Here is a 57671-nt window from a genome sequence, read left to right on the forward strand (position 1 = left end):
GATAAAAATGGCTTTCGAGAAGCTGGAGATTTGTATTCCGCACCGGGAGCCGGTGGTATTTATACTACTGTTGCTGATATGGCAAAGTGGTCGCAGAATTACATCACTGGCGAGTTGGGTGGAAAGGAGCTGATCACTAAATTAACGACGCCTGGCGTACTTAATAACGGTGAACCGCAAACTTATGCATTAGGTTTGGGCGTCGAAGATTATAAGGGATTATTACGCTACGAACACGGTGGTGCTGATATGGCGCATTATACTAACTATGCATTCTTTCCCAAACTTGAAAAAGGGGTGTTTTTAAACACCAATAATACAGCTTTTAACATGGCTATGTGGAATCAAGTCGTTGACTTGTTTTTTGGCAAGGATTTTACCGAGTCATCGAAAGAAATTGATAATCAAGAAGATATAAGCAGTCTTAGTTTATCCCCAGAATATTTAGCGCAGTTAGCAGGGAAGTTCAAATCAGAATTGCTCGGAATGACTGTGGAGATAATGGCTTCAGACTTACAGCTTAAAATGGTCTTTGACGATAGTAACGCCATGCCCATGATAGCGCTCTCTGAAACGGAGTTTGCGGTGAGCGATGGACAATTCAATGTGCGCTATTCGATGAAAAATGAAAAAATAAGTGGCATCTCCATTAAACCCGGTCTCAGTTCGGATCGTTACGAGTTCACAAAACTCGACATATTTGAACCTACAAAAAAGCAATTGGCTGACTATACAGGTAAGTACTTTTCGAATGAGTTAGAGGTACTTTACACCATCGGCATGAATGAAGAGGATAGCCTCACGCTAAAACTGTACAATCTCCCTGAATTGACCTTAGTTCCGTCGGAACCAGATGTGTTCAGCGAAACGACTACTATATACAGTGATTTGAGTTTCATTCGAGATGCAAGTGGCAAGGTAACTGGAATAAGCCTCAGTAATGGCCGTACCCAGGACGTGATGTTTGAGCGTATGTCCTTGTAAGTTTTTAGAGCGGTTGTATGGGAAGCTCAGCATGCACAGTTATTGGCAAATAACTTGGGGTGAATGAGTACTTTTCCCTACAAGCAGCTTGGCAGACGAGGTCGAAACCTATTCAACCATCAAGTTAGCTCTGGATCAGAGGGACTAAATTACCTATTTAATCGCTCTAGTCGATTTAATCTGGTTAGAGCGATTTTAGCCTTGGCATAGCCTCTTTCTGCCGATTCTTGATACCAGCGTTTTGCTGTAGCGCGATCTTGAGCCACGCCTTTTCCGGCCTCATAGCTGAGCCCTAATTGGTACTGGGGAATGGCATCGCCTTGCTCTGCTGCCTTGAGCCACCACTTTACCGCTAACTCATGGTTTTGTTCAATTCCCGCTGCGAAAGCATAAGCGTTTCCTAAATTATGTTGTGCCAATGTGTTACCCAGTTTGGCTGCTCGTCGATACCATTCAACGGCTTCTTGTGAGTTCTCATTTTTCCCTAGCCCTTCGGCATAAGCGGTTCCCATCAAAAATATGGCCTCGGGAACCTGTTGCTCAGCTAATTCTTCTACTTTAGAAATCACACTCTTAGCAATTTCCTTTGCCTTGTCTTTATCTGCTGGATATCCCATTCTGCCGGTTGAATATACCCTTGCTATCCACATAACCGCTAGTGGATCTTTGGTCAAAGCTGCGGTCTCTAGCAGTGTTTTAGCCTTGCCATCATCCACTTTTCCCGTGGCACCTATGTACCATTTAATTGACTCATCTAAATTAGGGTCAATTTCATATTGCTGTGCAGCATGAGTGCGGAATGAAACAGCAATGAAAAGCACAATGAGTAATGAAAGTGATCGAAGAATAGATAATTGAAAGTAGTTTTTCATTTTACTCCTAAGGCTTATGCTTTAATGATTGAATTGTGATGGTTGAGTTGAAAATTAAACTCTGACGAATTGTGGATTGGCAGATTGTTCAACTTATTTTTAGAGTACAAGTTAATAAAGCGCGGCTCAATATACTTTTTAAAATTGAGACGGTTTGTGACCAGAAAAGAAAGAGTACGAAGGTTAGTGTTAGATAATTACCGCCCTTGTTGCGCTATGTAAACAAAGGCGGCAATGGTAAACCTTTAGCTGATTGGCTCAGCCAAAGGTTGATTCGGATTTAGAATGAGGCTTTTACTGCAAGTCTTGCAGTTGCACCATCACCAATAGTAACGTTATTCGTGCCGCCACCAGCTAAGTAATCTTTATCCAAAAGGTTTTCAATGTTCAAACGAAAATCAACATCTTTACCCATTAGGTTTGCGCGGTATGTAGCACCTACATCGACTCTGGCATATGAATCTTTAGTGACCGTATTCGCATTGTCGGCGAAACGCTCACCTTGATAGAAAATACCCGCATTAAGCGCTAGTTTTTCAGATAATTCGTAACGTGACCATATGGAAGCCGACCATTTAGGGGCATCTGCAGGAGTGTTACCTTGATAGGTTTCATCTACTTCATACTCTGCATGCAAGTACATCGCTGATGTCATTACAAACCACTTGTCGGTAACGGCACCTTGTGCGGATATTTCAAACCCTTTATGGGTTTGTAAACCAGACTGAGTGGTAACAGTCTCATAATCTGGATCGTCATTTAATTGTTCAGAAATGAGTGTTCCCGATTTTTCAATGTTGAAAATGGCAGTATTTAATAATAGACGATCTGATACTTCCCATTTAGCACCTATCTCAATTTGTTTAGAGGTAGTTGCATCGATTTCCATACCGAAGTTTCTATCTAATTCATCTTCAATAGTTTCACTTGATTGTGGTTCAAAACCTTCAGAATAGTTCACATAAATAGTGCTGTTTTCTGCAGGGTGATAAAGCACACCAACTTTAGGTAATAATGATTCGTTGTCTGCACCTTCACGATTTTGCTTGTCGTAACGACCACCAATAGCTACTTGCCATTGTTCATTTAAGGTCATTAAGTCTTGGAAATAAACGCCATAATAATCATATTCAGTGGTGCTTAACGTTGTATCTCTGTGATAATCAAGGTCTGGAACCGTTGGTTCAACTTCACCTGGAGTAAAAGTGATTGAATCACCTCTTTCGATTAATTGACCGTAATAATAATCAAGACCGTTAGCACCAAACAATAGGTTATGTTCAATACCACCGAAGGTGAATTCACCATTTAAATCTATAAAGGCGGTTTTAAACTGCCAATCATCAAAACGATCATAAGGATTGGAAGTATAGCTATCACCCTGTTGATAACCAGAAGGTAAGGAAGGTGAAGATTCAAAACGCTGACGTTCAAATGTCTGTTCGTTATAACCAAGTTTCACTTGCCATTCCGGGGTAAAGAAATAAGTTACTTTAGCGCCGATATTTTCTACAGTTATATCAGTAAATGCCCATGAAAAGTCATTAATGGTGTGCTTCTCACTGACGATATCACCATTGCTATCTAGCCAAGCGCCTGTATCTAAACCAGCTTTATCATTAGTGCGGTCATAATAAGCACTTATCACTAAGTCGTCGCTGAACTTGTGCTCTAGGGCAAGAGAGCCCAAAAAGCGATCTCGTTCACGGGTTTCACCGTTTTGATATTCGCGATCAAAATTAACGTCTTGTTTAACCACAACTGCACGGTAAGTTGTGTCAGCCGTGATTTCGCCACCGGCATCAAGCATAAAGCGAGTTGAACCCTGTTGATCGGTATCCGCGCTTATTTCTAACAAGCGTGTATTGGTGGGCTTTTTGGTAACCATGTTAATTAAGCCGCCCGGTGCAGATTGGCCATATAGAATACTTGAAGGCCCTTTGATAACTTCGACACGGGATAAGGTTTCAATGGGTTGTTGGTAATGGGACCAATGCTGATGGCCGTCACGTAAATAACCGGTAGATGAACTTAATTCAAAACCTCTGGAGCTAAAGACTTCACGATTTCTTTGTTTAGTTCCTGGTGACAAACTTGCGTCATTGTGCAGTACTTCACCGAGTGTCGTGGCTAACTGTTCATTGATAATCGTATCAGGAATTACGGTTACTGCTTGGGCTGTTTCTAGTAACGGAATGTTGCTACGCATGGCACCAGATGCATCTTGCACCTGATAATCATTAAAATATGTTCCATTTACACTAATGACCTCAAGGTCTTTTTCACTATCGCTGGAATCTGGTGTTTGAGCGGCACTTGAAAGAGACATTAGTCCTAAACTAACACCAACAAAAATCTGGTTAAACTGCATGGAAAGCCCTGAAATTATTTAAACTAAATTACGTGGAAGAGGATGTTAACACAAACGCGAATGATATCAATTCCTATTTGGAGGTTTTAAATAAATATAAAGGAATGAAAAAATATAAGGAAAATACACAGAAACAGTGGCGTTGGAGACAAAGGATTCAAAAAATCACTATCATTGCGTTGGGTTTGACAAAGTTAGATTCTTCATACGTTGAATAATCAAACTGCTAATAACGGCTTAATACCTTGAATTTGGAAAAGCACAATAATCATTTATATGTATAGGGAGATTTAAGTTTGAGCAATTGTGTGATTCATTGCTCAGCGTGAATTTTTATTAACGACAAGGCGGGGCTATTCTCTTTTATGATAGAGATTTAGGCCGATTAACTAGGCGTAATACATTATCAGTTGAATCACTACCATTACCACTAATAAGGGTAATATCCAGCGACTCATTTTAGACATTTGTTCACTAGACAATCTAAAGTTGGAACGTTCAAGTAACGGAATGACAACCAAAAGACTAATAAACAAAACACCCAATATAATTAAAACTGTCAATTTTCACTCCTGTTTGTGCCAACTTAAATTGCAATGCATAAGCAATTTTCAAGCGACTGTTGTTGACTTTAGCTCAAGGCGTCAATTCATACATACAAATATGGGGGGAGCGCTGCTAAATTCAAGCTAAATGAAACCGCAGGCTACAGCTTCTTCAGTCAACCGTCATTGGCAATCTACATTAACAACTTTTGGATTAGCTAATTTACTTTTTTTTCTTTGGGGCATACGACATACTTGCGCCAACTTAATTTTAGGTACAACAACGATGTCATGGTAAAACGAAGTATTTTGACACTGGTTAGCGTCTCGATAGTCATTGCAGCAATATTAATTGGCTCATCTATTCATACTCTTTACAGTAAAAAACACATTAATATTGACCCAAAGTTGCATGAAATTTCAGGGATAGAAATTGATAAAAGAAATCGTTTGTGGGCGATCAATGATAGTGGCGACGATCCTAAGCTCTATCAAATAAACACAGACGGTTCTATTGCCAAAGAAATATTAGTGACTAACGCTAAAAATATAGATTGGGAAGACATGACTCAAAATAGTTTTGGGCATTTTTTTCTTGGTGATTTTGGTAATAACGACAATTCACGCAGATGGCTAACTATCTATAAAATAGAAAATCCCATTGATATTAAAGGCAATACCACTGAAGCGGAAATTATTAAGTTTACCTATCCTGAGTTAGATGAAAATCCTGTCACGCCAGATAAGAGGAACTACGATTTAGAAGCTTTTGTTGAATTTGATAGGCATCTGTATTTGTTCACTAAGAATAGAACCGAACCTTTTGATGGTATTACAAATGTTTACAAGGTCGGTGATCATGCAGCTAACTTTGATGCTGAATTAATTGGTTCATTTAAAACCTGTACCACAATGGGCAAGTTATGTTGGATTACATCTGCCGCGTTAAGCCCTAACCGCAAACAGTTAGCCCTATTAGATTCAACTAGCATTTGGCTATTTGAAAACTTCGAGGGTGATAAGTTTTTTGACGGTGATGTGTCGCGCATCGACTTAGGTATTGTGACCCAAAAAGAAGCTATCACATTCTTGGATGACAATAGCATAGTGTTCACAGATGAATCATTTCGTGGTATCGGCGGAAATGCTTACGTTATTAAATTGGATGAAGTCTCAAAAATATCAATTCGTCACCGCATTAAAAAAGTCGCTAGTGACGTAAACGATTAAATTGCTTAGCAATATAAAACCTAGCCAAGCCAAACTATCAAAGTTGGTTTAGCTAGGCTCGCAATTACTATTTGGTCACTAACTTGTTTTAAAGAAACCGACTTCTTTATTTAGTTTTTCCGCGAGTTTATCTAAAGCAATGGTTGCTGCGTTATTCTGCTCTAACGAATAAACGGTTTTTTTGTTGATTTCATCAATTTGAGCGACAACCTCATTTATTGTGCCAATTATGACAACTTGGTCAGAAGCCGTATCTGCCACTATGGTCGCATTATTAAATGAATTGTTCGCATTTTCTTCAATTTCTTGCAGTAAATCCATGGCATTGTGCGTCTTGGTTTGACCATCTTGTACCTTGGGCAACGTATTTTGCATGACAGTTACTGCTGTGGACGTTTCTTGTTGCACTTCTTCAATGGTCGATTGAATTTCACTGGTTGCTTCTCCTGTGCGCAAGGCTAACTGTCTTACTTCATCTGCAACCACTGCGAAACCGCGTCCAGATTCACCAGCTCGAGCCGCTTCTATGGCTGCGTTGAGCGCTAAAAGGTTAGTCTGATCTGAAATACTGTTAATCACATTGGTAATGCCACCAATCTGATTGGTTAACGCCTCTAATTTACTAATTTGTTCCACCGCTTGGGCGACTGTGGTTGCGACGTTTTGCATGGCATCGACACTCAATGCCATGGAATCGATTCCATTGCTCGCACGTTCCACCATACGTTTCGCATTAACTTTGTTTTTAGATGCGGTTTCAGACACAAAAACGATATTTTCTTTAATGTCACTCAAACGAGTACGAGTGCTCACGGTGAGTTGATCTTGTTCTTGGGCGAGTAACACTATCTCTTTCGAGCCTTGGGTAACCAATGTGGATTGTTGTTTTAAATCGTGAGATGCCTCCGCAATTTCAAGTACTGTATTGCGCAGTCTTTCCTGCATTTTTGACATCGTTGCCAACATGCTATGGTCATGATTAGTACTGAATGATTGAGCCAAATTCCCTTGCGCAATTTGAGACAGGGATTCTGCTGCAACCGCAGGTTCTGCGCCAAGTGACGCTTTAAAGCTATTGGCGATAACATAGGCGACTAAAATGGAAAGTATTAACGCACTAAAGGTTAACACCAACATGGTAGTTTTAAAGCTAGCGGCGTTTTCTAAAATCTGATTGGTAGCAGCAACGTTTTTGCTTTCTTGCAAATCGATAAACGAATTAATCGTATCGAGCCATTGAACGAAGAGTTGGCTACCACCATTTCTTAGCAGCGACAAACCATCGTCGCTCGACTGACCTGTTTTGGCCTTTATCACTTGTTGTATCAGGCGTTCTGTTTGTTGTTGGAGATTATCGAGTTGTTGCAAAATCGATGTTTCTTGGCTGCTAAAAATAGTTCCCGCTGCTTGCATTGCTTGCATTTTATCACTGGATGAGCGGTAAAATTCGGTTAACCTATTAATATCGTCTATATGAACCTTAACATTCGCAGGGCTTTGAGCTGTGGCTAAATCGCGAATCGCAATGGCACGATCATGGACACTTCCGCGAAAGTTAATTGCGTGCCTTTGTTTTACCACATTAATGTTTGTCATTGTGGTGAGCGTGCTACCGATCATATTGACTCGATAAATGCCTACCATGGTAAGTATCACCATAAGTAAAGTGACAATACTAAAACCAATAAGCAAACGTTTATTTATACTAAAGTTATTCAACATATCCATTATCTTTCCAGTTCAAAGTTGGGCGACTTAGCCATCCAAAGGTTTTGTTTTTTCTATTGGCTTTGTATCTAATCGTGCCACGCTACTTGAGTACATCGATACACAAAATGGCACAATATAAGTAAGGATTACCTTGAACCAAATTATTTCTGCTTCGCCTAAAAACGCCTCTCCTTGATTGATTAACGTTAGTATTGTTCCTACCACTATACTAATAAAAATTGCTGTCTTAAGTTGTTTTGCCGTAAACACCGTTGTCACCTTCTGTAGTAAACTGTGTTGTAGAGTTGCCGCCTTCAATTTTTTGAAAACTCCTATGCAATGGGTTCTTAAAAACCAAGTGTATAGGGCGATATCGATGATATTGTTAAACAACTTGTTGAATCGCATCTCGTTGTGTTTTATCAATCGCTAGTTTAAGAACAATGTTATCGGCGAAAACTTTCACTTTGTTATGTTTAAAATTTTCCGCAACTCGGGAATTTAAGCCTGACAAATACTCATTGTAGTTTAAATCAGGCGTTATTCTATTAGACTAAAGCAGTGAGTATTGCTCAACACAGTTCGAATTGAACAAGTAAGGATGATTAAAAGCCATAATCATAAGCAATTTAGAAAGTTATATTTGCTTGGAACCTATGGTTGAGGTTTAGGTCAGAATCTGCGGTTATTAAAATCTGTTACTTGGAAATCGTCTTATGTCTTACCGTTTAAGTTTTGTGATTCTACTTTTTTCGTTTGCTTTGTCAGCCTGTGCAGGCAAACCTGAGCGCCATCAAGAAGCAGAAGAAATATTCACTACCAAAATTCACGCTGATGGCTCGAAGCGCTTTGTTCTGGCGATATTGTATGAACAGGGTAAAGGCGAAGGTCGTGGCGGCGAAGGTAAGCCTGAGGGCAAAAGAGGGGGCGGCGAAGGTGGCCGTTCACGGCAAGGTAGAGGTGGCCGAGGTCAATCTGAGTCAACCCAAGATACTTCGCAAGTCAGTTCGATTCAGCGCAGTGAAGGCGGTTCTGATGAAGATAAACGAGAGGCCATCTTGGAATTGTTAGACGAAAAATTAACCGAAACAGGTTATTGTCGACATGGTTTCATTGAACTGGACTTTTCACAAATGCGCAGCAAAACTGAAATAGTCGGTGAGTGTCAGGAAAGTGCCTCACAGGAAGATAAACAACGTTGGTAATAGTGCCCTGATATGCCTGTCATTGGGCATATCAACGTTTATCGATTTGCTTGTATGCTAAGTTAATATGCCTGATAGTATGAAACTTATTATATGCAACCAATTACATACAACCAAGCAGTTGACTAAGCCTAGGAGGCATTATGAAGTATTTGCTCGTGACCCTTATTGTGATGTTTAGTGGTATTGTGAATGCAGAAGATACCAGCATCGACAGTGATAGCATCTTAGTTACGGTGATCTTAAAACATCAACAAGACAAGAGTTTGACTGAACTGCAGGCCATCCAAGATAAAAACGAGTTTTGGCAATCATTTCCGCCCGAAGGTATGCAGATTGAATCTTGGTATGTGGCTATGGGCTTAGGCCAGGTTATTACTTTGCGCGTGTCGCCCAAAGATTTGAGAACTTTAAATTTAGCAGTAGAAAAATCTGCGTGGGGCTCGTTTACCACTGAGTTTTATCCGACCTACGAGTTTCAAGGGATAGCGAAAAAAATAAAAGCGAGTAAAGCCGAGCCGAAATGATGCATTAACTTTTTACATCGTTAAGCAAACTTTTCTATCATGCTAAACAGCTTTGCCTGCTCTATTGGTTTGGATAAATATTCATTCATTCCAGATGCAAAACACTTTTCACGTTCATCAGACATTGCGTTAGCAGTAAGCGCAATGATTGGAATTGAATTAACCGGTGCTGGTAGTTGTCGAATATGCTGTGTGGCTTGGTAGCCATCCATATTGGGCATCTGACAATCCATTAAAATGATTGAATACTCGTGCCCAAATTTGATGCCATGTTTGAGAATAGCAAGTGCTTCGATACCATCTTTCACAATGTCGAAAACGATGTGTCGTTGTTTTAACATTTCGCCGATCACCACTTGATTAATTTCGTTGTCTTCAACGATGAGTATTCGTAAGTGGCTTAGATCCATTTCTGTGGTCTGAACAGCAGAAGTGGTTGAGGTTAATTCACTGGCTTCAACTATCCCAAGGTTAATGCTTGCTTTGAATTTGCTACCTGCATCAGGGGTGCTTTCTACGCTAACGTCCCCTCCCATTAGTTGACATAATTTTCGGGTAATAGAAAGCCCTAAACCCGTCCCCCCAAACTTACGCGTGGTTGATGCATCCGCTTGATTAAAAGGTGAGAACAATTGCGCTAACTGTTCTTCATTTATACCCACACCTGAGTCTTCCACAAGAATCGTCAACATAGCGCGATTGTTGTCTTTCCGTGTTATTTGGGTCGTTATATCAACCTGCCCTTGATGAGTAAATTTTATAGCATTCGAGAGCAAATTAGAGCAAATTTGACGTAATCGCGTCGGGTCAGATACGGCAAAAACTTTATCGGTTAATTCAAACTTTCTTACTAACTTGATGGATTTGTCTTGCGCCCGTGGATTAAAGATTTCGACGCAATTATTGAGCAATTGATTGAGATCTATTGGCACTTCTTCGAGGGTTAACTTATCTGAGTCAATCTTGGTGAAATCCAAAATATCACTGATAATCCCCAGTAAAGAGGTTGCGCTATCCTTGGCCAATCCTAGAAATCGTTGTTGTTGAGAGTTAAGCGGAGAGCTCTCCAATATTTGTAACATGCCTAGAACACCATTAATCGGTGTGCGAATTTCGTGGCTCATATTGGCTAAAAATAAACTACGAGCTTCAAGTGCTAGTGAGAGTTCTTTATGCCTACTTTCCAATTCAACCCTATTGTTAACTTGCGCAGTAATATCTTGAAAAGCGCCGACTAATCTTACGCATTTGCCATTATCTAACTCTGCTTTACCCTTTACTGCTACCCATTTTTCAGTGCCTCTTTGGGTAATAATCTCAAACTCGCCAGAAAAGTGGCCACCCTTTTCTACGATGCCGTTGAGCAAAGAAGTTATTCGTCGCTGATTTTCACCAGGTTTATAAAAATCTAATCCGGATTCAATAGTTGGTTCAAAACCATCGTCTACTTCATGAATTTTTTTCGTTTCTGTAGACCAAAAAAGTTTTTCGCTTGCTAAATCCAGTTCCCACGCGCCGACATTTGCTACTTGGCCCATTTGCTCTAAGATATCTTGTTGACGCGCCATGGCTTTTTGCTGTGCTTGTAACAATTCGATCTTCTCATGACGAGCAATTTCATTCCCTATCCAATGTGAAAGTAATTCGATAAAGTCATGTTCTTCGTCGCTAAAAGGTTTTGAGCGAGGTGCGCTTGCTGAAAAATTAATGGTACCGAAACGTCTGCCTTCCACTATCAAAGGTGCACCTATATAACTTTCCAAACCAAAATTTGTATAACAAGGGTGCTGAGCAATACGGCTTTTTCCTGCATGATAGAATGACAGTGCTTGATTGGTTGCTAAAGTGTGCAAACAATAAGTTTCAGCTACATTGAAAGTGGTACCCTCAAGGAGTGAGTTATCTGGGGAAATCGCATATCGAACCGTATAAATATCATCGTTTATTTCACTGATAATACCTAGTTCCAACTGAAAATAATCGGCACCCATTTTCAGCAGGGAAACCATTTTTTCAGAATCTGACAGCCTGTTATCTGAGGTGATTTGATACAACTGTTTTAGATTATGCACCGCAATTTGTTTCCTTCTAAATTTAAACCAATAGTAGGCTTAAATTGAGCATTTAGCACTATGGAGTTTAGCTGAATTGAAAATCAATTTTCCTGATTTCCTGCACCCTACCGTTTTGATAAATAAGTTTCAAACTTTAATATACTCTAAACGGATTTTGTCCGGTTTTAGACCACTTTAAGTTTCAACCAGTTTAAAAAAGGGGGAGGAGTCTAGGATTCCAAAACAAGTTATAAAATTGGTTAATATAACAATCGTAAGTGTTGGTGTGCCAATAAATAACGGATGTATTTAAGACCCATCACTTATTGGCATTAAATTGGCACTTTTGCGGCTTTCTCACAGGATTGGCGGAATTACGCCAATTAGGCGTGTTGACTATCTTTCTACTTATTTAAATCAGCTATTAATAGCCGTTATTAAACTCTATGTAGACGAAAGATTGAGTCGTTTTTCAACTATGATGGGCATATCTTTGCGCACAGCAGAAATACGAACTCGGACCTTTTGAGTATCATCAGATAGAGCTTGATATTTAAACGATTGATTCCCTTTAATACGAGTCAAATACATCGTTGAGTTATCTAATAATTTAACGCCTTTACTGCTTACCACTTCTGCTTTCACATTGTGGTAATCAGGATGGATATCATAACTAATAGTGAATACTCCGCCTTTAGCTGAGGCTTGGCTATCAGTTGAAAGGGTTACGTTCAGCGGCGCGTTTTGTGGCGGCCTAAAATGCTGCAACATCACAGGGTGCAATTCTGGTGACAAAGGCGGAAATTGGGGGATCTTACTTGTTCCATAATCGTGGTACTGACAGCTAAAGCTATATGCTGAGAATAGTACGCAACAGTACCCAAGAAAAAGCGATAATTTTTTCATCTTTATGCCTATATTGTTAGTTAAGTGAGGTTTTTACAATAATTTGTCTGGCAAAAACGCGATGACTGTCTATTAGTTAGAAAAAACGACAGTGTTTCAACGTTTGTATTGGAAAAAACTGGCTAAATATCAACCCGTACTCCCATGCTGGTTGAATAATAAACTAGCAAGATGTTCGCTTATCGGTCAAGTTATATCGACGAAGTGACCAACAACAGAGACTGTTGGACAAAATATCCCGCCCAATCATTTATCCTCAAGTTGGTAATCTAGTCTTTGATAAAAACCCTAAAACACATCATCGGCTATGTTAGTTATCGTTCTTTTGAGCTAAAGCAACGCTTCCAAATTTACAACTAAGGTGTTGATAGGCACTATCTTAGAAAACTGGTATTACGATATGACAAAATTTATATTTGGGTTGTAAATTCTGCTAACTATAATTTTAGAGTGATAAAAAATTGAACAGAAAAATTGCTTTGGGTCGTTGCTACAGTATTGGATTCCTTTCATTAATATTACTCTTATGCACTTCTGCACAGGCGGAAAGTAATCCGATTTATGATGAAATTGAATGGATAGAGTTAATGCCACAGAGCGATCTCGACGCATTACTTGATCCACCTGACTTTCTGAACGAAATAAAAGACGGTAGTGAGCTAGACTCTGTTCAAGCTCTATCTGGTATGAGCGAAAAGAGTGAAAATGTAGAACGCTTTCAACAAGCGTTAACGTCAACTCGTATTATTCAGAGTTTCGACAAAAAATCGATAAGAATTCCTGGGTTTATTGTTCCTCTGAGCTCTGATGATCAGAAACGTGTAGTGGAGTTTTTCATCGTTCCGTATTTTGGTGCATGTTTGCATATGCCGCCACCGCCACCAAATCAAATCATTTACGGTAAATTTAGTAAGGGAATTAAGCTTACTCAGTTAGATGTGGCGTTTTGGTTTGAAGGTGTCATTAATATTGAAACCAATAGCAACGAAACAGGGACATCTGCTTATGCAATGACCTTGGATAATATTGAAATATATGACTGATAATTCAATCGCCAAAATAACTCTGGTTGAAAACTAAAGTATCTTGTATGTGATATCGCAGTTAAAACAGTCTTGAAAATGTCAGTATTTGCACATCGTAAATTTGCAATTAGCATATTGTTTTGTGCCGGTTTGGGACTATTGGTTGGGCGTTTGGGTGCTGATTCTTGGCCATCCGTGAAGAATGTATTTTTTACAACGCCCCAACTGTATTTCACATCTAATAAACTGCTTCAAGAACATTACCAAAAAGCTAAGGTGATGCCCTTAGATTGGGTATCACTTTTGCCTGAAAATGAACTGGATGTGATTGCCCGGTATCAGGCAAATAAACTAGATAAAAATATTGATATGAAGTCGCAAATATTACTTTCAATCGAAGCTGCGACGGATCCTGAATACAAAGCAGCTCTGCAATCGATTAACACGGTAAATACTTTCGAAAATCACATGGTCGCTATATCGGGTTTCATCGTTCCGATCGATTTTCATCCTGACAAAACGGTGAAGAACATGTTTCTAGTTCCATACTTTGGGGCTTGTTTGCATTACCCCGCACCACCACCAAACCAGATTATTTTTGCCCGATTAGATGCAGGCTTTGCGCACTTAGAACTGAATCGAGCTTATACCTTGACGGGGCAAATTAAAATTGGATTATTTGAGGATCCTATGGGAACTTCAGCATACACACTAAATGTCATTTCTATTGTCGCTTTTAACGGTCAACCTGATGATTTTCGTAATCACTAATTTGCTAAGTTGAGTCAAGGTAAAAAATCTAAAGTCATAAGTAAACGTTTTTGGCCTCCGTTATACGGCGGGGAGCGATGGACTATTCCCGCTGACTGATTGCCAATCCATGCTTCACCTTTGAGAAGGGCAACATCACCAGTTTCGATGGTTTGTATATCTGCTTGATGACGGAAAAGACCTGAAACTTCATCCTCTAAGCCTTTACTACCATGGCCTAATTTATCCCTTTCTACCTTGTTATGCTCTAACCATTGAGTGCCAGGCCCTGCAAAGGTGGTTACTAATCTGCAAGGAACGCGATCAACGTGAAAGCGAGGGCACATAGGCGAATCAATTAAACGTAAACGCAAACCTACTTCATCAAGTTCAAATAATGTGCAGAATATATCTACTAATTCAGTTGTACAGTCTAAAAATGCATTGCCAATTTCTGTAGATTTTAATCCGTCACAAATATCGCCTTTAATATCTTTAGCTCGGATGAATGCAGATGTATTTAAGGATGTCGCTGTATCTAATAGATTTTCCACATCTGTGATTACCGCCTCGGATAAACACCGTTTCCAGATTGCAATGTTGACATCTTGAGCATAAATGTCGGTCAAAGTGTTGATGTCTTGTGAGGACACTGAACGCCGAATTAAGGGATTTATTAGTTCTGGTTCTAAGGCTCTCGCTGTTGACATAGAAAGTTCTACCTTTACTTATTTTAGGATAATCAATCGAGTTGATAATTCATTTAAGAGGTTGCGTGGTAAGGTTGATAATTCGACCTCCTAAGGCGTAAATTCTTAATGTGACCAAAACCGATTAACGCTGCGCCAGTAACAGAAGCAATCACTTCGCCGGTTTCACCGAAAACATCGTGTCCAAACACAGCTGCAAGGACTAATATGATTATTCCTATTAATGCTGTGACTAGAACAGACAAACTACGTTGGTGCACATAACCAAATGCAATGGCAAATACACTGATGGGAACCACTGCATAAAGTAGCCAAATGTGAAAGTGTTCATCATCAACAATCGCGAAACTCGTCAAAGTCGGTAGCGCAATTAAAATTATCGGTGACAGTAGGCAATGAACAACACATAAAGTCGATATTGTAATTGCAGAGCGGTCAGCAAAAGTTAACAGTTTTTTTAACATCATATTAGTACCTGATTTTATTTTTAAAGGTGTTTGTTATCGAACTCTAATACTAAGTAAAAATAGATGTATTCGAGTTTAAGCTGGATGGCTTTAAAAGGTTCATGTTTAACGCCATTGCAATTGAGGTGCACTTGCAGTTATCAGCTTCGAACCCTGACCCAATTGCGTGCTCCATTGAACGTGTAAACTTTTTAGATTGTGGTATTGCTGTAGAATCGGAAAAGTCATTTCTGATATGGCTTGCTCGCATTCGAGTAAGTAAATAAATTCTAGATCGTGATGTTGCTTAGTTGGACTCTCATCCTGTCCAGTGGATGCCAAAGCGCTTTGTGAATCGTTACGCTGAACACACGTTGAATCAAACTGAACAAGATTGTTAAAGTCTGTTCGTTTTTTCTCAAACTGGTCAACTAAATACTGCTGATGTTTATTTTCAGGGCTATGTTCAAAACCCAATATGTCTGAGGCGGGTAGTAAAAACTGTACTTGCCAGAGCTCATTTTCCTGAACAATAAAAACGCTGCCTTGTCCATGGACATGGTGTTGAGATTGCACATTACAAGCCCAGCTAGCTAGTATAAGGACTCCTAAAATGGATAATTTCATCTCTCCCCCCATCTCGATTAAAGGTTGTTAGTTTGGTTATTGTTGAGATAATATAACATCACTTTATTAATTGATATAGTATAACGTATCAACATTTTGCTTTGTTGTTTAGTGCTCTTCGGGGCTTTTTGTCAATAAATATTATGACTGATGCTGAGATAACAATCTGTCAGCAAAGTGAAACACACTTTATGCTGCACAATAGCTAGACTTAGCACAATTAAGGTTGTGTACATGTTTATGCAATATTTTGGTGTTTGAATAAACCCAATACAGAATAATACTCACCAATATAATAGGAATTTTTATGCTTACCCGAAGACAGTTTAATCAAGGTTTTGTAGCCATGGCATTTGGTGGTCTTGCTACTCATTTACACGGTGGTGAGTTAACTCGTTATTTAACTGATGTGGCTAGCTGTAGCAATTCTCTAGGCGGTTTGGTTCCAGATCCTAAAGGCATAATTGATTTGCCGCCGGGATTTAGTTATCGAGCGATTTCACAATTGGGCGAGGTTATGAATGACGGCTTAACTGTGCCTGATCGTGCCGATGGCATGGGGTGTTTTATGGTGGATGAGGAACGTGTAGTGTTAGTTCGCAATCATGAACTCTCTCCTTCTAACGGCACAACCGGGCAGGCTCGTACAAGCGTAGATTCGGCAGCCGTTTATGATACCGATTCATCGGGCAATCCGTTGCCAGGTGGCACCAGTAATATTGTATACAACCTTAAAACACACCAAGTTGAATACCAGTGTATGTCGTTGCTTGGAACTATCCGAAATTGTTCTGGTGGTATTACTCCTTGGGGAAGCTGGTTAACCTGTGAAGAATCCGTTGCCACTGCATCTGCTAAAATTAACAAAAATCATGGTTACGTGTTTGAAGTGCCGTCTCAAGCAAGACAATTGGTTAAACCAGATCCGATAAAAGCCATGGGGAGGTTTAATCATGAAGCAGCATGTGTGGATCCTATAAGTGGAATTGTTTATTTAACAGAAGACCGCCCAGATAGTCTTTTCTATCGATATATACCAAATCAAAAAGGAGATTTAAAAGCGGGAGGTCAATTACAAGCTTTGGTAGTTCGAGGAGAGTCTAAATTTGATACCCGTAACTGGCAAGAATCGCGCATGCAGGTTAATCAACCTTATGCTTGTGAATGGATAGATCTGGATAATGTGGATAGCCCAGATGATGATTTACGGATACGCGGGTTTGCAAAAGGCGCTGCTCTATTTGCTCGCGGTGAAGGTATTCATTTTGGAACAGATGAAATGTACTTTTGTTGCACCAGTGGCGGCAAGGCAAAGCTTGGACAAATTATGCGTTATAAACCTTCACCTAAACAAGACCAGCAAACAGGCACTTTGACATTGTTTGTGGAAAGTTTAGACAAAGTCACTTTTAATTTTGGAGACAATATAACAGTCGCACCTAGCGGCCATTTAATTGTGTGTGAAGATCAATACTCAGACACGGTTAATAATCATCTAAAAGGGGTTACTCCCTCAGGTAAAGTCTACGACGTTGCTAAGGTGCGTTGGCAGACCGAGCCCGCTGGAGCTTGTTTTTCAGATGATGGTTCAGTGTTATTTGTAAATTTATATTCTCCTACTACCACGTTGGCTATAAGTGGTCCTTGGGCGTCACTTAATGCATAAAATCGAATACCTACCCACTAACATAATAACAGGCGCTTTAGGTGTTGGAAAAACCACACTTATTCAGTCTTTACTAAAACAAAAACCTAAAGAGCAACGATGGGCGGTGTTAGTTAATGAATTTGGTGAAGTGGGTGTCGACGGGGCACTTTTAACCAGTCCTGAAAAAAATGGTGTATTTATCAAAGAAGTACCTGGTGGCTGCATGTGTTGCACGTCAGGAGTGCCGATGAAAATAGCGTTGAATGTATTGCTGGCCAAAGCCAAACCACATCGTTTACTGATTGAGCCTACGGGCCTCGGTCATCCAAAAGAAGTGTTAGCCACGCTTACTTGTGCAGATTATCGAGACGTGCTGGACGTACATGCAACTCTAGGTTTAATCGATGCGCGCCGAATTCTGGATCAGCGTTGGCGTGCACACAAGACGTTCCAAGAGCAACTACAGACTGCTGATTATATAGTGGCAACCAAGTCGGATCTTTATGATCACGAATCTCAATCTTTATTGGCTAGTTATTTATCAGAAATTGGTGTTTCCACCACTCCAATTGTATATTCTGACAATGGCATTATTGACCCTATACTACTGCACAATAGGTCTCGAAATGTAGAGAACATCTACGTTCATCAGCATAATCATCCTGCACATTCTATTTTGACTCCCTCGTTTGACACACCTAAAGTAGGCTCAATTAAAGTTGAAAATAGTGGTGAAGGATATTTTTCGTGTGGTTGGATTTGTGCCCATTCAGTCGTCTTCGATTATCAACAAATTATGGATACGTTAAGCGGCTTAGACGTGGAACGTTTAAAAGCCGTTTTTATTACCCAACAAGGTGCTTTGGGGTGTAACTATAGTGACGGTGTTTTACGGATCACCGAAATCGACAGTGCCAAAGATTCGCGCATTGAATTTTTAACCCAAGATAAGCAACTCGCCGAGCAAACTAGCAAAATATTAGAAACCTCGTTAGGTTTAAATTCGGTTTGTTCTAACACTTTTAGTTAATGCTGTATCTTAAGTTTCACTGTTTGATTGCTTTTTAATTAATTCGCCTTGTCTTCCGATGTATGAGGTTCTGGTTGTTTATTCATTCTCTGCAACTGATAGTTTCTTATATGGGCAAAGGCGATAATGCTCGAACCCAATACGGTTAAAGCAACTTCAGCATAGTTACCGAGTAAGTCATGGCCCAGCAGTGCTGTCACAATTAATAGTGTTAGCCCTAATGAAGCGAGCAAAAAGACTCTTCCGCTGCGATGATGGAAATAACCCATAATCAAAGCGATGACACTAATTGGCACTACCGCAAAGAGCAACCAACGGTGGAATAGCGCGTCATTGATGGCAAATAAGCCAGAAAGCGGAGGCATGATAATGAGTAAAATAGGGAAAAAAAGACAGTGAACTACACATAGGAGAGATAACCCCACCGCTACTTTATCGCTTATTTGTTGAATCTTAGTCATATAGATAGACCCCCAGATGAATTCTTTTTGTGCTTCTGTGAAGAGCAATCGTTGCAAATGCTATTTAGTTCAATTTGTGAACCTAAAATCGGAAAGCCAGCACTTTTCGCTTGTTCAGACAATGTTTTAATCAGGTCATTCGCCAATTCGATTTTTTTTATGCTCTGACAAGATTTACAAATCAAAAAAAGTGGAGGTTGGTGCTTCCACGGACCAAAAGTAGGGGCACAAATGATGTATTTGTTAATCGAATTAAGGCGATGAACTAGCTTCGCAGCTTCTAAAAATTCCAATATACGATAAACCGACATTGCGGTAATCGGTGCGCCGATTATAGAGTTATAGTGATCTGTTAATTCGTAAGCTGATACCGGCGTGTTTAGTTGGAATAACACTTCTAATACATGCTGGCGTTTTTCCGTTAGCTTACTACCAGATTCTTCACAAATTAACCTAGCTATTGAAATCAAATTTTTTGTTTCACTAGACTTCATAGTCTTTTTCCCTACCGACTTTTCGCAGTTTGAGACAGTTATTTCTAAATTAGCCACAAGGGCAGGTTTAGTTGAAATACGCTCGTTTGCGTCTGTCTATGCAAATTTCCGCACTAATATTTTTTCCAATTTATAGGATTGCCTTTGCTTTTGATACATTATAACATAACCGAATTGATTGAAACAGTATAACATAACATTGGAGAGTGAGATGTATAAAATATCGAGAATTGTGGCACTTGTTAGTGCGCTCATACCTGCGAGCGTCATGGCGCAATCTATCGAAGGGGTGGTTAAAAATAGTGATGGGAAGGCCGTTTCTGGTGCCCTTGTTAAGGTTGAAGGAACAAACGCCAAAACCCATACCGATAGCGACGGATATTTTGTAATTAACGATTTGAGAGCAGGAGTTAATGAATTTCATATCTCAGCTTCCGGTTTTGCTCACCTTCATCAAGACATCGTTTTGAATGCAGATGAAGTTACAGAATTGGCGTTAACTTTAATTCGTTCACCTATTGAGGTTATTGACGTAGTTGCGACTCCCATCCATATGTCGGTGATGGAATCAGCCTCTCCGATAAGCGTGCTTTCAGGTGAAACATTGCGTCGTCAACAAGCTTCCACCTTAGGTGATACCTTAGAGAAACTGCCAGGTGTTCAATCGAACTTTCACGGCAATGTTGCCAGTACCCCGATTATTCGAGGCTTGAGTGGGCCTCGGGTACTAATTGCACAAAATGGTTTAGACGTAAGTGATGTATCCAGAGTGGGTCCTGACCATTCAGTGGCCACTGAAGCTTCTACTTCGCAACAAATTGAAGTCCTGCGTGGACCTGCCACCTTATTTTACGGTAGTGGTGCAATTGGAGGTGTCGTCAATGTGGTTGATGGACGTGTTCCCACTGACAATTCCACGCAGGGTGAATGGTTGCTTGAAAGCAATTCCGCTGATGATAAAAAGCTCGCGAGCTTTAATCTCACCACAGGGTATGAGTCGTTTGGTTTTTACGCCGATGGTTATTGGCATGAATCTAATGATTACGAAGTGCCTGTAGAAGCTGAGATCGAAGAAGATGATCATGAAGAAGAAGAGGGTGGTGATTATGTTGTGGAAAACAGCGCTGAAAAATCAAATGGTTTCACTCTAGGCGCGAGTTATCTCTTAGATGATGGTTATGTAGGCGTTGCGGTTGAGCAATTTAACCGTGAATACGGTGTGCCCGGCCATTCACATGATGGTGACGTCAGTGTGTTTGCCGATCTAGAACAAACACGGGTGCAATTGCTCGGCGAATTAAATGTGCAATCACAGTGGATCAATAAAGTTAACCTTAGAGGTGCATTTACTGACTACGAGCATGCCGAGATAGAAAATGGCGAGGTGGGTACCTTATTCGAAAATGATACACATGAGCTCAAAGTAGACGTGATGCATAACCCATTCGTTGATTGGAATGGTGGTATCAGCTTTCATTATAAAAATAGCGAAGTTTCAGCTGTCGGTGAAGAGGCTTTCACTCCCCCTTCGAAGTCTGAGACCATTGCATTAGCTGTTATGGAAGAAAAACACTTCGCAGATGTGTTATTACAATTTGGTGCTCGAATAGAGCGTGTCACCATTGATGCCGATAACGTTTTACTTCCTGTTCTTGAAGCTCACGGGCACGACGAAGAAGAAGATGAACATGATCACGATCATGGCGATGAAGAAACCGCCACACGGGTTTTCGATGTTGCTCATAAGTTTACGCCAGTTAGTGTGTCTGCTGGTTTAGTTTGGGACTTCACCCCTGGTTATAATATTGGCCTTTCTGTTTCACGTTCAGAGCGTGCACCTTCAGCTGCAGAGCTGCTGTCTTTTGGCGCACATATAGGCACCAATAGCTATGAAGTGGGCGCTTTATTTGCGCTAGACGATGAAGAAATTGGGCTCTCTGGTGAAACCATTGACCTTGAAACTGCCAATAACATTGATTTGACACTGCGTAAGACTCAAGGTGATGTGGCATTCGTATTCAATGCTTTTTATAACCAAGTAGACAATTACTATTATCAAACCAATACCGGTCTTTATGTTGAAAGTAGTCATGACCATGATGAAGAAGAACACGATCATGATGCGGAAGAAGAAGAGCATACTGACGAGTTACCAGTGTATATATTTGAAACCGATGACGTAGTCTTAAATGGTTTTGAAGTGCAAATAGCATGGCAGGCAACCGATACGTTTAAAGCCACTGTGTTCTCTGACTTTGTTCGCGCGCGATTAAAAGACGGTGGCAATTTACCCCGTACTTCCCCACTTCGTTACGGCACGCAATTCGCCTACGTCGATGACAGCCTAACTGCCCACTTAGATGTGACCCGCTATCAAAGCCAAAACCATGTTTCAACGGATGAAACCACTACCGATGGTTACACCATGGTTGATGCAAGTGTTGCTTACGATATACCTGTGTCGAATCAAGACGTCACTGTGTATCTGAAAGGCACAAATTTGACCGATACCGAAGCGCGAGTACATACCTCATTTATTAAAGATATCGCCCCTCGCCCAGGACGTAGTTTCGCCGTGGGCATAAAAGGCAATTTCTAATTCGATAATCACTTTTCACACAATAAGGAATAAACAATGACAACCACACGCAAACTTTCTTTACTCGCTGCGACAATCAGCGCGCTACTGTTAACCGGCTGCGGTGATGCAGAAACGACCATTATTGAAAAAGAGTCGATTGAAGAAGTTGATGATTCAACGGAAGATGAGCATGATCACAGTGATGACGAATACCTAATTGAATCAATGGGCCGATTGGCAGTGTTATCTTCTGATAGCAATGCTGCCATATACGATTTAGATGATGGGGATGAGTTAGATTCGTTTTCATTAACCTATTCGTCGAGCACTCTAACTTCCTCTGCTGACTATCGTTATGCCGTAATTGCTAGTCGTTCTGATGATTATGTCGGTTTTATCGATAGCGGTATGTGGCGTGAGGATCATGGCGAGCATTTACATGATTACCAACAAGGTCCGGCGATGAGTGACTATCAAATCATTGGCAGTCGACCTACCCATATTATTAATCATGATGGCCAGATGGCAATTTTCTTTGATGGCGATGCAGACTCCAATACACCAGCTTCTATACAGGTTGCAACGGATACCGATATCAGTGGTGAGACAAGCCTACTGCCGACTCTGAGCTATGATATAAACATGCATGGTGCAGTTGAACCTAAAGGAGAGTATTTATTGGCAACTGTGCGTCGTGATGACGCAGAAAGTACCTCGGCGGCTAAAATATTACCTGACCAAGTTGCTTTGTATCATTTGCATGATGATGAATATGAACAAGAGCAGGTGCTTGATGTACTTTGTCCAGATTTGCATGGCAGCGCTATAAATGAAAGCTACGCTGTGTTTGGATGCAGTGACGGTATATTGGCCGCGCACGCACATGATGATGAATACGAAGCTGAAAAAATTGCCAATATTGATGTGTTGGACGGTTTGAGAATCGGCACTATTTATGGTCATGAAGAGAATGATACTTTTATCGGTATCGCTTCAGGCCACGATGCTGGTGAGGCAATTTTAATTAAAATTGCCCCTGCAGACAGTGAAATGGAAGCCCTTGAATGGCAACCAGAAAGCGATGCCAGTCCGGTTGCTTACGGGTTTTCCTATGAAGGGGATATGTTTTTGGTGTTGGACAGCCAAGGTTATTTGAATATCCTTAGTGCTCACGACCATGATGGCGAAACCCATTGGGAGCTTGAGCAAAGCCTTGATATCTCGGATGAAGATATTGCCGATATGCCTGATGGCATCAATTTCAGTATGACAATGGCACAAAATGGAAACTATGTGTATGTATCTGACCCCATTGCTCAACACGTTTTGCAAATTGATTTGGAAACTATCGAAGTTGTGAGTGATATTGAACTAGGCTTTGCCGCTTCCAGTATTGAATGGTTGGGTATCGCCGAAGAAGCGCACGATCACTAGTTATTGATTGTTGTCGACTTAGTTAGCCATGGAGAGGACTTTGATCCTCCCATGGCTATGTTTATTGGCTAAAAATCATTCGTATTATATCCACAGTTCGAGCTATTACTGATTCGATGATAAGTGTCCTTTCATTCTTAAAAAGCGTGTTACCACTAGTGTCAACAGCGCCCAGCCAACCCCCATCAACCAACCCGCGACTACATCAGTAGGCCAATGCACGCCTAGGTAAACTCGGCTCACACCAATTGATAAGGTTAATATAATCGCGATCACATAGAAGTAGGTTTTGACCCGTTTGCGCACCGGCAAATACGACAGCATTCCGGCTAAGGTAAAATAAACTAAGGCTGATAGCATGGCATGCCCGCTAGGAAAACTGCTGGTATACACATAACTGCCATGAGGGACTAAATCTGGGCGAGGGCGAGTAATGCCAAACTTCAATGAAAAGCTAACCAACATTCCTGAAACAATGGTTAACACTAATAGCGCTGCAATTTTGGGTTTATTTTCGATGAGTAAGAAAAGAGTGACAAACAAGGTGAAACTGGTTAGCACTGCTACCCCACCTAAGGCAGTAATGTCCCTCATCATCTCTTCTACCCACTTAGGACCAATGGGGTCTGAAAGGTCATTAGCATCACGAAATGCTAGAATAATATTCTGATCTATCTGCGGTGTACCACCTAACACCGCAAACCCAGCTAATTCGTAAAACGCCCAAATAATCACGGCAAATAAAAAAAGCAACATAAACTGCTTAATATAGGGTTTTTCTACCACTGTTTTTAGCACTAATTGTCTCCCTAAATAGCGTAATTTTTATCATTCTATATTAGATGGCAATGAACAAACTCACCAGCCTAATCATCACTACAAACATCACGTTAACTTTTGGTTAACTTAAGTGGTGACAGTATTAACAAATTTATAAAAACGACTTTCGTATATAAACTTCACTAGGCTATTGCTCTGTTCATTTCAATTATATTAAGTTGTTGTTTTTATTTATCTTTTTTGTCCCGTAAGACTAAAGTCGTAGATCCGTTTTAATCTCGGACGAGTTAATTTGAGGCGTTTTATTGGTATTCTGATATGCACATTAACCGATATAATTTACTGCAAGAGAGAAGCAATAATGTCAGCAACTTCTAGAATTCTTTGTCCGACACTTAAAGAGCGAGTTATGAGTGCAGAACAAGCCGCTGAATTGATACCCGCAGGTGCTAATATCGGCATGAGTGGGTTTACAGGGGCAGGTTATCCAAAAGCAGTACCGAAGGCGTTAGCCGAACGTATCAAACGCTTAAATGCAGAGGGCAATGATCCATTCCGTATTAGCCTTTGGACAGGCGCATCGACAGCTCCTGAGCTTGATGGTGTTTTAGCCGAAGTCGATGGTATCGAAATGAGACTGCCATTCCAAAGTGATCCTATTTGTCGCGATAGAATTAACAACGGCACTATGGACTATGTCGATTTGCATCTTTCAGAAGTGTCACAATATGCTTGGTCTGGCTTTTTAGGCAAAATGAATATTGCCCTTATTGAAGTTGCTGGAATACGCGAAGACGGTAAGCTAATTCCATCCTCGTCCATTGGTAACAATAAAACCTGGATAGAACAGGCCGATAAAATCATTCTGGAAGTGAATAGCAAACAAAATATTAAGCTTGAGGGCATGCATGATATTTATTATGGCACGGCATTACCGCCTAACCGCAAACCTATTATGCTTACCGATCCTGCTGACCGTATTGGCGAGTTCTACTTTGAATGCCCTCCTGATAAAGTGATTGCGGTAGTTGAAACCCATGCGGAAGATCGAAATTCTCCGTTTAAACAACCTGATGAGGTTTCGCAGAAAATTGCTCAGCATATTCTTGATTTTTTCCAACGGGAAATTGAAGTAGGTCGTTTGCCAAAAGAACTGTTACCTATTCAATCTGGTGTAGGAAACATCCCTAATGCTGTTTTAGAAGGTTTAGATGCGGGTCCGTTTAAAAACCTATCGGCATTCACTGAAGTGATTCAAGATGGTATGTTGAAAATGCTCAAATCCGGCACTTTGAGTGTTGCCTCAGCAACGGCATTCTCGTTGAGTCCAGAGGGCCTTAAAGAGTTTGATGACAATATCGATTTGTACCACGACAAGATTATTCTGCGTCAACAGGATATTAGTAACAATCCAGAATTGGCGCGACGTTTAGGTATAATTGCAATGAACGGCATGATCGAAGCGGATATTTACGGTAACGTGAATTCTACCCACATCATGGGCACTCGAATGATGAACGGTATCGGTGGCTCCGGAGATTTTGCTCGTAACGGTTATCTATCTATTTTCGTGTCTCCATCTATTGCAAAAGATGGTGCTATTTCATCTATCGTGCCTATGGTATCTCATGTGGATCACACTGAACATGATGTGAAAGTAATAGTGACAGAGCACGGTTTAGCAGATTTACGTGGGCTATCGCCGCGTCAACGGGCCAGAGAGATAATCAACAATTGTGCTGATCCTAGTTATCGTCCTGCGCTGCAAGATTATTATGAAAGAGCATTACATTCAGGCAGAGGCATGCATACTCCGCATTTACTAAGCGAAGCCCTTAGCTGGCACGAACGTTTTGAAAATGAAGGTCACATGTAACAACTAGTTTGTGACGTTAACCTAAAAACCTCTTTATTGAGGTTTTTTAGGTTTTAGCTCGGCGTAATCTCAGCCATTGAAAAACACCTATTCCAATGGCTAATATTATAAGGTTAATAATGCCGTTTTCAGGCCCGCCAGCGCCACCATTTAACCACACTTCAGAGGTTGGAATTAAGCGAATAATTAACGCTGCAGCATCCACATCTACGCCTGTAATTGGGATCTCAAAACCACATCCGAAAAACCAATTCCAACCAGCATGCCAACCCATTGCCGACCATATATTGTTTGTATAGAGGACCAATGAGCAGGCAAATACGGAAAACAGGAAGGAGCCCACCGCGACATACCAAGCAACACTTGAATCAAAGTGCAGTAAGGTAAATAGCAATGATGACAATGTAATGCCGATCAGAAGGTTAGACTTGCGGGTAATAGCAGAGAGTAACCAGCCCCTAAATAACAGCTCTTCAGCACTTGATTGTATACAAAAGCCAATCAGCAATAGGAATATCATCCCTAGTTCGGATGTTGAAGACCACGCCGGGAAAATCGCATCTAACTGATAACCGCCTGCCAGCGCGATTAAAAAAACGATTATGCCGCTCATGGCAATCCCAAAAAATAGGTATCGAGGGAAGGTAGTGGTTGCCTCTTGGATAGATAAGCCAATACTAACTAGCGGACGTTTCTCAACATAACACGTCCACAGGCTAACAATCGCGATCATAAGGGCGAAGGGTAAAAGTAGAAAAAGTAACAGTCCATATGTGCCAGCGAAGTCACCTTCATCGGTCATAAAGCCCAAGCTGGTAAGAAGTAGGTGGAAAGGCAATACTGAGCCAATCACAAATACTGCACCAATAATTGGACAAAGTGCTGCCCATGGGATCCATCCGTTGGCCTCGACATCAGAATAAAGCTTGTTTGTGTGCAATTTAAATCCCTTCAGAGTATATGGAGCTAGGTTAAGTTGAAACTAACGAATAAAACTCTTTTATCTCTTTTACGGTAACTGTGACGAGTTCCATCTCGTCCTACTTTATTCTAAAATTGCCGGCAATATCGTTTTATTATTTAGTTATCCTTTAACAGCTTTGTATTTATTGTGCATAAACACCAATAGAACAAAGCCAACTAGCACCACTCCAGCGCCTATTGGGCGTCCCAAATCAGCAGACAAATTAAACCCAATTGCAGCTGTCATGATGTAAGAAATAGTGACTCCGGTGGTGATCACAGCAGGAATACTGGCGATCCAATGAAATGTGCCTCTGTCGAACAAATATTTCGTGGCCAGCCACAACACGCTGGTAGACAACAACATATTTGAGAACGCAAAATAACGCCAAATTACGGTGAAATCGAGTTTCGTCATAAAGTAAGCAATAGCCAAAATAGGCACAGCAAGTAACAGACGATTGCGAATGCTCTGAGGAATATTAAACGCATCAACAATAGTTAGGCGCAACGAGCGAAACGCTGTATCACCCGATGTGATCGGGAACACCGCTACTGCAACAATGGCCATAATACCGCCAAATACGCCTAAGTAGCTATTTGCAATGTGGTTAACCACCAATCCTGGACCACCCGCATCCAGCATAGCTTTGAGACCCGCATAGCCTTCCGGGAAAGCGGCAATACCTGCTAACGCCCATACACAAGCAACAATGCCTTCACACATCATAGCGCCGTAATAGACAGGTCTTACGTATTTTTCATTGGTTAAACAGCGGGCCATAATGGGTGCTTGTGTCGAGTGAAAGCCACTGATAGCACCACAAGTTATAGTCACAAACAATAATGGCCAAGTGGGCAAACCTTCGGGGTTAGGGGCTAAAAAGTCGTGAGCATGGTCAGCTTCAAAATAAGCTAAGAAGTCGCCAGCGATAGGTAGATGGGGAGCATCGATTAACAACGCAATGGCAATCATAGACGTCATAACGATCATTAATAATCCAAATATGGGGTAAAACTTGGTAATGATCTTATCAATAGGCAAAAGTGTGGCGAGAAAGTAATAGCCTAGGATTACTAGTACCCAAAAGGTATTATTGGCCAAAAAGGTATCTTGGAAAGCGTCTAGGTTACTCAATAAACCTGCTGGGCTCATGATAAAAACCACGCCAACAAAAAACAGTAACATAGCGGTGAAAATAAGCATTAAACCTTTAAATACTATGTTGAAGTAGTGCCCCGCGATTTCCGGTAAGCTTTTGCCATCTTCCTTTATGCTCATCACTCCAGAGAAATAGTCGTGAACGGCACCACCTAAAACATTACCTAACACAATCCAAACCAGTGCGACTGGACCGTATAGCGCACCAAGGATGGGGCCAAAAATTGGACCTACACCGGCAATATTCAAAAACTGAATTAAAAACGCCCGAACAGGGTGAACAGGAACATAGTCGACCCCTTCGCTAAAACGCGTTTGCGGAGTGGCAATATTGGGATCTATGCCGGCCTGTTTTTCAACAAATGGGCTATAGAATTTGTAGCCGAGGAGCAATATAGAAATACAAATAAAAAAGATGATCATTGCTGTGAATATCTCAGTTTAGGTTTTTTGAAAAAGAGCACAGTGATCGCACTCCGCCTTCATTTTTTAATAATTTATAATAGGTTGAATGTAGTGGGAGATAATAACAAAGTCGAACATAACAGAAAACGGAAAACACGCTTAATAGAATTTAATCAACAAAAAAAGGCTAACCATGTTAGCCCTTACAATGCATAACTTACAACGAAATTAGAAGGTGTAAGTATAACCAAGGGTTGCTGATTGAGGTTTGCCTGCAAATACAGAGCCATGCACTCGTGTGGTTATGTACGTTTCGTCGAGTAGGTTATCCACGGTTAAGTAAAGTTCAGATGCATCATTAATAAAGTAACGAGCCGATAAATCAATAATAGTTCTAGCGTCAATTAACTCATTTGCAGGAATAGCACCTTGTCCTGCTTTAGTACGCATTTTTGACGTGTAGCGACCCGCTAGTGTTACTTGCCAAGAATCGGCTAGTACACCAACAGAAAGATATAACTGATCATCAGGTAAGTAGGTTAACGAGTCACCCTTTTGAACGTCATCCCAACTTTCAAAGTCTGATGAGAAGTCTGAACCAAACTCTGCACTGGTGTAGGTATAAGCTAGTCTTACCGGGAAGCTTATACTGTTATTTTGGTTAAACTCATAACCTAAACTCAACTCTAAACCACTAACTTCAACTTCCCCGGCATTGTACTGGCTACCTATGTTGTCATCGTCACAACCCTGAGCTGCAGTGCAGTTACCGTGCATGTTGCTGTAATCTCCAATAAATACAATCGCCTCAGAGTTAAATGCATTTTGGTTGTAACGAAAACCCGCTTCGTAGTTCCAACTTTCTTCTTCTTGACCATCGGCATTTCCAGGTGCCGCGGGTGAAAACCCTTTTTGCATGCCCGCCAATGCAATCAGAGAGGGGGTTACTTGATAAGTTGCCGATAAAGAAGGCAATATCGAGCTAAAGCTGTTTTCTATATCTGTATCAGCCATCCCGCTGCGACCCGGATTAGTTTTTCCCCAATCTAAGCGTTTAGTGGTGACATCTTCAAAGCGAAGACCAGCGGTTATTGCAAAATCACCTAAAGTGATACGGTCTTGTATAAATATTGCCCACGCTTCAGCACTGTCAATACGGTTTGAATCTGTTCCTGGTACGCCACTAGAAATACGAGTCATGATTTGGGTTGTATCTAATTGGTATGTGTCAGCCCACTGGTAACGATCCATCTCATCTTCATGGTAGCGCACGCCAAACGCAAGCTCATGATTTTCAGTGTAATAATTGAGTTCAGACTGAATGCCTTGTGATAAATAATCACGATTGTTAGCTTTGACGCCAACTTCAATTGGTGCGGTATTGAGACCCTGATCAAAATCAGCGGCAGCTTGAATGCCACCACTGCTTAGACTTTTACCATCAATACTATACGCTTTGTACCAATTACGGTGAAAATCATTGAAGTAAGCGGTTGTACTTAATACTGCATCTGGATTGAATTCAATCATGTGACTCAACTGAATCTGTTTGTGCTCAGTGTTCATCTGATCTTTTTGTGATGCTGAATAACGCACAAATGGTGTAGTTGCATAGTCTTCGTCAGTTAATCCCATGTAGGTTTCATCTGATACTTCATCTGCATATTTCAGTTTTAGCTCAAAAATTTGTTGATACTTAGCCGACTTGTTGGATTTGAAACGAATTTTTGTCATAACATCGTTTTTTACAAAACCGGTGTCGCCGCCAACACCATTGATATCGCGGAAACCGTCCGCTTGGTAACGGTAAACTTCGCCTACTGCATCAACACGTTCACCTTGACCACCTGCATACGCATGTATTTTACCGAAGCCATCTTGACCGGCGGCAATATCAACTTTACCGGCTAAAGCTGCCTCAGGAATTTCACGAGAGAGCATATTGATTACACCACCAGTGGTACGTGGGCCATATTTAACCGTAGAACTACCTTTTAATATTTCAACACTTTGCATACGACCGGAAGTCGGGAAGTAATAAGCCGCCGGAGATGCATAAGGTGCGGGGGCAGCTAATATGCCGTCTTCCATGATAGTGATTTTTTCAGAACGGTTTTGGCCGGTGCCACGCATTCCTAAATTAGGACGTAGGCCATAACCATCTTCTTCTTGAACATACACTCCAGGGACTGTGGCTAAAGACCGCATAATATCTGTGTACTTAAACTTATCGATTTCAATTTGGCTAATTACGTGAGCGCTACCTGGTACCGTGTTAATGGGATTCTTACTACCAAAAATATGCATTTGCTCGATTTCGGTGTCTACAGCGTTATCGTCTGCAACCGAATCAAATGTAATTAATAAAGCACTTGCGATTATGCTTAAGCACAAAGTGTTTGGCTGGTTCATTAAAAGCTCCGAGACAATGAATATATTAATGTAAATAGAAATTATTCTTATTTACATTGTAGTGGCGAGCATTTTACTTAAGCAAATCTCAAAAGCAAGATTACGCAAAGAGCTATTTGTAATTTAATATTCTAATGATTGTAATTAATAATAGGATTGAGTGAAAAGTAGGGCTTGCATCAATTTTAATGATGATTTTTAGTGTTTTTTCAACGACTCACGAATAGTGATTCGCGGCATTATTGTTTAGCTCAGTGGTTATTTTCCAAAGACAGACCAGCCGGTTTTATTGGCCAGCAGTTCCAATGCCATAGTACCGAGTTTACTATTACCGATATCATCGAGTCCGGGTGACCAAACGGCAATCGAGGCATTTCCAGGGGCAACAGCAAGAATACCACCGCCTACACCACTCTTGCCTGGTAGTCCGACTCGAAAAGCAAATTCACCTGAGCCATCATAATGGCCGCACATCAGCATCAAAGCGTTGATACGTTTGGCTCGTTGTGCAGAAACCACCGTGTAGCCGGTTATTGGATTAATGCCATTGTTGGCTAAAAATAAGCCGGATTTTGCCAGCTGAGTGGTGTTCATAGCAATTGAACAGTGATGGAAATAGGTGCCTAGCACTTGTTCAACAGGGTTTTCAAAGTGCCCAAATGAAGCCATGAAATAGGCCAGAGATGCATTTCTGGCTCCTGTTTCTAATTCAGATTTTGCCACTTTTTCATCAATAGCGATGCTGTCATCATCTGCAACATAGCGCATAAAATGTAAAATTTCGGCTAACACTTCCTTAGGTTCATGGCCTTGCATAATCAGATCTGCAATAGTGATTGCACCGGCATTGATAAAAGGGTTTCGGGGTTTACCGTGTTCATGTTCAAGTTGTACGATTGAATTAAAGGGATCACCTGAGGGTTCTCTACCCACTCTATGCCAAATATTATCCCCTAACTTACCTAGTGCCAGTGTTAAGGTGAAAACTTTGGATACGCTTTGAATCGAAAATAACGTATCGGCGCAGCCTGCTCGGTAAATTTCACCGTTGGTTAAGGCCACGCTGATGGCAAATTGATTAGGGTCGACTTTAGCTAATTGAGGAATGTAGCTGGCGACTTTACCTTTATCTTCAATGGCCATCATTTGTTCGGCAATTTCGTCGACAATACTTTGCAAAGATATCTCCAATTATTTGCGGTTGGCGTTTTCTGCTTGCTTTACATACTATCTCGCAATTCTGCCATTAACCTAAGGCTTTTTAACCGAGCGTCGGAATCATGAATCGGAAATGACACTATCAATTCGTCGATGCCTGTTTTTTCAATAAAGTCAGTCAACTTTGCTTTTATCGATTCTTTTGTTCCAACTAATGCGTATTGTAGAACGTGCTCGACATTGTACATGTCAGCAATACTCCAATGAATTTTGTCTACAGGTTTAGGGAACGGAGTGTTGGCACTTGTACGCATCTGCAGAAATTTTTGTTGGACCGAAGTATATAAATAAGTTGCTTCTTCTTCTGTATCCGCCAGCACAGCCATTACCCCTGCCATTGCATAGGGTTTAGGGTTGTCAGTGGTTGCTTTGAAGTTACCTCGGTAGCTCTCTAAAGCTTGAATTAACTGATCAGGAGCAAAATGAGAGGCGAATGCGTAAGGCAATCCAAACTCTGCGGCTAGCTGTGCACTGTATAAGCTGGATCCCAGCAACCATAAAGGAATATTGGTATCTTGGCCTGGTACTGCCAATACAGGTTGAGCTTGCGGACCTAAATAGCTTTGTAACTCACGAATATTTTGTGGGTACTGATCAGCTCCAGAACCACCTTGGCGTCGCAATGCCATAAGGGTTTGCATGTCGGTTCCCGGCGCACGTCCTAAACCTAAATCAATACGATCGCCATAGAGCTCTGCCAAAGTACCAAATTGTTCCGCAATGATTAACGGTGCATGGTTAGGGAGCATAACTCCGCCACTTCCAATTCGAATTGATTTTGTGGCTGCACCAATATTGGCAAGTAATACTGCAGTAGCCGAGCTGGCAACACTTTTCATTCCGTGGTGCTCTGCTAACCAATATCGTTTGTAGTTATGCTTTTCTGCTTCTACCGCCGTTGTACGAGCCATATTTAATGCGTCAGAAACGGTTCTGTCTTCGCCGATGGTGGCCAAATCTAATATCGAAATCGGAATCATGTTAATTATCTAGTCATTGAATCGGTACTAGGATTATTGCGGCGCAAGAAGACGTTTACAAGGGGGCGAATGGTAATATCAGCGCAGAACTAAGCCGTTGTCTATAATATTCAAAATAAGCAAAATCAATAGAGCTAGATGGAAGCCTGTGGCGTTGATAAAATTAGCAAGTAATCTGTTGGGAGGAATCGCTATCGTTTCGTTGGCTTTCAGTCGTTTTCACAGTTGATCCATATTTGAATGGTGATATTGTGGTTGTTTAGAGGGCGAATAACCCGTAACCAAATATACATGAGAAGAAACTAATGAAAAAAGGACTAATCGTTTTTGCAATTATTATCCTGCTTATAGCAGGCGGCGCTTGGTATTTGTTAAGTGGTGCGGGGGACTTTATACGTGTTCAGATTGAACAGCAAGGCTCCAAATATCTTGGCACACCGGTATCGGTTTTCAAAGTCGATTTAGCCTTGGGCGAAGGTCGTTTGACGATTAGCGATATAGATGTTGAAAATCCAGACGGTTTTAGTGATGAGGATGCGTTTAGTGTTGAGAACATTACTTTAGATTTAGGCGAAGTGCTAAGTGAACCTTATGTCGTTCAAACTGTAAGCATAAACGCACCAGAAGTACTGTACGAAGTAGATGAAAAAGGCCAAGGAAATTTACTGGTCATTAAAAATAATTTGACTGCCAACCTACCTAAATCAGAAGGTCAAGCGTCTACTGAACCAGGTGCCAATCCGTTAATAATTGTGGAAAATGTGACGGTTAGCAATGTGCGTTTAAAACTCGATTTTGAAAAACTCTCCACGGGAGATTTTAAAATTGAGCAAAAAACTTATGAGATTACTTTACCTACCTTTAACGCGGGTCCTATTGGTCAACCCAATGGCATACCTGCCGACCAAGCTGGTGTTGCGATAGTAAATGCAATGCTTGATAACATCATTGCTAAAGCGAAATCTGAAGCAAAGAATAAGTTAGCAGAAGAAGCCAAAAAACTAGCGCAAGAAAAACTTGATGAAGAGAAAGACAAACTTACCGAGAAAGCCAAAGATAAACTTAAAGGTTTGTTTAATTAAGCTTGGTAAAACACTCTTTAAATAGTCTAAAAGGGTCAGATTGAATTTAAATCTGACCCTTTTTTTATCGCTATAAATCGATATTTGATTATGTGACAACCCCTCACTTTTAGCCATTTACTGATGCAGCTAAATACCAATTTTCAGTCTCAAATAACTAGAGGAAGTGAATGCTAACTTCGGTATAAGTATCAGAAAAAAAAGAAGATTATATAAAACCTAGATGTAAATAGTTGGTGAATGCCTTATAGTGACGCTCGCATTTTCAACGATTCTTAAAATCAGGCATCCAACAAAAATGCATTCGTTGTTAGATTATTAGTGTCAATTTTTGTCACTTACCACAGGCACTCTTTTTATAAGGATCGTTATGCAATTCGCATGTATTGGACTAGGTAATGTTGGTCGTTCATGGGCTGTTACTTTTGCACGGGCAGGTTATCAAGTTCGTTTATGGGATAAAGATCCAGAATCTTTAGCAAAAGCCTATTCGCTTATACGCAAAGCACTAGAAGACTTAACCACAGTGGATCCAGATTTTGATGTGCAAAAGGCTTTTGCTAATGTGCACCTTGCTGAAACTATGGCGTTGGCGGTTGAAGATGCCGATTATGTACAAGAAAGTACGGCTGAAAACGTTAACGTGAAGGTGCAAGTGTTTAATGCGTTGGGGGATTTGGCTCCGGAAAAATGCCTATTAGCTAGCTCCACATCAGCGATTCCGGCCTCTGAATTTTTAGCATCGGTAAGTTATCCGCAACGCTGCCTTATTGTTCATCCTGTTAACCCTCCACATATTATTCCCTTGGTGGAGTTATGCGCATCGCCTTGGACCAGTCCTGAAGTTGTCCAGCAAGCTAAGTCTATGATGGAGCAATTGGGCCAATCGCCGATTGTATTAAACAAAGAAATCGATGGTTTTGTGCTTAATCGACTGCAGTGGGCCTTACTTGGTGAAGCAATGCATTTGGTTGGTGAAGGATACTGTTCAGTTGAAGATATCGATAAAGTGTTAACTAAAGGTCTGGCTTTACGCTGGGCACTTATGGGACCTTTTGAAGTGGGGCATCTTAACGCGACTAAGGGTTTAGAAGGTTACTTTGATGTACTCCAAGACGCGCTAAAACGTGTGCAAGGTAGTCTTAAAACAGATTATCCACCGAATAGTGACTTAGTCTCACAGGCCCATGATGTTATGGCTAAACGAATACCGGTAAACGAAATCGAAAACTATCAATCAGCAAGAGACCAACGTTTATTGAAACTGCGCCAGCATATTGATGGGACGGGTTGCAAAAATACCTAAATGAACCTAACAGCAAGCATTGAATACATGGTCTTCACGACTGTATTCAATGCGACTTATTGAGCTTAATCACTACTTGGGTTTAACTACGCGAGGTTCTTAGACAAAAAGTCGACCGTTCTGGTAAATGCTAACTCCGCACTTTTTTGATGATAACTAGCGCGGTCAACACAGGAAAATCCATGATTGGCTTCGGCATAAACATAAATAGGTTGTTGTGGATTAGCTGCACGAATCAATTCAATATCTTGTTGGCAAACATAAGGGTCAACTTCCCCAAAATGAAACAGCATAGGACAGCTAGGTTGCTTGCTTAAATGATCTGTAATTGCCGTTCCGTAATAACTCACCGCGCAGGTTGGTGATAATTCGTTAGCACTTACGTACGCCAAAGTACCTCCCATGCAATATCCTAGCACCGCAATTTTACCATCTACTTTAACGGCTTCCATCGCAGACTTAATATCAATTAGCATATCTTGTTGTTTGGATTTGCTCATCAGCTCGACACCTTTTTCGACATTAGCATAATCGAGAACAATGCCTGGCTCTAGTCTGTCAAACAATGAAGGCACTATGGTTTTATAGCCCAATTCAGCAAATTCCCGTGCTACCGATTTTAGATGTTCAGTGATGCCGAAAATTTCCTGAATGATTACCAAACCCGCTTTCGGATTTTCAGGCTCGGCAAGATAGGCGGTAAATTTATGGCCATCTTCAGCGGTTAAATTTATATTTTTGTTCACAGCGTTCACCTTTTATAACGTTAGATACTTTTAGCTCAATTTATCCAATGTGCATACTATTAAGCCGCATTGAAAAGCGGCGCAATTATGGATTTCAGTTAAGCAAAATCCTTAGTTCCATAACCAAGGTTGCGTTTGGCTTTGTTTATTCTCGAATGCGCTTATATCGTCTATGTCCATTGTCAGTTGTCTGGATATTTCATCTAAACCTGAGATCAACATTTGCTTATGTGCAGCTCCGATTTCAAAGGTTATGTTACTCTTCCCCTCAACTTCGATGCTCTGGGTCGCAAGGTCGATAGTGATAGGTTTTGTTTGGGCTGCGTTATCTAACAATATTTTAATCTGTGATTCTGATAACACTATGGGTAATAACATATTGTTAAAACAATTCGAATAAAAAATCTCACCGAAACTTTGTGCGATAACGCACTTTATTCCATAGTCTGTAAGCGCCCAAACAGCGGTTTCTCTGCTTGAGCCACAACCAAAATTATTGCCGGCAATGAGAATCTTTGTTTTAGCAAATTTTTGCTGATTTAATACGAAGTCGGCTTTTGGTTGGCCCTGACTATCAAATCTTCGATCATAAAATAAACATTCATGCATCCCTTGTTTGCTCAGACGAGTTAAGAAGCGTCCAGGGTAAATAACGTCAGTGTCTATGTTGTCTTCAGGCAACGCCGCAGCGATTCCCGATATTTGTTTAAAGCCTGTCATATTTGAGTTCTACTATGCTATTAAATAAGTTCACGGACGTCTGTTATTTCACCCGTAATTGCCGCGGCTGCTGCCATGGCTGGGCTCATTAAATGGGTACGTCCGCCGACGCCTTGGCGTCCTTCAAAATTTCTATTTGAGGTTGAAGCGCATCGCTCGCCCGGCTTTAGTCGGTCATTGTTCATCGCCACGCACATGGAACAGCCTGCAGCTCTCCATTCAAAACCTGCGCCCATGAAAATTTGGTCGAGGCCTTCAGCTTCCGCGTGAGCTTTTACTTCACCTGAGCCTGGGACTACAATTGCCAACACATTTTCGGCAACGCTTTTTCCGATGATAACCTTGGCCGCTGCGCGCAAGTCTTCAATCCGACTATTAGTACAAGAACCAATAAAGACTTTGTTTATCTTCAATCCTTTAATTTCAGCATTGGCTTTGATATCCATATAATCTAGGGCTTTTCTCCAATTTGCCTCAGTGGAGTCGTCTTAAGCATCAGCAAGTTGTGGAATTTTATGGCTAATTGAGATGGTGTGTTCAGGGCTGGTCCCCCAACTGACATAAGGTTCAAGGTTATCAATGTCGATCTCAATTTCAGCGTCGAATATTGCATCGCTATCACTTGGTAAGGTGCGCCAATAGTTAACTGCTTGATCCCACAAGTCGTCTTTGGGGGCCATAGGACGATTTTGCAAATAGTTAAAAGTCACTTCATCAGGTGCGACCATACCAACACGTGCGCCGGCTTCGATTGTCATATTGCAAAGCGTCATGCGCGCTTCCATGCTCATTTTTCGGATCACATCACCAGCGTATTCAATGGCATAACCTGTTCCACCGGAAACTCCTAACTTAGCGATAGTCGCAAGCGCCATATCCTTAGCGGTAACATGCAATGGTAATTCACCGCTGAAGGTAATACGCATGGTCTTTGCTTTCACTTGGTTTAGGCATTGAGTAGCGAACACTTTTTCACATTCACTTGCGCCTATTCCAAATGCTAGGCTACCAAATGCACCATGAGTTGCGGTATGAGAGTCACCGCATACCAAAGTAGTGCCAGGCAATGTAAAGCCTTGCTCAGGACCCACGATATGCAAAATCCCCTGACGCTTATCGTTTACTGAAATGTAGGGCATTCCTGTATCTTCGACGTTATTTTCCAACGCAATTAACATCGCTTTTGCTTGTGGATCTGCTATGTGCTGTCTGTTGTTGCTGCTGGGTATTGTGGTTGGTAAAACGTGATCTACCATCGCCAATGCTTTTGCTGGTTGGCGTAATTTAGCACCTCGTTGCTTTAATGATGCAAAAGAAACTGGCGTGCTAACTTCTTGAACAAGATGACGATCGATGTAAATTAGGCAAGTATCATCCTCATTTTGCTTAACGACGTGGCTATCCCAAATTTTGTCATACAGTGTTTTACTACTCACTTTTAATCACCGGTTAAAGAATGTACTGAGGTTAAGGAACTATGCAAACTGGCGACATTCGACTAGAGACCCTGTTTAATTTGCAGAGCGGGTCGTTGAGCTATGTCTATGGTTAATTGCTGACTTTTTATTGCTTCTTTTATCGATTTATCTGGATTGAGTACATCACCGTAACTTGGCAAGATTGCGCTAAATTGGTGTTCATTAGTACGGCTGAAAATAGGCAAATGGAGCTGTAGATGATCGCCCTAGTTATCGGAAACCGTTGTTATGTAAACAATTTTGTGGATGGAGTCTACCTGAAACTTAGCGCTTTAAGTAGCAATGCGTACCATCTGGCTATGTCCATTTCGTATAATATATTTAATTCACGTTAAGCTGAGTAGAGTAGCAGTTACTTTCATTGGCGTGCTGGCATGTATGCCAAATCAACCAATTTGAATTTTGAAATGGCATACAATGAAGTTGCTAAAGCACTTTATAACGCTAAAATTAATGGACTGCACAAATTAGAGGTTTGTCATTCATCGGGTACTTTTTCGATGTCCATTTTTGCCAAGGAGAATCGCGGTGCAAAACTATATTCTGGCTATCGATCAGGGAACTACCAGTTCAAGGGCGATTTTATTTTCATTGGATGGCAAACCTTGCTTTATTGCGCAACAGGAGTTTAGTCAATCCTATCCTGATGATGGATGGGTAGAGCATGATCCTGAAGAAATTTGGCAAAGCGTCCTGAAAACCTGTAAAGACGTTATTGTTGAAGCACAGATTGACGTTTCTCAAGTCGTTTCTATTGGTATAACCAATCAACGAGAAACGACAATAGTGTGGGATAAAAAAACCGGAAAAACCCTGTATCCTGCAATAGTGTGGCAAGACCGGCGAACTTCCTCGATCTGCAAGCAGTTCAGTGAAGATTCCCAGCTAGTAGAGCATATCACCGACACTACGGGATTATTATTAGACCCTTATTTCTGCGCAACTAAAATTAAATGGATATTGGACAATGTAGAAGGAGCGCGCGAAAAAGCTGAATCTGGTTTACTTGCTTTTGGCACCGTTGATACATTCTTAATTTGGCGGTTGACCAAAGGACGCTGCCACTACACAGACGCAACCAATGCCTCTCGCACTATGTTGTTCGATATTCATAAGCAACAATGGGATCCACAACTTTTAAAAACATTCGATATCCCGCAATCAATCTTGCCAACAGTATTAGACAGCGCTGACGAGTTTGGTAAAACGAATCCTACATTGCTGGGCAAAGCTATCCCTATTCAAGGAGTTGCAGGGGATCAACAGGCAGCGCTGTTTGGACAAACTTGTTTTAAAAAGGGCATGGCAAAAACAACCTATGGCACTGGTTGTTTCATGGTGTTGAATACCGGTTTAACACCGCTTAAATCTCATAATCGACTATTAACAACGGTCGCTTATCGGTTAAACGGTGAAACAACTTACGCTTTAGAAGGCAGTATCTTCATGGCTGGCGCTACGATTCAGTGGTTGCGCGATGGCTTGCAACTAATCAAAGAGGCGTCTGAAACTGAATCGCTGGCGAAGATGGCCAGTCCGAACAATAGTGTATTTTTGGTGCCGGCGTTTACTGGCTTGGGTGCGCCTTATTGGGACCCTGATGCGCGCGGAGCTATTTTAGGTTTAACCCGTGATACAGGTATTAATGAAATAGTCGCAGCAGGTTTACAGTCAGTGTGTTATCAATCAAAAGATCTGCAAAAAGCCATGGAAAGTGATGGTGCCCGCGCAACCAACCTTCGAGTTGACGGCGGAATGGTTAAGAATGATTGGTTGATGGGTTTTTTAGCTGACATCTTAGGAGCAGAGGTGGATAGACCTGAAATTACTGAAACCACTGCGTTAGGAGCAGCCTATTTGGCCGGATTACAAGCGGGTATCTACAAATCTTTAGATGAACTGAGTGCACAGTGGCGATGCGAACACACATTTACGCCAAGGTTCTCTAAACAAGAAAGGGACCATGCTTATTCTTTATGGCAACAAGCGGTGAATCGAATTCGCTGTGATTGAATGCTAAACCCTTGCACACAGATCCATCTTAATGCTGTTAGACAGGCAATAAATTGCCCATGCTCATCGCTTTTTATCCTTAAGTGGGCGTGATTTTGCCACTTAATTTCATGTGTTTTTGGCCTATTACCTACTAATAGTTTCTAGAAACAAAGCTATACGCTTTATTCGCTTGTTCAATTGTATTGGTCACCTGAGAAACCGTTGATTCTATCGTTTCCTTGTCGGCATCTTCAAACATGTAGTCTGTTACATTGTTATAGATGGATTTGCCGGAGAATGATTCAATCGCCATATCGGCAGCGGCAAAAGCCATTCCTATCGGTCCCCCATAAACAAATCCACCCAATAATTCAGATACCGGATCCACACTGGTATGGGATGTATTTTGGTAAATATCAGAGACAATAGGAATGTGATTTAGAATGTTAATAGTGTCAAAAAAATCATCCATGCCTAAGCCATCTTCACCTATTACATAATTTGAAATATCTTGAATTGAACCCAACAAGGTAGTGTCAGAATTTAACGCGCTTAAGTCAGTGGTGCTTACTTCCGGCTCGGCAGAAATAGCGGCAGTCGCACTACTGAAAAGGTTGGCGCTGAGACTACTCAATAAAGAGGTTTGTAGGTTCGCAATTGAATCTAGTGACGTCAGTTGAGATAAAGAGTCTTCAGTAAATTGATCTAACCCAATAGCTGAAAAAAGACTTTTCTGAATGCTGTCAATTGCTGAATCCATGTTGGCGTTTTCTTCAGCGGAGTTATCACTGTCGTTTTGCTGCATCAGTGACATTAAACCACCAAACACCTGATTGATTCCTTCTGAGCTTGCTGAGGATTCACTTGCAGAAGGTGTTTCAACGGCGGTGCCTAAACCTAAGTTATTTTGTAATGTATCTATGACATTCATGGGTAATGACTACTCTTAATTTACGCATTTTGGATGGAGTTGTGTAGATGCTGATAGGCTAAAATCGTGCCAAAAATTTAGCCAAGTATCATATACTTAAACAACTTGGCTGAAATTCTATTTACATTAAAAGCGCTAGTGTAAAGTTTTAGTAAAGGTCCTAAAGTGATTTATTTTTTCGGTAAAATAACCTCAGAATTTGGCATGTGAGAGGCAATTCTAATCATAAATATGTTGTTATCTTTAGATAGCAATTGAGGTTATATTTGAGTATGAAAAAGTATCACTTTATCTCTTTTTTCTGTTTTGTTGTTTGCTCATGTTCACAAACACCTAGCGTAGAAGAAGAAGTTGTCGAAAACCTGCCAACCAATCCAAAAGTTAGTCAAAGAGCCATTAGTCAAAAAGACAAAGAGATCATGCCCAATGATCCCAGTTACAGACCTATCCGCATGGAAGGGGTCGAATCTATAGCAGTCCCCACAGGATCACTTTTTCAACTAGACGATGACGCTAGCCTGTATCAGTTGCACCGCAAATACCAAGTGGGTGACATGATTTTAGTTCGACTAAGTGAGTCAACTACGTCAAAAAAATCCATCGATTTTCAAAGGGATAAAAGTAGTCGATTTGAGTTAGGACCTGTGAATGTTACTGCTGGACCTATCCAGATTGATGAAACAGACTTAAATATAGAACACAATGAAGAAAATGAGTTCGATACATCATCAGAAGCCAATCAATCTAATTCTTTGAAAGGTGATATTACCGTATATGTAAAAGAAGTCTTACCCAATAATAATCTTGTGGTTGCCGGCGAGAAGTGGATTACGCTGAACACTGGGCAAGAATACGTCAGATTTTCCGGTGAAATACGAACCGCCGATATTGATGCTTCAAATACTATTATTTCCTCTAAAGTGGGGAATTCACGCATTGAGTACAGTGGCAAAGGCGAATTGCACTCCAATCAAGAAGAGTCAGTAATCAATAAATTATTTGGCATTTTCAATTAACTGAAAAATGAATATAACTATGATGAAAATGTTGAATTGCACAACCTTGTTGGTGCTTTTGCTGCTCTGTCCTAGGGCCTTTGCTGTTTGGCAACAAGGTGAGGCGACGGTCAAATTAGACGGTGCTGACGTTAGCGACGTAAGAGTGACAGCTATCAAAAATGCAGTTGCAGACGCATCTTTTAAAAACGGCAGTTTTGTTTCTGCAGAAGATGTGGTGTTAGATGGACTACTAGTGAGCAGTAAATCGGTGATTACCACCCAAGGCCAAATTCAGCGAGTAGAAGTGCTTAGTGAATCTGTGAATGAAGATGTATTTAATGTTATCGTCAGAGTCGAATTCTCACCTATGTTCAATTGTCCCCATGATGGATACAACCGCTCGGTGTTGCTTACCCAGTTTCAAGTGTTAAAACCCCAGCAAGCTAGCCATGGTGGTATTTTTGATATCGGTAAGCAAATAAGTAAACGCATTGAGCAACAATTGCGTGCTGAACAAACCAGTCCTAAGGTACGACTGATTGACAAGGCGTTCACTGGGGTTAACTCCTATGACCAAATCCATCTTAACGAATTAACCAACAAAGCCATTTATATGTCCAAAGAATATGGACGGCAGTTTGTCATGTTTGGGTTTATTCGCGATATCAGTTTATTTGAACAAGTCAAAGAAGAATTGCTTTCAGACGATGTATCTTTAAGACGCAATTTCACGATTCAAGTATATGTACTGGATGTTTATCGGCATACGATTATATTCCAAGAGTCTTACCATAGTGAAGCGGATTGGGAGTACAGTGATGACTACAATGTAGATACCAATAACAGTTTGTTTTGGCGCAGTGACTATGGCCGTACAGTACTTAACACTGTCAATGGCGCGGTGTCGGATGTTGCTAATAAACTTCAGTGTGAGCAGAGCTTTGCGCAAATTGTAGGAACAAATAACCATAAATTGATCATCAATATGGGCTTAGACAATGGACTAAAGTTAGGCGATAAATTCCTACTCTATAAAAAACGCTTACCTGTTAGCGCAAATGGATTGAGTCATGCGGCATTGACTGCGGTTAACCAAGGTGTATATAAAGTCGTGCAATTAGACAGTTTGACCGCTGAATTGAGTAATGATGATCCTGCCCAAGTGATAAACGGCGACTTACTCGATCTGGTCAGCCCAACTCGCTAAGATCAAAGCATAAAGTCACTTAGTGTTGGCGCGGTAATATTCAAAGACGCATATCTATTCTTACCACTGGGCTAGTTGCCCTTAACGAACACAGATACGCCAGTCATAGCTATACCTGAAACTACTCGTTTTGCATTATTAGGAATTGGTTTTGCGGCGAAATTCAACACTTCCCCCCGACTATCAAATTAGCAAGTGCATTTTTATTCCAGCTTATAGCGCATCATTTTAGTGCAATCATTTATGCTTGGGATAAGTCCAATTAGCCTAATCTGGCTGCTAGGCCTTTAAAATTAACAATCCTTAAAACTTGACCTTTTGGTCATTTTCTTGCATCGCAACCCCATTCGTTTTGGCTATGACAAATCAAACTCAATGACATCGAGTTCTAACTCTCATTTACGGGCAGACCTAAGGCAAATTAATGAAATCCAATTCTGAACTGCTCTATGGGCTTAACGATATTCCCTCTAAAAAGCAAAGTATCACCGCTGCAACCCAGCATATTCTGGCCTGTTTTGTGGGGATCATCACGCCAACCTTAATAATAGGTGGAACTCTAGGGTTGCAGGCTGAGTTGCCATATTTATTGAGTATGGCGTTATTTGTATCAGGAGTGGCTACCTTTATCCAAGCTAAAACTATAGGCCCTATTGGTAGTGGCTTGATTGCTGTACAAGGTACAAGCTTTTCCTTTGTTAGTGCCATTTTAGTAGCCGGCTTTGCAATCAAAGCCAAAGGGGGAAGCAACGAGGAGGTATTATCGACTATTTTTGGGGTGTGTTTGCTCGGAGCCTTTATCGAAGTTGTTATTAGTCAATTTATTACCAAAGTGAGGCGTATTGTTACCCCTCTCACCACCGGTATTGTGATCACAACCATTGGCTTTAGTTTAATTAAAGTCGGCATGACAGACCTTGCAGGTGGTTTTGGTAGTGACACTTTTGGCGATACGCAAAATTTATATATTGGAATTTTTGTGCTGGTGACTATCATTGTACTCAATGTCTCGTCAAACCCATGGGTTAGGTTATCAGCCATCATGGTTGGTATGGGATTAGGAACATTGCTGGCCTACTGGTTAGGTATCGTTTCGGTGGAACATATTGGTGAACAACCTTTGTTTAGCATACCCGTGCCTTTCAAATACGGTTTAAATTTTGATTGGGAGGTGTTTTTACCCGTTGCGCTGATTTATCTGATGACGGCGCTGGAAAGCTCTGGTGACTTGACGGCTAACAGCTTGTTTTGTGGTTTGCCCATCAAAGGTGAACAATACTTAAAGCGCATTAAAGGCGGTATTCTGGCCGATGGGGTTAATTCTGCATTGGCATCGGTGTTCAATACCTTTCCAAATACCACTTTTGGGCAAAACAATGCGGTAATCCAACTAACCGGAGTGGCGAGTCGACACGTCGGGTTTTATATCGCCGGTATTTTGGTGTTGTTAGGTTTGTTTCCGGTAATTGGAGGTGTATTGCAATCAATTCCTAAACCTGTTTTGGGCGGCGCGACTTTAGTGATGTTTGCCACTATTGCGGTGGCCGGTATTAAAATTCTGGCAAGTGAACCTATCGACAGACGCAAAACACTGATTATGGCCACTTCATTTGGCGCTGGCTTTGGGGTGTTAATGGAGCCAAATGCGCTTCAAGGACTACCTGAAGCGCTGCGAAATATATTTTCTTCTGCGATTACCACAGCCGGCGTTATCGCCATTGTGATGAGTTTATTGATCCCAGATCCTGTTCACGAGGAGGAGAGAGTCTCCTCGCAATCTTAACCGCTCTGTACAAGTGCGGTTCAATACGCATCAGTTTGCAGATACCACTTTGGCTTTTCCTCTGCCACTTTTTTCTGAGGCAGCACTAAGTTCGCCGTCTTTTTGCAAAATCAAATGTACATCGCCAAAGCGACCTTCGCTTATGATGTAACCCATTTCTTGCAGCGAGTTTAACGTAGCATCACTGATACCTGGATGCACTCTGATGGTGTCCTTGGGCCATAATTGGTGATGAAAACGCGGGCTATTTGCAGCTTCTTCGGCGCTCATATTAAATAACAATGTGTTGAGTATTGATTGGGTAACTGAGGATATGATGGTGGTACCGCCAGGTGAGCCTGTTACCAGTTTCACCGTTTCGTCCTCAAGCACAATAGTCGGAGACATTGACGATAACATACGTTTGAAAGGGGCAATTGCATTGGCTTCACCGCCAATTGCGCCAAAGAAGTTTGGAACGCCTGGCTTAGCACTGAAATCATCCATTTCATCATTTAATAAAAAGCCTGCACCTTCCGCTACTACACCCGCCCCAAAACTCAAATTGATAGTGGTTGTATTGGCAACGGCATTACCCCAACCATCAACAATGGAAAAGTGTGTGGTGTCCTCACTCTCATGTAAGCCTGGTTTGATGTCGCTGGTGGCTGAGATAGCGGTTAAGTTAATGTCGTTTGCACGGGATTGAATATATTCAGGGAGCATTAACTCAGTTTGCGGAACATCGATAAAATCTGGATCACCTAAGTATTCGGCGCGATCGGCAAAAACTCGTTTACCTGCCTCTGAGACTAAGTGCAAATAGGCCGTAGAGTTTTGTTTAGGCAATGGATTGGTTTGAATAACAGCATCAATCATGCCTAACCACTGAGCAACGGCAATACCACCTGAACTCGGTGGTGGAGCGGTGATCAAAGTATAACCACGCCATGGAAAGCTTATCGGTGTGCGCCACTTAGCTTGATAAGAAGCTAAGTCTTCCAATGTAATTAAACCGCCATCTTTTTGCATAAAGGAAACAATGTGTTCGGCAGTTTCACCTTTATAAAATCCATCTACACCAAGATCGCGGATACGCTCAAGGGTTGCAGCTAACTCGGGCTGTTTGAACAACATACCTGACTTAGTGGCATCCGCGAAGTAGTCTTCAAAATTACTTTCAATGCCATTTTCCTTTTTACGAGCGATATAACGAGTCACTTTTTCAGCCAATTTCTCAGGCACAATAAAACCGTCTTTGGCCAGGCTAACAGCTGGCTGAACTAAACGAGTCCAAGGTAACTTGCCATACTTTTTATGCGCTTCCCACATGCCCGCTACTGTACCAGGAATTCCGGATGCTTTTGCACCAAATAATGACTGGACCGAGACCACATTGCCTTGTTCATCAAGGTACATATCTCGAGACGCTGCAGCAGGAGCCATTTCACGATAATCTAAAAAGTCAGTTTGACGATTAAAATAGATTGTCATAAATCCACCACCGCCAATATTTCCAGCTTCTGGAAAGGTAACTGCTAGGGCAAACTGGGCAGCAATAGCAGCATCTATCGCGTTACCGCCTTCGTCTAAAACGGCCAGCGCAACATCAGCACCAAATTTATCAGGCATTGCCACAGCATAGTCGCCCTTGGCTTTGTCGATACCTGTCTGAGTACAGGCACTGAGGAAAATAACAAAAGATAAAACAAATAATGTACGCATAAGTATCTATCCAATCATAAGTAAACTAGCAATAAAATAAGCAACCAGAGTTAATCCACCGGCAACCAGCGCGTAGGGTAATTGAGTGCGAACGTGCTCGAGTAAATCACACCCCGAAGCTAATGAAGACACCGCTGTACTGTCTGATATTGGTGAACAGTGATCACCAAATATTCCACCACCCAAAATCGCAGCGATGACCAACGAAGGAGGTAAACCCAGTTGTTGAATCAGTGGCACGCCTATGGGGATTAGAATAGCGAATGTGCCCCACGATGTCCCTGTAGTAAATGACATAATCGCCCCAGCAATAAACAACATTGGTACAACAAATACTAATGGTAAGTACTCACCAACCATGCCTGCTACAAATGTGCCCGTGCCTAATATTTTTAAGCTAGCGCCTAAGGTCAGAGAAAGCAGTACTATGGTTACCAAGGGTAAGAGTTCTCCCATGCCTTTAAAACCAATCTCCACCGCTTGATGATGATTAAATTGTTTGCCAGTCAACAATAAGAAATAAGCAACAACAGTAGCTAAGACCGTGGCATACAATACGGATTTACTGCCACTGCCGTCAGATAAAACGCCGTTGCCAGTCCAAAACATAAAACCTACCATGCTTAGTACCATGGTTAATATAGGGACTACCATGTAACGGGCTTTGGTGGCTGGCGCGGCAGAAAGTTTACTTTTAGTGGCATCGAGTTGCTGCTCAGCCTTTGCCATTGGACCGTGAACTTTATCCGCAAACACAGTGTAAGCAGCAATGACCAAGGTAATAATTGCATAGAAGTTGAATGCAACTGTGCCCCACAAAATACTGGCTGAAGATTCTTCTAATTCATAACCATCGAGTAAACCAAGTACAAAGGCGCCCCAACCATTCAGTAAAATTAAAATACAAACGGGCGCGCTGGTGCTGTCAATAAGGTAGGCAAGTCGCGCCCGGCTCATACCAAATTTATCAAACAAACCGCGAGCAAATATTCCAGCAGTAAGCACACTTAGATTCGATTCAATGAAGATCACTATGCCGGTTAACATCGTCAAGCCGCCTACTTGTCGGCGATTGTTGGCAATACCACGATGGGTTAACCAGTTTACGGTGGCTGTAACACCGCCTGAATCTCTGATATAGGCTAATAATGCACCCACTAGTATACTGAACAATAGAATGCGCGTATTTCCTGCGCTGGTGGCTACCGCTACCACTCGTTCAACCGAAGATATTGGTGCTAAAATCACACTTTCAGAAGCTGAAGTGAGTAATATAAGTGTCTCGGAACTTAGTACAGCCATCAATAATGCCATGATGACTTCTTTCTTCCAAAACACGATAAATATCGCAATCAATGGCGGTATGATGGAAACCCAGTCCATAAATTAGTCCCTACAGTCTTATTTTTATTAATTTGAGTACATGGAAGTATTCGTGATCTGAATGACGTTAAACCAATAGTGTATTCTTTTACTGGTGGTAATTACATGCTCTTATTCAGTCGGTCACCTTAAACCAGACAGGTTTAAAAGGGAATATGTACAATTAAGCTAATAACATAAAAATATAAAAAACATGACGTTTGTCTAGTCCTAAGATGTGACATGGACTCTATTAGCAAACCAATTTTATATGGTTAAAAAGCTAACTAAAAAGCATCAAACCTAATTTACGTACTGGGATTTTCCCTATTAGGTTTGATGACTTATGTGGGGAAGGGGTTGTTAACAATCAAAACATCCCTTAATTAGGCAGTCGTATTTATGGGGGGAGCGACCTTATTCATCAATTCCACCGATTTTTGGACGCCCTCTTTTGAATAACCTTCAGATTCTAATTCGGTTAGAAGATCTTTCAAGCGTGAAGCCGTAGTCTGGTCTTTTGTATCATCAGCAATCGAAGACAACATGCTTTTGAACGAGTCAAAATTTACCGCTTTTTCTGAGTCTTTTTCACCGTACAGACCAATTTCCCCGTCCATTTGGGCCATCATTTGCGTCATTTTTTGTTCACGCTCTTGAACGGCTTTGTCATGTTCTTGTTGGCTCAAATTACCATCGCTATTTGAGTCCATGTTACTGAACATGTCAGCTGATTTGGTGCTCTCTACGCCTTCAGCTGTTAACGCTGCCATAAACTCAGTAGCGCTGACAACTCCGTCTTCATTAGTGTCAGCGATATCAAATTGTTGCTGAGCTTTTTCTTTCTCACGGGCAGCAGGATCTGGGCCACCTCCACCTATCGACATAATATTCATATTTTGCTCCGGTTGGTTAACTTCAACTAGCTACAAAGCAGATTTGATTCCAATTTGTGTAAAGATTATGTAAAGGTCAAAGGTTCAAGGTAAGTAATTGAATTTTAAAATATTAAAAGTTATTGGTGGTGCTTTTTGAGTCACCTGTTAAGCACTCATTTTTTTAATTTTATAGCTAACACGGCATGATTTTGCCTACTTACCAAATTTGTATAAATACAACAGGAAATGTGCTGCCAGCATTGGAGGTGCTGCAATTGCCGCGATAGTAACTTTAAAACTAAGGGAAATACGAAGATTGAGGGCTAATTAGTTTGTACCTCTCTTGGTGCCACTACTACTAAAGTACCCCTTTGGTTAACCCTTTAGCCAATAGGCGTTTGGCACTCTTCTGAATTAGGATTGTTAACCAAAAGTTAATAACAAATACAAGGTCAATAGACATGAAGCGACGGAGCGTATCATTTTCGATGCTGATAATGAGTTTTTCTACGATGGCTCAGCATCCCGGACCTGAAATTATTGAAAAGCTAGTTATTACCGGAGTATCCCCACTTGGTGTGCAAAGTGTTGGGAGTATATATTCTGTCAATCAGGTACTAGACAGCTCTGATTTGGCGCCTCAATATGGTCCGTCTTTGGCTCGTTTACTCGATAGCCAGTTATTTAGTGTGTCGATCAATGATGTGACTAATAATCCATTTCAACCAGATGTACAATATCGTGGTTTTACCGCATCGCCTTTATTAGGTCTTCCTCAAGGATTATCAGTATATTTAAACGGTACACGCTTCAACGAACCATTTGGTGACACCGTGAATTGGGATTTGTTGCCAACATCGGCATTAGAGCAAGTTTCCCTAGTCGCTGGCGCGAATCCATTGTTTGGTCAAAACACCCTTGGTGGCGCATTGGTTTTGCGTTCTAAAAACGGTTTTAACTTTGAACAGAATAAAATAAGTCTGCAAGCAGGAGATTTTGGTCAGCAGGGGATTAATTTTGAATCCGGTGGTAACAATGAAGAGTGGGCTTACTATGTGAACGTCAACTCTTACCAAGAAGATGGCTGGCGAGATTATTCTGATAGCGAAATAAAACAGCTATTTTCAACAATTAGCTACCAAGGCGATAACCACTTTTCAGAGTTGACCCTAGCTGCGAGCGATAATAGGTTAATTGGTAATGGCGCTATTCCTGTTGAGTTAATTCCATTTGAAGGACGCGACGCAATCTTTACTCGGCCTGATCAAACTGAAACTGCGCTACGCTTTATTAGTTTGAAAAATCAATGGACGCTCTCTGAAGACACCAATTTAGTGGTAAACGCTTATTATCGGAAAAATGAAATTGTCACTTACAACGGTGACGATAGTGATTATGAAGAGTGTGATATTGGTTTTGGTGAAACCCTTTGTGTCGAAGATGAAGATGCCGAAATTGCAGAATTAGATGACGATTTAGAGGGCGATGATGAGGCGGAAGAAGATGACGAATTTGAAGCCGATGATGCTGTACACTTTGTGGATTATGCCGCGCTAACCCCCCTTGAAGATATCTCATCATTTGATGCCGACGACATAGATGGCACAGCCAATACAAGTTTAACGAAAAATCAATCTTCAGGTATCAGCGCAGAGCTAAGCGGCAAGGTCGAAGCCGCCAGCCTAGTGCATCATTGGACTGCAGGACTAGGGATTGATGTGGCTTCAATTGATTTCAGTAGTGATACTGAATTCGCCATACTAAATAACGATAGCGCCGAAGATAGTCGCGATGTGATGGGCATTGGAGTATATGACCTAGATTCTATGGTTAGATTAACAACTGATGTACGCCATCTGCATCTGTTTTTCAGTGATAACATCGTTTTAAACCAACAATGGTCGTTGCAACTATCGGGTCGCTACAATCGCTCAGATATTGACATGGTAGACGGTGTAGAGACTGGTCCAGGCTCGCTAAATGGAGAACATCAATTTAATCATTTCAATCCGTCGTTTGCTGTCCATTATCAGACTGGTGATCTATCGGTTTATAGTAGTTATAGTCAATCCTCTCGAACGCCTAGCCCTGCTGAGTTAAGTTGCGCTGATGAGGATGATCCGTGTAAATTACCCAATGGTTTTGTTGCCGATCCTCCGTTAGAGCAAGTGGTGACTAATACCATTGAATTGGGTGCTCAATGGCAATATCAGAATGGCCAACTTAGCGCTGCTATTTATAGCAGTGACAGTAAGGACGATATTATCTTCCAACAAGCCGGTGATCGTCCCTCAGTTGGCTACTTCGTGAATGTGGATAAAACCCGTCGCCAAGGTATCGAGTTGGGCTTAGCCCATAGTATCGACAAGTTGGATATAGACGCGCAATTTAGTTATCTACAGGCTACTTTTGAATCGTCATTTATGTCGTTTAGCCCGCAAAATCCTTTGGGGCCAAATCGACAAGTTAATCCGCGAGACAAAATTCCTGGTCAGCCAACCACTCAAGCAAGCATATCTTTTGATTACGCGGTTAGCGAAGCGTTCGCTCTTAACGCAGATATTAACTATTCTTCAAGCCAATATTTCCGCGGAGATGAAGCTAACGAGAACCGCCAACTATCTGGTTATACAATTGTAAACCTAGCCGCGAGTTATGGGTTTGAAAATGGTATTAATTTAGCTATCCGCCTAGAAAATGCCTTCGATGAGGAGTTTGAGACCTTTGGAACCTATGGTGAAGCTGACGAAGTATTAGGAGACCTATACCCTGATATAGAATCACCTGAATTTATTGGCCCTGGGCAGCCTCGAACATTACGTTTGTATGCCTCTTATGCCTTCTAGATTAGTGTAAAGTCCTCAATAATCTTCAGTTTAGGGGATACTTAACTGAACGAACTATGGAATCGAATTCACTTAATCGATTTGCGCACAAAAATCGGTTAAGTGAATGAGATTACGTGTGATATTATTCTTTGTTCGAGCCCCGCATCAGGGACAATTTTCACACACTCTAGTTTAAAGGTATTTAATCACTGTGCGTTGTTATTATTCCACCAGACCCTCTCTTATACTCATCCTTACCCTAAGTTTGCTCGGTTCATTTAAATCACAGGGTAACCCGCTCGAATCTGAAAATGTCTCATCTAAGGTTCAGCAATCTTCGCAACAGGAAACAAATAGACAGTTTGCTGGAAATCAACTTAATGATGCTGACGAGCACGACGAGCACGACGAGCACGACGAGCATGACGACGAGGTTGAAACTATCACTGTTTCCTCTACGCGAGTTGGTCGCAACGTTACCGATGAACCTGTTCGAATAGAAGTGATTAACCAAGAAGAGCTCGAAGAAAAAGCCATGATGCGCCCGGGTAATATTTCTATGCTAGTGGCCGAAACAGGGGGCGTAAGAGTTCAAACCACATCTCCGGCATTAGGCAGTGCTAATATTCGTTTGCAGGGGCTTTATGGTCGTTATACGCAGTTGCTAAATGATGGTTTAGCCCTTTATGGTGGGCAAGCTGCTTCTATTGGTTTGTTACAAATTCCGCCAACTGATTTAGCCCGTGTTGAAATCATCAAAGGCTCAGCTTCTTCGCTTTATGGTGGTTCAGCAATGGGCGGCGTGATCAATCTCGTCTCTCGCAGACCTTCAGATGAAGCCGAAGGAGAAGTGTTATTTAATTTTACTTCCCGAGATGGACAAGACGTCACCACTTATTTAGCTACTCCGGTAAATGATTCTTTAGGCGTATCATTGACCGCTGGTGGCCATCATCAAAGCACACAAGATTTTGATGATGACGGTTGGATTGATATGGCTGGCTATGAACGCTATACCGCTCGACCTCGCTTATTTTGGGAAGGAGAAAATGGCGCGACTGTTTATGCTACCGCAGGCTACATGACTGAAAATCGTCTAGGTGGCACCCTCGAAGGTTATACCTTGCCCGATGGAAGTTTTTTCGAACAAACTCAAGACAGTGAGCGAATCGATAGTGGCATCATTGCTACCGGACCTTTAGGGGATGTCTTAACCTGGAATGTGCGCGGTTCTGCGATGCTGCAGAAACACGATAAACAATTTGGTGAAGACCTAGATGAAGATAGCCATGAGAGTTATTTATTGGAAAGTACTCTGTCTGGTTATACCGATAAATCGCAATGGGTAGTTGGCCTAGCCATGCAGTCAGATAGTTTTGAGTCAGAATATTATCCTGAGTTTGATTACACCTTTGATGTCCCAGGATTATTTGCCCAAGCTGATTATGAATTCAGCGAGCAGGTATCAACTTCATTAAGTATGCGTTTAGATGATCACAGCGAGTATGGCAGCCAGTTGAGCCCTCGAGTATCAGTGTTATACCGTCCGCAAGATTGGACCGTTAGAGCATCTTATGGCCGTGGCTATTTTGCACCAACGCCCTTTGTGGAAGAAATCGAAGCTGCTGGCCTATCACGCTTGGCACCGCTTCAAAACATTCAAGAAGAAACGGCGGTTACCTCTTCATTGGATATTGGGCGTCAATTTGATCAGTTAGAAGCAAACGTTACTTTTTTCGCATCAAATGTTGAGCATGTCACAGAATTAGAAGCTTATGCATCTGAAATCGATGGTCCCCTAGACCGCGTGCGTTTAGTAAATGCGCAAGGTGAATCAAGGATTTACGGTTCAGAATTAATGCTGCGTTATAAATGGCAGGATTTTAAAGTCACCGCCAGCTATCTCTTTTTAGATGCCACCGAGGTTGATCAAACAACTAAGCAGCGTCAACGTATCAAGCTCACTCCTAAACATTCTGCGGGTTTGGTAGCAATGTGGGAACAGCACGGGAAAGGCCGGATTGGTTTTGAAGCCTATTACACTGGAAAACAGCGATTAAGCGGTAATCCCTATCGTTCTGAAAGTAAACCTTATTGGCATCTTGGTTTGTTGGGCGAAATAACCTTAGGTCAATTTAGTTGGTTTGTGAATGCGGAAAACCTTCTGGGTATCCGCCAGACCAAAGAAGATCCATTGGTATTACTAATCAGAGCGCCTGATGGTCAATGGACTACCGATATATGGTCGCGTAATGACGGTTTCATTGTGAATGCCGGCCTAAGAATGCGTTTTTAATATATGCATTCATATTGCTAATTGTTTTGGCAATTACTTAGTGCTGAGTAGAAATCTGAGGTGCCAAATAGGGATGCTAAATTTAATTAGCATCCTGTGGTAACAGAACCCGCCCGCGCAGTGTTGTCTGTTCTATCAAAAATATGATAGGCGAAGCAATCGTCTGCGACACTCTTCGATTTTGGATAGATGATACTTGCCACACCGGGAGAAAAAGATAAATCTAAAGTCGCTGGGGCTGAACTAGTGTTGAAATACATAAAACAAAAATCCCCACTGTACTCGCAGATTTCAGTATGTTCATTGTAACCTTGGTCAAGTATATCAATGTCCATGAAATTGGTTAGCGCAGTACCAGAGTATATCCATGGAGTACCATAGACGGTAGCGATAAATACACCGTTCACAGTTACACCTGTTTCACCATCTTCAGGATCAGAATCTCTATCTTTGTTGTGTTGCTGCTTAATCACCGACTTTGCGTAGACTAAATCATTGGCTGATTGCAGTTGTCCACCAATATTCTTCAGCACAGATGCGTTTGCATCCGATGACAAATCAATGAATCGCGGGGCAGCCGTGACGGCCAAAATGCCGAGGATGACGATGACTATTATTAGTTCTATTAGGGTAAACCCTTTACTACGCTGCACTAGCATTCCTTCAAAAATCGATTTTCATAATCCTAATAGATTTCCGAAATAATTAAAAGTGACCGTAAAATAAAGCGTAGTGGAACGCAGGCATTGGGAATCAAATATTATACGGATGTATTCTATGTTATTGATAAATATATAAGTAATCATTTCACTTTGATCTTTTTTCAGCATAATATTATTTAACAGAAGATCGTTAATGAGTTAATTGGTTAAAAAGTTATTTACAAGGAGCATTGTTGTGCACAACAAAAATCATGGATTTACTCTTATTGAGCTAATAGTAGTCATCGTTATTCTTGGCATTTTAGCGGTTGTGGCTGCTCCTCGATTTATTGATCTGAGTACCGATGCTCGATTGGCCACATTAGATGGCTTGGAAGGAACATTGCGCTCAGCGTCTGATTTAGTCCACTTTAAAGCCACAATCGAGAAAAAAACCGATTGCGATACTGACCCTACTATTGAGTTGGGCAGTGAATCTATTACTTTGCGATGTGGTTATGCCTGCCCTCATCCTAGCGGGATTGCCAATGCTGTTGAAATTGATGACAGTTTTACTTGGGTCGGCGGAAATTGCAGCGGCCAGCTAGGTTCTATTGATGTGCAAATTAGCGATGCTCCTGACCCTAGTAACTGCAAGATTCGTTATGTGTCAGCACGATCGACTAGGGAGCCTACTTTCACGCAAACAATCACAGGTTGTTAATTTAAACAAACTCATACTTTGTTAGATACGACATTAAGCTGTGCTAGAAAAGCCCGACAAAATCGGGCTTTTTTGTGTCGGCGCAAGTGGCGCTTAGTGAAGTTTCAACTTGGGACCCACAATGTTCCTGACTTTGCGGAAAAACAAAATAAATATCCCTTTAAACCAGCCGTGAATAGCGAATAGGTGCATATTATAAAGGGAGACATAAACCAATTTGGCTAACCGCCCTTCTATAAACATACTGCTATTTGACAGTGCACCCATCAAATTTCCCACGGTGCTGTATTTGCTCAAATGCACCAATGAGCCATAGTCTTTGTATTGATATTTTTGTGCCGGTTTATGCTTAAATTCATTGATTATATTGGTTGCTGCAGTACTGGCCATTTGGTGAGCTGATTGCGCCCGTGGAGGCACCCAGCGGCCATCTTCTTGTTGGAACCCACAGCAATCACCAATGGCATATATATTTTCATCTAAGGTGCTTTTTAAATAAGGCGTGACCAAAATTTGATTCGCGCGATTGGTTTCAAAGATCCCCAGTTGAGTAATAAAATCAGGTGCTTTTACACCCGCTGACCAGACCATTAAATCGGCTTCAATCAACTCATTATCGCTTGTCATGAACCCCTCTTTTTGCGCCGAAATAACTTTTGTACCTTCTAAAACCTTAATCCCCAACTTGGTTAAAGCCTGGCGAGCTGAGTTGGTGATTTTTTCGGGTAATGCTGGAAGAATGCGCTCCCCAGCTTCAATAATAGTTACCGTTAATTTAGCGGCAGACATTTCCGGCATGCCATAGGCTCTGGCGAGATTGGCGACGTGGTGCAGTTGAGCGGCTAATTCCGTACCGGTAGCGCCACCACCTACTATTGCGACATGTAATGGTTTACTTTCTACACCTTTTTGGTTAATCCGCAGAAGTTGATTAAGCAAAGCTTTATGGAAGCTTTCTGCTTGCGCGAGTGAATCGAGGAAATAGCAGTGTTCGGCTACTCCTGGTGTACCAAAGTCATTGCAAACACTGCCAATAGCAAGAACTAGGGTGTCATACTGTAAAGTGCGTTTAGGTAAGATTAACTGCGCATTTTCATCATACAAAGGCGCAAGTTCTATTTGTTGATTTTGTTTGTCGATGTGGCACATATTGCCCAGTTGAAATTGATATTTGTTGGCAACTGCATGAATTCGATAGTTGATGCCATCTGAATTTTTATCAATAACACCTGCCGCGACTTCATGTAAAAGCGGTTTCCAGACATGATTCTGGCTTTTATCAACCAAAATGATTTCTGCTTTGTTTTTTTTCCCTAGCTTTTGACTAAGGCGTTTGACTATTTCAAGGCCGCCAGCGCCTCCTCCTACAACTATAATTTTCTTCATATATGTTCTCCAATCATTCCAGATAGGACATTTATGTTGTAAAAGGCTTATCTTGAAAGACTAGTTCGGGTTAAATAAATGCGGCAGTGAAACACTGCCGCAAAAATGATGATATTGAGCATTAACAATTCATTGTCACTGCTCTTATTTCTATGTCTACCATTTGTAATCTAGTGACATCATCAGGTTTCTAGGTCTAC

47 protein-coding genes and 1 pseudogene (2 of these 48 cut by a window edge) are annotated in these 57671 nt (G+C 41.4%); 20 read left to right on the forward strand and 28 right to left on the reverse strand.

Annotation, left to right across the window (positions count from 1 at the left end):
• On the forward strand, positions 1-984 hold the final stretch of the coding sequence (locus tag KO530_RS11860) for a serine hydrolase domain-containing protein (protein ID WP_216048653.1). 1008 nt of this gene lie to the left of the window's left edge; 984 of the gene's 1992 nt are visible here — the last part of the coding sequence; the start codon falls outside the window, past its left edge; the stop codon is at positions 982-984.
• A gap of 149 nt (positions 985-1133) precedes the next feature.
• Here KO530_RS11860 and KO530_RS11865 read toward each other — a convergent pair whose 3' ends face one another.
• From KO530_RS11865 to KO530_RS11875, 3 genes are all read right to left on the reverse strand, one after another.
• Entirely contained in the window at positions 1134-1856 is a 723-nt protein-coding gene (locus KO530_RS11865; protein ID WP_216048654.1) for a tetratricopeptide repeat protein, read from the reverse strand.
• Positions 1857-2136: 280 nt separating this feature from the next.
• Positions 2137-4227, reverse strand: coding sequence for a TonB-dependent receptor (locus KO530_RS11870; protein ID WP_216048655.1), 2091 nt, complete (start codon positions 4225-4227; stop codon positions 2137-2139).
• A gap of 389 nt (positions 4228-4616) precedes the next feature.
• Positions 4617-4790: a hypothetical protein gene (locus tag KO530_RS11875; RefSeq protein WP_216048656.1), complete on the reverse strand. Its 174-nt coding sequence runs from the start codon at positions 4788-4790 to the stop codon at positions 4617-4619.
• A gap of 273 nt (positions 4791-5063) precedes the next feature.
• Between KO530_RS11875 and KO530_RS11880 the strand changes: the two genes are divergently transcribed.
• Positions 5064-6002 carry a hypothetical protein gene (locus tag KO530_RS11880; RefSeq protein ID WP_216048657.1) on the forward strand — a complete coding sequence of 313 codons (939 nt, stop codon included), beginning with the start codon at positions 5064-5066 and terminating at the stop codon, positions 6000-6002.
• A gap of 78 nt (positions 6003-6080) precedes the next feature.
• Here the strand turns inward: KO530_RS11880 and KO530_RS11885 are convergent, their stop codons facing one another.
• Complete coding sequence (locus KO530_RS11885; protein WP_216048658.1) at positions 6081-7730, reverse strand: methyl-accepting chemotaxis protein; 1650 nt, start codon at positions 7728-7730, stop codon at positions 6081-6083.
• Between the two features lie 27 nt (positions 7731-7757).
• Positions 7758-7982 carry a nitrate/nitrite transporter NrtS gene (gene nrtS, locus KO530_RS22240; protein WP_216048659.1) on the reverse strand — a complete coding sequence of 75 codons (225 nt, stop codon included), beginning with the start codon at positions 7980-7982 and terminating at the stop codon, positions 7758-7760.
• Positions 7983-8428: 446 nt separating this feature from the next.
• Between nrtS and KO530_RS11895 the strand changes: the two genes are divergently transcribed.
• Both KO530_RS11895 and KO530_RS11900 read left to right on the forward strand, forming a co-directional pair.
• Complete coding sequence (locus KO530_RS11895; RefSeq protein WP_216048660.1) at positions 8429-8917, forward strand: hypothetical protein; 489 nt, start codon at positions 8429-8431, stop codon at positions 8915-8917.
• A gap of 143 nt (positions 8918-9060) precedes the next feature.
• On the forward strand, positions 9061-9444 hold the full coding sequence (locus KO530_RS11900; RefSeq protein ID WP_216048661.1) for a hypothetical protein: 384 nt from the start codon (positions 9061-9063) through the stop codon (positions 9442-9444).
• A gap of 20 nt (positions 9445-9464) precedes the next feature.
• Here the strand turns inward: KO530_RS11900 and KO530_RS11905 are convergent, their stop codons facing one another.
• Together KO530_RS11905 and KO530_RS11910 are read right to left on the reverse strand one after the other, a co-directional pair.
• Complete coding sequence (locus KO530_RS11905; protein WP_354667873.1) at positions 9465-11516, reverse strand: GAF domain-containing hybrid sensor histidine kinase/response regulator; 2052 nt, start codon at positions 11514-11516, stop codon at positions 9465-9467.
• Positions 11517-11942: 426 nt separating this feature from the next.
• Entirely contained in the window at positions 11943-12404 is a 462-nt protein-coding gene (locus KO530_RS11910) for a hypothetical protein (RefSeq protein ID WP_216048662.1), read from the reverse strand.
• A 461-nt stretch (positions 12405-12865) separates the two neighbouring features.
• On the opposite strand from KO530_RS11910, the gene KO530_RS11915 reads away from it, so the two are divergent.
• A complete protein-coding gene (locus KO530_RS11915; RefSeq protein WP_252729193.1) occupies positions 12866-13447 on the forward strand; it encodes a DUF3299 domain-containing protein in 582 nt (193 codons plus the stop codon).
• A gap of 78 nt (positions 13448-13525) precedes the next feature.
• Complete coding sequence (locus KO530_RS11920; RefSeq protein WP_216048663.1) at positions 13526-14200, forward strand: DUF3299 domain-containing protein; 675 nt, start codon at positions 13526-13528, stop codon at positions 14198-14200.
• 14 nt (positions 14201-14214) lie between these two features.
• On the opposite strand, the gene KO530_RS11925 is transcribed toward KO530_RS11920, so the two are convergent.
• The 3 genes from KO530_RS11925 to KO530_RS11935 all read right to left on the reverse strand — a co-directional run bounded on the left by KO530_RS11925 (position 14215) and on the right by KO530_RS11935 (position 15962).
• Positions 14215-14889, reverse strand: a complete 675-nt coding sequence (locus tag KO530_RS11925; protein WP_252729195.1) for a DUF1826 domain-containing protein — start codon at positions 14887-14889, stop codon at positions 14215-14217.
• A gap of 53 nt (positions 14890-14942) precedes the next feature.
• Complete coding sequence (locus tag KO530_RS11930) at positions 14943-15356, reverse strand: MerC domain-containing protein (RefSeq protein WP_216048664.1); 414 nt, start codon at positions 15354-15356, stop codon at positions 14943-14945.
• A 105-nt stretch (positions 15357-15461) separates the two neighbouring features.
• Positions 15462-15962 (reverse strand): ZrgA family zinc uptake protein, encoded by a 501-nt coding sequence (locus KO530_RS11935; protein WP_216048665.1) that lies wholly within the window; start codon positions 15960-15962, stop codon positions 15462-15464.
• A 307-nt stretch (positions 15963-16269) separates the two neighbouring features.
• On the opposite strand from KO530_RS11935, the gene KO530_RS11940 reads away from it, so the two are divergent.
• Positions 16270-17628, forward strand: a complete 1359-nt coding sequence (locus KO530_RS11940) for an alkaline phosphatase PhoX (RefSeq protein ID WP_216048666.1) — start codon at positions 16270-16272, stop codon at positions 17626-17628.
• Positions 17621-18640: a CobW family GTP-binding protein gene (locus KO530_RS11945; RefSeq protein ID WP_216048667.1), complete on the forward strand. Its 1020-nt coding sequence runs from the start codon at positions 17621-17623 to the stop codon at positions 18638-18640. Before KO530_RS11940 ends, KO530_RS11945 begins: the two co-directional genes overlap by 8 nt.
• Before the next feature lie 38 nt (positions 18641-18678).
• Here the strand turns inward: KO530_RS11945 and KO530_RS11950 are convergent, their stop codons facing one another.
• Both KO530_RS11950 and KO530_RS11955 read right to left on the reverse strand, forming a co-directional pair.
• Positions 18679-19101, reverse strand: coding sequence for a MerC domain-containing protein (locus KO530_RS11950; RefSeq protein WP_216048668.1), 423 nt, complete (start codon positions 19099-19101; stop codon positions 18679-18681).
• The gene (locus tag KO530_RS11955) at positions 19098-19595 is read right to left on the reverse strand and encodes a Fur family transcriptional regulator (RefSeq protein ID WP_216048669.1); all 498 of its coding nucleotides are present in this window, start codon (positions 19593-19595) and stop codon (positions 19098-19100) included. Before KO530_RS11955 ends, KO530_RS11950 begins: the two co-directional genes overlap by 4 nt.
• 211 nt (positions 19596-19806) lie before the next feature.
• Between KO530_RS11955 and KO530_RS11960 the strand changes: the two genes are divergently transcribed.
• Entirely contained in the window at positions 19807-22194 is a 2388-nt protein-coding gene (locus tag KO530_RS11960) for a TonB-dependent receptor (protein WP_216048670.1), read from the forward strand.
• A gap of 36 nt (positions 22195-22230) precedes the next feature.
• A complete protein-coding gene (locus KO530_RS11965) occupies positions 22231-23610 on the forward strand; it encodes a 5-methyltetrahydrofolate--homocysteine methyltransferase (RefSeq protein WP_216048671.1) in 1380 nt (459 codons plus the stop codon).
• 105 nt (positions 23611-23715) lie between these two features.
• On the opposite strand, the gene KO530_RS11970 is transcribed toward KO530_RS11965, so the two are convergent.
• Complete coding sequence (locus KO530_RS11970; protein ID WP_216048672.1) at positions 23716-24408, reverse strand: phosphatase PAP2 family protein; 693 nt, start codon at positions 24406-24408, stop codon at positions 23716-23718.
• A gap of 343 nt (positions 24409-24751) precedes the next feature.
• On the opposite strand from KO530_RS11970, the gene KO530_RS11975 reads away from it, so the two are divergent.
• Positions 24752-26266, forward strand: a complete 1515-nt coding sequence (locus KO530_RS11975; protein ID WP_216048673.1) for an acetyl-CoA hydrolase/transferase family protein — start codon at positions 24752-24754, stop codon at positions 26264-26266.
• A 46-nt stretch (positions 26267-26312) separates the two neighbouring features.
• Here KO530_RS11975 and KO530_RS11980 read toward each other — a convergent pair whose 3' ends face one another.
• The 5 genes from KO530_RS11980 to KO530_RS12000 all read right to left on the reverse strand — a co-directional run bounded on the left by KO530_RS11980 (position 26313) and on the right by KO530_RS12000 (position 33406).
• Positions 26313-27206, reverse strand: coding sequence for a CPBP family intramembrane glutamic endopeptidase (locus KO530_RS11980; RefSeq protein WP_216048674.1), 894 nt, complete (start codon positions 27204-27206; stop codon positions 26313-26315).
• 144 nt (positions 27207-27350) lie between these two features.
• On the reverse strand, positions 27351-28814 hold the full coding sequence (locus KO530_RS11985) for a carbon starvation CstA family protein (RefSeq protein ID WP_216048675.1): 1464 nt from the start codon (positions 28812-28814) through the stop codon (positions 27351-27353).
• A 210-nt stretch (positions 28815-29024) separates the two neighbouring features.
• A complete protein-coding gene (locus tag KO530_RS11990; protein ID WP_216048676.1) occupies positions 29025-31208 on the reverse strand; it encodes a TonB-dependent receptor family protein in 2184 nt (727 codons plus the stop codon).
• A 258-nt stretch (positions 31209-31466) separates the two neighbouring features.
• Complete coding sequence (locus KO530_RS11995) at positions 31467-32387, reverse strand: glutaminase (RefSeq protein ID WP_216048677.1); 921 nt, start codon at positions 32385-32387, stop codon at positions 31467-31469.
• 41 nt (positions 32388-32428) lie between these two features.
• Positions 32429-33406: an LLM class flavin-dependent oxidoreductase gene (locus tag KO530_RS12000; protein ID WP_216048678.1), complete on the reverse strand. Its 978-nt coding sequence runs from the start codon at positions 33404-33406 to the stop codon at positions 32429-32431.
• Between the two features lie 305 nt (positions 33407-33711).
• Between KO530_RS12000 and KO530_RS12005 the strand changes: the two genes are divergently transcribed.
• A complete protein-coding gene (locus tag KO530_RS12005) occupies positions 33712-34488 on the forward strand; it encodes a hypothetical protein (RefSeq protein WP_216048679.1) in 777 nt (258 codons plus the stop codon).
• A gap of 370 nt (positions 34489-34858) precedes the next feature.
• Positions 34859-35794, forward strand: coding sequence for a 3-hydroxyacyl-CoA dehydrogenase NAD-binding domain-containing protein (locus KO530_RS12010; RefSeq protein WP_216048680.1), 936 nt, complete (start codon positions 34859-34861; stop codon positions 35792-35794).
• Positions 35795-35880: 86 nt separating this feature from the next.
• Here KO530_RS12010 and KO530_RS12015 read toward each other — a convergent pair whose 3' ends face one another.
• The 3 genes and pseudogenes from KO530_RS12015 to leuC all read right to left on the reverse strand — a co-directional run bounded on the left by KO530_RS12015 (position 35881) and on the right by leuC (position 38696).
• Positions 35881-36540 carry a dienelactone hydrolase family protein gene (locus tag KO530_RS12015; RefSeq protein WP_216048681.1) on the reverse strand — a complete coding sequence of 220 codons (660 nt, stop codon included), beginning with the start codon at positions 36538-36540 and terminating at the stop codon, positions 35881-35883.
• A 111-nt stretch (positions 36541-36651) separates the two neighbouring features.
• Positions 36652-37260, reverse strand: a complete 609-nt coding sequence (gene leuD / locus KO530_RS12020) for a 3-isopropylmalate dehydratase small subunit (protein ID WP_216048682.1) — start codon at positions 37258-37260, stop codon at positions 36652-36654.
• 20 nt (positions 37261-37280) lie between these two features.
• Positions 37281-38696: pseudogene (gene leuC / locus KO530_RS12025) on the reverse strand (3-isopropylmalate dehydratase large subunit).
• Positions 38697-39266: 570 nt separating this feature from the next.
• Here leuC and glpK point away from each other — a divergent pair.
• Positions 39267-40751 (forward strand): glycerol kinase GlpK, encoded by a 1485-nt coding sequence (glpK, locus tag KO530_RS12030; RefSeq protein ID WP_216048683.1) that lies wholly within the window; start codon positions 39267-39269, stop codon positions 40749-40751.
• Positions 40752-40884: 133 nt separating this feature from the next.
• Here the strand turns inward: glpK and KO530_RS12035 are convergent, their stop codons facing one another.
• Positions 40885-41664 (reverse strand): hypothetical protein, encoded by a 780-nt coding sequence (locus KO530_RS12035; RefSeq protein WP_216048684.1) that lies wholly within the window; start codon positions 41662-41664, stop codon positions 40885-40887.
• Positions 41665-41936: 272 nt separating this feature from the next.
• Here KO530_RS12035 and KO530_RS12040 point away from each other — a divergent pair, with 272 nt between their 5' ends.
• From KO530_RS12040 to KO530_RS12050, 3 genes are all read left to right on the forward strand, one after another.
• A complete protein-coding gene (locus KO530_RS12040) occupies positions 41937-42680 on the forward strand; it encodes a flagellar basal body L-ring protein FlgH (RefSeq protein ID WP_216048685.1) in 744 nt (247 codons plus the stop codon).
• A 19-nt stretch (positions 42681-42699) separates the two neighbouring features.
• On the forward strand, positions 42700-43869 hold the full coding sequence (locus KO530_RS12045) for a flagella assembly protein FlgT middle domain-containing protein (RefSeq protein ID WP_216048686.1): 1170 nt from the start codon (positions 42700-42702) through the stop codon (positions 43867-43869).
• 424 nt (positions 43870-44293) lie between these two features.
• Positions 44294-45652, forward strand: a complete 1359-nt coding sequence (locus KO530_RS12050) for a uracil-xanthine permease family protein (protein WP_216048687.1) — start codon at positions 44294-44296, stop codon at positions 45650-45652.
• A 30-nt stretch (positions 45653-45682) separates the two neighbouring features.
• Here KO530_RS12050 and ggt read toward each other — a convergent pair whose 3' ends face one another.
• From ggt to KO530_RS12065, 3 genes are all read right to left on the reverse strand, one after another.
• Complete coding sequence (gene ggt, locus KO530_RS12055; protein ID WP_216048688.1) at positions 45683-47356, reverse strand: gamma-glutamyltransferase; 1674 nt, start codon at positions 47354-47356, stop codon at positions 45683-45685.
• Positions 47357-47362: 6 nt separating this feature from the next.
• Complete coding sequence (locus KO530_RS12060) at positions 47363-48739, reverse strand: Na+/H+ antiporter NhaC family protein (protein WP_216048689.1); 1377 nt, start codon at positions 48737-48739, stop codon at positions 47363-47365.
• 365 nt (positions 48740-49104) lie between these two features.
• A complete protein-coding gene (locus KO530_RS12065) occupies positions 49105-49614 on the reverse strand; it encodes an EF-hand domain-containing protein (protein WP_216048690.1) in 510 nt (169 codons plus the stop codon).
• A 443-nt stretch (positions 49615-50057) separates the two neighbouring features.
• On the opposite strand from KO530_RS12065, the gene KO530_RS12070 reads away from it, so the two are divergent.
• The gene (locus KO530_RS12070) at positions 50058-52442 is read left to right on the forward strand and encodes a TonB-dependent receptor (protein ID WP_252729206.1); all 2385 of its coding nucleotides are present in this window, start codon (positions 50058-50060) and stop codon (positions 52440-52442) included.
• A 193-nt stretch (positions 52443-52635) separates the two neighbouring features.
• Positions 52636-54720, forward strand: a complete 2085-nt coding sequence (locus tag KO530_RS12075) for a TonB-dependent receptor plug domain-containing protein (RefSeq protein WP_354667874.1) — start codon at positions 52636-52638, stop codon at positions 54718-54720.
• 86 nt (positions 54721-54806) lie between these two features.
• Here KO530_RS12075 and KO530_RS22120 read toward each other — a convergent pair whose 3' ends face one another.
• Positions 54807-55373: a prepilin-type N-terminal cleavage/methylation domain-containing protein gene (locus tag KO530_RS22120; protein WP_436792302.1), complete on the reverse strand. Its 567-nt coding sequence runs from the start codon at positions 55371-55373 to the stop codon at positions 54807-54809.
• A gap of 244 nt (positions 55374-55617) precedes the next feature.
• On the opposite strand from KO530_RS22120, the gene KO530_RS22125 reads away from it, so the two are divergent.
• A complete protein-coding gene (locus KO530_RS22125; RefSeq protein ID WP_216048692.1) occupies positions 55618-56085 on the forward strand; it encodes a pilus assembly FimT family protein in 468 nt (155 codons plus the stop codon).
• Between the two features lie 93 nt (positions 56086-56178).
• On the opposite strand, the gene KO530_RS12090 is transcribed toward KO530_RS22125, so the two are convergent.
• A complete protein-coding gene (locus tag KO530_RS12090; protein ID WP_216048693.1) occupies positions 56179-57471 on the reverse strand; it encodes an NAD(P)/FAD-dependent oxidoreductase in 1293 nt (430 codons plus the stop codon).
• Between the two features lie 156 nt (positions 57472-57627).
• Positions 57628-57671, reverse strand: the 3' end of a protein-coding gene (locus KO530_RS12095; RefSeq protein WP_216048694.1) for a TonB-dependent receptor. Its footprint extends 2077 nt past the window's final position; 44 of the gene's 2121 nt are visible here — the last part of the coding sequence; its start codon lies beyond the right edge, outside the window; the stop codon is at positions 57628-57630.

Origin of the sequence: Aliiglaciecola lipolytica (assembly GCF_018860635.1) — a bacterium.
Classification (GTDB): domain Bacteria; phylum Pseudomonadota; class Gammaproteobacteria; order Enterobacterales; family Alteromonadaceae; genus Aliiglaciecola; species Aliiglaciecola lipolytica_A.

Bases quoted from the DNA above. Each gene is read 5' to 3' on its own strand.
- KO530_RS11900 (WP_216048661.1), top strand. From the start codon at position 9,061: ATGAAGTATTTGCTCGTGACCCTTATTGTGATGTTTAGTGGTATTGTG.
- KO530_RS11955 (WP_216048669.1), bottom strand. From the start codon at position 19,595: ATGAAGTCTAGTGAAACAAAAAATTTGATTTCAATAGCTAGGTTAATT.
- KO530_RS11865 (WP_216048654.1), bottom strand. From the start codon at position 1,856: ATGAAAAACTACTTTCAATTATCTATTCTTCGATCACTTTCATTACTC.
- KO530_RS12045 (WP_216048686.1), top strand. From the start codon at position 42,700: ATGATGAAAATGTTGAATTGCACAACCTTGTTGGTGCTTTTGCTGCTC.
- KO530_RS11935 (WP_216048665.1), bottom strand. From the start codon at position 15,962: ATGAAATTATCCATTTTAGGAGTCCTTATACTAGCTAGCTGGGCTTGT.
- KO530_RS11910 (WP_216048662.1), bottom strand. From the start codon at position 12,404: ATGAAAAAATTATCGCTTTTTCTTGGGTACTGTTGCGTACTATTCTCA.
- KO530_RS11975 (WP_216048673.1), top strand. From the start codon at position 24,752: ATGTCAGCAACTTCTAGAATTCTTTGTCCGACACTTAAAGAGCGAGTT.
- KO530_RS12040 (WP_216048685.1), top strand. From the start codon at position 41,937: ATGAAAAAGTATCACTTTATCTCTTTTTTCTGTTTTGTTGTTTGCTCA.
- KO530_RS12035 (WP_216048684.1), bottom strand. From the start codon at position 41,664: ATGAATGTCATAGATACATTACAAAATAACTTAGGTTTAGGCACCGCC.
- KO530_RS12090 (WP_216048693.1), bottom strand. From the start codon at position 57,471: ATGAAGAAAATTATAGTTGTAGGAGGAGGCGCTGGCGGCCTTGAAATA.
- KO530_RS11960 (WP_216048670.1), top strand. From the start codon at position 19,807: ATGTATAAAATATCGAGAATTGTGGCACTTGTTAGTGCGCTCATACCT.
- KO530_RS12005 (WP_216048679.1), top strand. From the start codon at position 33,712: ATGAAAAAAGGACTAATCGTTTTTGCAATTATTATCCTGCTTATAGCA.
- KO530_RS12065 (WP_216048690.1), bottom strand. From the start codon at position 49,614: ATGAATATTATGTCGATAGGTGGAGGTGGCCCAGATCCTGCTGCCCGT.
- KO530_RS11945 (WP_216048667.1), top strand. From the start codon at position 17,621: ATGCATAAAATCGAATACCTACCCACTAACATAATAACAGGCGCTTTA.
- KO530_RS11880 (WP_216048657.1), top strand. From the start codon at position 5,064: ATGGTAAAACGAAGTATTTTGACACTGGTTAGCGTCTCGATAGTCATT.
- KO530_RS11940 (WP_216048666.1), top strand. From the start codon at position 16,270: ATGCTTACCCGAAGACAGTTTAATCAAGGTTTTGTAGCCATGGCATTT.
- KO530_RS11990 (WP_216048676.1), bottom strand. From the start codon at position 31,208: ATGAACCAGCCAAACACTTTGTGCTTAAGCATAATCGCAAGTGCTTTA.
- KO530_RS11870 (WP_216048655.1), bottom strand. From the start codon at position 4,227: ATGCAGTTTAACCAGATTTTTGTTGGTGTTAGTTTAGGACTAATGTCT.
- KO530_RS11965 (WP_216048671.1), top strand. From the start codon at position 22,231: ATGACAACCACACGCAAACTTTCTTTACTCGCTGCGACAATCAGCGCG.
- KO530_RS12060 (WP_216048689.1), bottom strand. From the start codon at position 48,739: ATGGACTGGGTTTCCATCATACCGCCATTGATTGCGATATTTATCGTG.
- KO530_RS12070 (WP_252729206.1), top strand. From the start codon at position 50,058: ATGAAGCGACGGAGCGTATCATTTTCGATGCTGATAATGAGTTTTTCT.
- KO530_RS11895 (WP_216048660.1), top strand. From the start codon at position 8,429: ATGTCTTACCGTTTAAGTTTTGTGATTCTACTTTTTTCGTTTGCTTTG.
- KO530_RS11930 (WP_216048664.1), bottom strand. From the start codon at position 15,356: ATGATGTTAAAAAAACTGTTAACTTTTGCTGACCGCTCTGCAATTACA.
- KO530_RS11950 (WP_216048668.1), bottom strand. From the start codon at position 19,101: ATGACTAAGATTCAACAAATAAGCGATAAAGTAGCGGTGGGGTTATCT.
- KO530_RS11925 (WP_252729195.1), bottom strand. From the start codon at position 14,889: ATGTCAACAGCGAGAGCCTTAGAACCAGAACTAATAAATCCCTTAATT.
- KO530_RS11920 (WP_216048663.1), top strand. From the start codon at position 13,526: ATGTCAGTATTTGCACATCGTAAATTTGCAATTAGCATATTGTTTTGT.
- KO530_RS12050 (WP_216048687.1), top strand. From the start codon at position 44,294: ATGAAATCCAATTCTGAACTGCTCTATGGGCTTAACGATATTCCCTCT.
- KO530_RS11885 (WP_216048658.1), bottom strand. From the start codon at position 7,730: ATGGATATGTTGAATAACTTTAGTATAAATAAACGTTTGCTTATTGGT.
- KO530_RS12010 (WP_216048680.1), top strand. From the start codon at position 34,859: ATGCAATTCGCATGTATTGGACTAGGTAATGTTGGTCGTTCATGGGCT.
- KO530_RS12000 (WP_216048678.1), bottom strand. From the start codon at position 33,406: ATGATTCCGATTTCGATATTAGATTTGGCCACCATCGGCGAAGACAGA.
- leuD (WP_216048682.1), bottom strand. From the start codon at position 37,260: ATGACAGGCTTTAAACAAATATCGGGAATCGCTGCGGCGTTGCCTGAA.
- ggt (WP_216048688.1), bottom strand. From the start codon at position 47,356: ATGCGTACATTATTTGTTTTATCTTTTGTTATTTTCCTCAGTGCCTGT.
- KO530_RS11985 (WP_216048675.1), bottom strand. From the start codon at position 28,814: ATGATCATCTTTTTTATTTGTATTTCTATATTGCTCCTCGGCTACAAA.